Here is a 57,671-nt window from a genome sequence, read left to right as displayed (position 1 = left end):
TTAAAGCGGCGCAGGGCGAGCAGCTCATTGCCTGCTTGTCGTCGTCCAATCGACTCTTGGTATTCCCCTTGAAAGAAGTGCGCGTGACGGCCTCCGGCGGCAAAGGTATGAGCTTCATGACGCTTGAAACGGGCGAATCGCTTGTATCTGTCGCGCTGGTTGATGACCGCGGGGCAATCGTTACTGGCACCGGCCGAGGCGGTAAAGCGCGAGAGGCGCAGATTTCCAAGCGCATCCTGAGCGGCGCAACGCTCCATCGTGCCCGCCGCGGCAAGGTGCTTGCGCTCTCTTGGAAGGCCGAACATATTGTGGGGCTGTCCCTTGAATCAACGGATTCCGCGGATGGGTCGGACACAGCTGGCGGAGCTCCGTCCGACAGCGTTAAGACAGACGACGGTTTGACGCTTGAAGTGGTGGACGAAGATCCAACGCTTATCTAATCTGCGGTTTGTGCCAATCTACAATTCCCGCCGAGCCGCAGGGCTCGGCGCAGCGCCTCATGTTCATCCTGAAGTACTTTAAAAGCCTTTCGGCTCGTCTTCTCGTTCTCACGCTTCTTTGGGTGAGCTTTGTTTCCGGGTCGATTGCCTGGACGATGCTCGTTAACTGGGAACTTGAGGCAAGCGCATCGGCCAAATACGCAGTGGGCGAACTGCGCCTTCATGCTTATAGAGCAGCGTATTTTTCGCAGACGGGCTCGTCGCGGCTCGATTTCGACAAAGAACTTCAGGCGATGCTCGACGGCTTTAAGAACGTTCGCAGCGGCGACAGCTGGAAGCCGCTCCTGCTACCGCGAGAGCCCGATATTGCCGACAAGCTCGACCTCCTTGAAGGGCGCTGGCGCGGCAGTATCGAACCCATGTTTGTGCGTGCGAGAGAGCTTGGGAAGCCTGTTGACGAGTATGCACTCAGCAGTTTTCTGGATGAAGCAACGAATCTTGCGCACCGCATTGAAGAGTGGCGAAGCGGGTATTTGTGGCAGCTTCGCTATCTGCAGATGCTCCTGATTGTGCTGGCGATCGGCAGTCTCTTTGCGATTATGCTTCTCCTCTGGCGCTGGGTGATTCGTCCCATCAATGAACTCGGCGAAGGCATCAACCGACTCTCCGGCGGAGATCTGACGGCGCGCGTGACGCCTCGAAGCGAAGACGAAATCGGGCGCATTGCTCAGGGCTTCAATCGCATGGCGGATCGACTGGAAGACCTCTACAACAACCTTGAGCAGAAAGTGGCCGAAAAGACGGCTTCTGTCGAGGAAAAGAATCGTCATTTGGCGCAGCTTTATGAAATCACATCCTTCTTCTCACAGCAGCGCGGCATGGAGGAGCTGACGGAGGGGTTTGTCGAACGCATCGTGCGCTATACCGAAGCAGATGCGTGTCTCGTGACATTGGTCGACGCCAAGCAGGGAGCGGTCAATATTGCTGCGGCGAGCGGATTGAGGCCGAGCGATATTCATGAAGCCGCGGAAATGGCTTTTGAGGATTCCATCAGCCGTACGGTGCTGCAAAAAAATTATCCGGTGCGCGTGCGGCTTGAAAATGATCAGCGGCCGCTCGCCGTCGTGCTTGCTCGTGCGGGGTTCTCAACGGCCTATTGCTTTAAGGTCCGAAGTGTTTCGGAGTCTATCGGCGTCTACATGCTGCTTTTCCGGGATGCGCCGGAACTTTCCTCGCAGATGATTCAGCTTCTCGAGAGCTTCTCGACGCATTTGGGCGTGGCTATTGACAATCAGCGCCTAATTGAGCGTGAACGACAGTTTGCGGTGGTGCAGGAGCGTCAGCTTCTGGCCCAGGGGCTGCATGATTCGATTGCGCAGGCGCTCTCGTACCTTAATCTGCAGGTGCAGTTCCTCTCGGAAGCCATCAAAAATAAAGATGATGCGCTTCGCGACGAGTCGCTTTCGGCCATTCAGACGGGTGTGCAGGAGTGCTATCAGGATGTGCGGGAGCTGCTCCTTAATTTCCGTGAACGCGTGCACAGCGAAGGCTTCCTTCAGGGCGTGCAGACTGTGATTGACCGTTTTGAGGGGCAGTCTCATGTTTCAGCGCGTCTGCGGGCAACGGGCGACGGCCCCAAGCTCACGCCTCGCCAGAAGCTTCAGGTGATCTTCATCATTCAGGAAGCGCTCTCCAATGTGCGTAAACATGCTCAGGCCACCAGTGTCACCGTGACGATCCAAAATAACGACGACCTTAAGGTGAGCATCGTTGACGACGGCGTTGGCATCGACAACGACGTGGTGGAGGCTCGCAAGGGACAGCATGTCGGCCTCTCGATCATGGCCGAGCGTGCAGCCCGCATCGGTGCGGAAGTAAAGGTAGAGCGGGCAAGTCCGATCGGCGGCACGCGCGTGACGCTGCTGCTGCCGGCTGCTGCCCGCGAAATCAGCTGATTGAAGGCTGTTTTTCCAAAATCTTTATCCGAAAATGACGGAAGACTCAAGGCGCTGGAGAACGAATATGGCTTTTGCTTCAAACCGATCGAGCGCGGACTCCCGCTTTATGTTGGGCGGGCTTTTGCTGACGCTGGCACTTGCCGGTTTGGGGAGTGAATCAGCCTGCGCGGCTGCTCAGCCTTCCGTTTCGGCGGACTACGCGGCCAACGTACCGGCGCCGGGAGAGGCCCCTTCCGAAGAGCGCGCTGCCGCGCTTTGGAAGCATTTTGCGGACGCCGAAGCGCTCGACTATCGAGTGGATCTTTTGGCGCTTCAGTTTGGTCCTGCGGTTTCCCGGCTTCCCGGAGCGGCTGCTGTTGCGGGGATATCAGCAGAACCCGCGCTGCTCGCTAAGTTCTTTGCGGCCGCTGCTCGCCAAGGATTGTCGTTTGAGTCTGCCGTGGATCAAGTGCCCGAACCGAAGTCTTTGGATTTGATGACTTGGGGTATTGTGAAAGTTGGCAGCGCCGAACTCATGGATCTTGATCCGAAAACGGCAGGCCGTACAGAGCGGACGGTGCGCACAGTCGTTTTGGGAGAGCGGGTGAGAATCCTGAAGCGGACTTCGGCGACCGCTTCAGAGGCCCCGGGCTGGGCACTGGTCCAGTGCCTGGACGGCCGGCTCGGATGGATTTCAGAAAGTTGGCTGGCGCTCAAGAATGACATGGCATTTGTGTCTTGGAATCGTCAGACTGCCGCAGTCATGCGCCGGCCAAACACAGAACTTCGCCCGGAAAACGGTGATGCTCTTGTCTTTGCCGGAGCGGGCATTCAGCTCTATCAGCTCGAACATCAGCCCGATTATTGGGAGGTGCTTTTGCCCGACGGCCGCAAGGCCAAGGCGGCAGGCACGGCGCTGGAGGATGTCTCTGCATGGCAGCAGCGCGAAGAGGAGCTTCGCCGCAGCAGCCCATCGGCCTATCTCAAGGCGCTTGCGGCTTCAGCCGAAGGATTGGTCGGCAGCAAAGCCGAAGTCTTAGGCGCGCCGCTTCCCGTCGTGGTGCTTCGCATGCATGACCTCCTGGCTCCTGCCGACATCGATCGCCTGGCACGTTTGGGCGCACCGCTCTCGGGCGAGCGAGACGGCGCGGAGCTCAAAGCCGGAGATCTGGTGTTCTTTGGTGAGCACGATGAACCGCAGTCCACCGGCATTTGGCTCGGAGAAGGGCGGTTTGCGGCCGTGGATCCTCAGACCGATCGCGTTGCGGTACTGAAGCTGAGTGATCTCCGCCAAAACGCAAAGAAAACTAAAACGCTCGGAGCGTTTCTTTGGGCCGTTCGCTTAAAGCCTCAGGAGCTTCAGAATCCTTGTCTGCTTTCCTCCCGTTCGCATCCTTTTTTTCAGACGCCGCCCGCTGAACTGAAGCGCTGTCAGCTGCGCTGACGCGAACAATATTGTCGTGATATGTATATGATGCTTGTAAGCATTTTTGTTTTCAAGTAGTACAAATTTCACCCTAAGCGTTAATCCCTCTGTTGAGTACGAAGGGTTCTGCTTAGCCTCGCAAAAGTTGAGTATCGGCAGCGCCGATGCTCACGCTTCTGTGGTCTGCGGATGAAAAGAACGGCGCCTCCTGCGCCGTCGATGGATCACAGAGAAGGGAGGAATAATGCGTAAAAGCATGCAATTAAAAGCGGTGGCGTTTGCCGCTGCCGCGGCATTGATGGGTGTTTCCGGAATGGCGTCAGCGAGCGAAGCGGCTCAGACCGCGCCGAGCACCTTCAAACCCGGCACTTATACTGCACAGGTCAACGGCCACAATGCGCCGCTCACCGTGCAGGTGACCGTCGGGAAGAACCGCATCGAAAAGATCGACTACTCCAAGAATCTTGAGACGATCGGCGTCGGCCGAGTTGCGCTCGACATTGTGAGCAAGAAAATTCTCGATCATCAGTCGGTGGGCGTGGATGCCGTGACAGGCGCTACGATTTCGAGCTTTGCGCTGATGCAGGGCGTCAAGGACTGCCTGAAGCAGGCGGGCGGCGATATGACGGCGCTCACGAAGCATGTTGAGCAGCATCCGGCCGTTGAAGCCAAGTATCAGGCTGATGTGGTCGTCGTGGGCGGCGGCGGAGCCGGTCTTGCGGCAGCCATCTCGGCCTATCAGGCCGGTGCCAAGCACGTTCTCGTCCTTGAGAAACTGGGTTTTGTGGGCGGCTCGACCAATGTGAGCGAAGGTGCGCTTAACGCGGTTGACCCGGTTCGTCAGGGCCGTCAGGGCATTGAGGACAGCGTTGCTAAGTTCTATGACCAAACGATCAAGGGCGGCCACAACAAGGGCACACCCGCATTGGTGCATTACCTCACCGAAAACTCCATGAATTCGGTCGATTGGCTCGAAGACCTCGGCGTCAAGTTTAAGGATGAGATCGGTACGGCCACGGGCGCTCTTTGGCAGCGCAGCCACTATCCGGCCACTCCTTCTGGCAACACCTACATTCGCACGTTTGAGCAGGTGATCGGTGAAACCAACGGCGCCATCAAAGTGATGACGGACACCAAGGTGACCGATCTCATCAAGGCTGACGGCCGGATCAAGGGTGTGATGGCTGAGAACTTCGGCCGCAAGATTACCGTGGATGCCGGTGCAGTCGTGATCGCTACCGGCGGCTTTGGCGCCAATATCAAGATGCGTCAGGAATTTAATACGGGCGTATGGAAGGACGTGAAGCTCGATAAATCCATCGGTTGCACGAACTTGGCCAAAGCGGCTCAGGGCGACGGTCTCGTGATGGGCAAGAAAGTTGGGGCTGCACTGATTGGATTGGATGATATTCAGATCCACCCCTGCGGCACGCCGGGCACGGGCCTGATGGAAAACATCCGCACCTCCGGGCGCAATCGTATTTTCGTCAATCTTGAAGGCAGCCGCTTCGTGAACGAAGGCGCCGCACGCGATGTGCTCGCCAAGGCCATCTTTGCGCAGCCCAAGGGAACGTATTGGATTGTCGTGAACCATGAGCGTTATCCGAGCGAAGACTGGGTAGATGCCAACGGCGCCACCATCCGCAACATGCTTGCGCTGGGATCCGTTGTTGCTGCACCGACGCTCGACGAACTTGCCAAGAAGACCGGCATGGATCCCAAGAAGCTCGAGGCGAGCGTTGCGGGCTACAACGCCGTCGTGGAAGGCAAGGCTAAGGATCCGCTCGGCTTCGTAGCCAATAACAAGGACGACAAGACTTTGACGGGCGGCCCGTGGTATGCCTGCCGCAAAGTTCCGACGGTGCATCACACGATGGGCGGCTTGGAAATCAACACCAAGGCGCAGGTTATCGGCGTTGACGGCAAGGTGATTCCGGGTCTCTACGCCGCCGGTGAGGTCACGGGCGGCATTCATGGCTCGAACCGCTTGGGCGGCAATGCCATTGCCGACGTGATGGTCTTTGGCCGTACGGCAGGTACGAACGCGGCGACGCTGAAGTAACTGCAGATCGTTTTGCCGCAGCTTTTTTGCGAAGGCTCTCGGCAATGTGATCCATCCATTGGGCTGCAGCGAGTAATCGCTGCGGCCCAAATTTCACAGCATGCAGTCAGCAGCTTTAAACCGAACGATCGTTGGATTTGGCCTCGGGGAGCGTTGGCTTTTTTTTCGCTCTCAGCTTTTTGGCGGGGGATCCGGGTTTTAAATCCGCCGCTTCTTCAGCAGCTTTGGCGAGCGCTTCAGTCTTTTCCGGCGCGCTGCAGTACTCAGCTACCGGACAGCGGATACATTCCGGATTCCGCGCTTTGCAGATATAGCGCCCAAAAAGCAAAAGCCAGTGGTGGGCATTGAGCAGATAGTCTTTAGGCACTACTTTGAGCAGTTTTTCTTCCACTTCCGCGGGGGTCTTCCCCGGCGCAAAGCCCGTGCGGTTGCAGACGCGGAAGATGTGGGTGTCCACAGCAATGGCCGGCTCGCCGAAAGCGACGTTCATGACAACATTGGCCGTCTTGCGGCCGACGCCGGGAAGACTGACGAGCTCATCGCGGGTGCGGGGTACTTCACCGTGAAACCGATCGATCAGGATGCGGCAGGCCTCAATGAGGTGCTGTGCCTTGGTGCGGTAAAGATTAATCGTCTGAACGTAGGGGATGAGACCATCCAACCCCAAATCGAGGATTTTCTGCGGCGTGTTGGCGACCGGAAAGAGTTTTGCGGTTGCAAGATTCACGCCTTTGTCCGTTGCCTGCGCAGAAAGCATCACGGCAACGAGCAGCTCAAAGGGCGTTGAATAGTTGAGTTCGCTTTTGGGATTGGGGTTCAAGGCGGCCAGTGCCGCCATGAAGGGTTCTCGGTTTTTTGCGGAGAACATAATGGGTCGGTCTCCTTGCTGCAGCTCCGAAGATTCAGCGTTCGGAGCCGTCACAAATCATTTTATTGGCGGGAACGTGCACGAGCCTGCGCCAGAATGTCCGCCATGAAGTTTTTCTTGGCGGCGGCCGCAGCGGCAGCAGCGGCCTCTGCCGGTACGTTAGACGCTGCTTCGCGTCGGCGTGCAAGACGGGCGTCCTCCAAGGCTGCCTGACGGATGCGCCGCGACCAGGCTTCCTCGTGATGACGTTTTGCTTTGCGGGCATCCTCCCGCGTCCATTCGCGGCCGACTTCAACGAAGTCAATGCAGTCCATGGGGCAGGCCGGAGCGCAGAGACTGCAGCCCGTGCAGCGAGCTTCCAGAACGGCGTGCAGGTGTTTAGGCGAGCCGCCGATGGCATCGGTTGGGCAGGCACGGACGCACCAGGAGCAGCCGATGCATTCTTCGGCACGAATCTGCGCGCGGGCAAACGGCATCTCCGTGCCGTATTCAGGGTCGAGGGCGACGAAGGGCAAGCCCGTTGCTTTGGCGAGCTCCGCAATGCCGCGTGCGCCGCCCGGGGCGCAGCGGTTGATGGGAGCCAATCCGTCAGCAACGGCCTGCGCATAGGCGGCGCAGCCGTCGAAGCCGCATTGACGGCATTCGGTCTGCGGCAGCAGATCGTCAATGGCCTGTGCCGAGGGTCTCAGAGGAGGAAGCGTCATGGTTTTGAAGAACGGATTACCAAAAATTTTCAACGACAAGCTGGCCGGGTTTGCCAAAGCGCGGGGATACGAGCCCGCGGAGCTTGAGTTCAGCTCGAGCGGCGGCGATGAAATCCGGATTGCCGCAGAGGAGAACGCGGCTCTCTTCGGGAGTAATTTGGCGTTCAGCAGCCGCTTCCAGTGCGCCCGAAGCGATGAGGGTTGGAATGCGCCCAGTGAGGTCGCCAAATCGAGCAGGATCCGTCTCGCGGGTCGTTGTCACGATGAGTTTGGGACGGCGCTCAAGCGGCAGAGCGGCGACGAGTTCTCGGGCGAGGACTGCCTCTTCAATTTGGCGCACAGAAAGCACCAGCACCACATCTTTCCAGGCGGCCCAGAAGGCTTCCGAGCGAAGCATCGAGGCAAATGGCGAGAGGCCCGATCCCGTGGCGAGGAGCCACAGAGTGCTGCCGCCCGGAATGCGGTCCGGCGTCAGGCTGCCTTCGGCGGGGCCGTCCAGCAGGACGGACTGTCCGGGTTCGAGTGCGGTGATTTTCGGGGAGAGTTTGCCGTCTTTAACGGCAGTAATGAAAAATTCGAGTGTCGGAGCTTCCGGCGCAGAGGCAATGGAATAACCGCGGATAACCGGCGCTGCGCCGGGTTCAAGTTCCATTCCGAGACGGGCGAACTGCCCGGCGCGGAAACTGTAGTCAGCGGGACGTTCAAATTCAAGGACAAAGAGCGTGGGAGCTGCCTTGCGGCGGCTCAGAAGCTTGATGGTCTGCATATTGGAAAAGCCTTTGGTCCGGGCATGGGGATCGACGGCAGCCGCGAATGTGCGTTTCGCACAAAGGGGTTCACGCTTTCGTCAAGAACTTGAAGATGTTTTCCAAATAGGGACAGAAACATTCTTGACGGGCTGCCGAAGTCCGCACCGGACAAAAATTCAAGATGCGGAGATTTTAAGCAAGAAAAAGCCCGCGCTTGGGCGGGCTATACGAACGGCTTAGTCCCAGGTTTTTTTAAGGAACTTAATTTTATTGGGGACGCCGCGCCATTCGTCAGCATCGTCGGCGTAGGGCTTGCGGTGAGTGATCGAGGGCCATTCACGGGCGAGCTCGGCATTGAGTTCGATGAATTCCTTCTGATCCTCAGGCACGTCTTCCTCTGCGTAAATCGCGGCTTCCGGGCATTCCGGAATGCAGACGGCACAGTCGATGCACTCATCGGGATCGATCACAAGGAAATTCGGACCTTCCCGGAAGCAGTCCACCGGGCAGACGTCCACGCAGTCGGTACGCTTGCAGCCGATGCAGGCTTCGCAGACAACATGAGGCATGATGAAAGAGGCTCCAGTTCAGAACAAAAACCGGCCTGAGAGCGCATGAAGCACAGGGCCGGACTGATTGAAGCCGTGAATTCTATCCTTTTTTTTCTTGCTGTGCGAATGCCTAGTGACTGACATTGTGTCTACTGGTCAGCCGTTTGTTGACAAGCGCAGATTGGAGAAAGGCTGCCCGCCGCACGTCGGCGGCAAGGAGCGGCGGGCAGTTTTCAATGGTTGGAGCGGCGGGGTTAAGGCTGTAAATATGCGCGAACCGCTTTAGGACGAAGCCGGAAAGTCCTTATTTTTGAACGTTGGATCGTTCAAGGAGGGCCTGCGGAAGCTCTAATCCAATCGATTGAGCAACCTTCAGATTAATGAAGGGCTTTTGTGCAGTCTGGAAACCGACTGGAATTTCTCCCGGCGTTTTCTTGCCTTCCAGAATGTCGGCTCCCATGGCTCCGGTCATGCGGCCGAGCTCGTAGTAGTCGACTGAAATAGAAGCCAGAGAACCCGCGCGAACAAGTGCGGAGTCGCTCGCTACGACCGGAAGCTTGGCTTCGGCGGCAACCTTAGCGACCGTGGCTGCGGCTGAAGCAATGACATTGTCGGTGGGGAACCAAAAGCCGCAGATCTTGCCCTTGAGGGAATTGAGTGCCTGAGGCACATCATTGACAGAGGAAGCCGAAGCTGTCAGAACCTCGATGCCGAGTTTCTCTGCCGCAGCCTTGAAGCGGTCAACTTGGAACTGAGCATTCACTTCACTCGGATTGAAGACGACGCCGATCGGTTTGGTTTTGGCAGTGTTGGGCGTGAGCGCAGCGATTTCAACGAGAAGATCGAGCTGAGCAGTAATGGGTGAGAGGTTCGAGACGCCGGTAACATTGCCGCCCGGCGCAGCATCGGATTTCACGACTTTGGCGGCTTCAAAACTCGTGACGGCAGTGGCAACGACAGGAATCGTCTTGGTTGCTCGAGTCATGGCCTGCACAGCAGGCGTCGATGAGGCAAAGATCAGCTGGGATTTATTGGAAACAAAACGGGTGCCGATATTGGCCAAGGTCGCCTGATCACCCTGCGCATTTTGGTGATCAATGCGGATGTTTTCGCCGTCTTTAAAGCCGCGGGCGGCAAGTTCATCAATGAAGCCTTTGACTGTAGCGTCAAGCGCTTCATGTTCAACGAGCTGCACAACACCGACGGGAATGGGTGCCTGCTGAGCGGGAGTTGTTTTTGACGCTGCTGCGGCATCGGCAGCGGTGGTTTTCGCTTCCTCACCGCAGCCGGCCAGAAAGAGCACTGCAGCGGCAAGAGCTGCCGCAGACCGGCGTGAGAAGGTGAGATGCTGGGCGGGATGGAGTGAAGTCATTGTGAAGCTCCTAACTTGAACGAAATAACTGAGTTGAAAGAAAGGGCGGTTCAAGTCGTTCGAGAGGGTGCTTCAGGCTGCAGAAGATGCTTTAGAAGAGCAGCGGCAGACCATAAAAAAATCCGCTCGAGGAACTTGGTCCGCGGCGGATCTCTTCGATTGATGTCTGGTTTTTCTGTCCACGACCTCACGAGCGCATCCGCCGCTGCGGATACGCGTAATAGGAGGAGGTGAAGGCGCGCATATCGTGTAAAACGACCAGGGCGCAGAGGACGGAAATATTCATAGCAATATTCACTCTATCAGGCCATTTAAAAAAACTGCTTAGACATTTGTCTTACAGCAGCTGACGGAAGTTGTACGGCTGAGCATTCGCTTCGGTGAATATGGGGTCTATAAAATCATTAAGAATGCCGGAATCTTTTTTGTATGCACACCGCCGACCCGCTTTTTCAAAACGACCTTTCGCGCCGCATCGTTCATGTGGACATGGATGCGTTTTACGCGTCAGTGGAGCAGCGTGATCGGCCGGAGCTTCGCGGCAAACCCATCGCAGTGGGGCATGCTGACCGCCGCGGGGTCGTGGCAACGGCGAGCTACGAGGCAAGACCCTACGGCGTACACAGTGCCATGCCGAGCTCAAAGGCCAAAATGCTCTGTCCACACCTCATTTTCGTAGAGGGCCGCATGAGCCGCTACCGCGAGGTTTCGGCAGAGATTCGGGCCATTTTTCACCGTTATACGGATCTTGTGGAGCCCATTTCAATCGATGAGGCGTACCTCGACGTCACGGACAACAAACTTGGCATCGAAACCGGCACGGAAGTCGCTCGCCGCATCAAAGCGGACATTCTGCGGGAAACCAGCCTGACGGCGAGTGCAGGCGTTTCCTACAACAAGTTCCTCGCCAAAATTGCTTCAGACTGGCGTAAACCTGACGGGCTCTGCACGATTCATCCCGATCGGGCGCAAAGCTTCATTGATGCCCTGCCGATTGAAGCCTTCTGGGGCGTAGGACCGGCAACGGCCAAGCGCTTTCGCGGAATCGGCGTAACGAATGGCTGGGAGCTGCGGCAGCTCTCCTTTCGCCGCCTGACTGACCAGTTTGGCGCTGTCGGATCCATCTTCTATAAGTTTGCCCGCGGCATTGATTTGCGGCCAGTGAGGCCTTTTAGAGAACGTAAAAGTGTGGGCTGCGAAGAAACTTTTGTCGATGACCTGAAGCACCCCGAGCGTCTTGCAGCGGCACTCTGCGATATTGCGGTCGAACTTGAAAAGCGCAGAAATAAAAATGGCTTTATCGGTCGAACGCTTACCCTTAAGATCCGCTTTGCTGACTTCACTACGAAAACGAAGAGCCGCACGGATTTGATGCCGTTTGTCGGCGCTGAACGTCTTGCCGCCGCGGGTCTGGAGCTCCTTCGTGCCATTGAGGTGCCGGCGGCGGGCGTCCGTCTGCTGGGGCTCTCGGTGAGCGGTGATGGCGGTTCTGCAGCTGCCGCTCGTGAAGAAACGCTCTTTGCCGAACTCGAAAAAAATGAGGCGTGAGCAGTGTTTACTCACGCCTCGGATATGGGGAAAGTATTTACTTCAGTCAGATGCCGTTAGCGGGCGGCGCTTGATCGGAATCCAGGTCGGTCGGCATTTCACCGTCCGGCCGGCTTGAGGCGAAGATGTCGCGGAACATCACCCAGATGCCAGCTTGGCAGACGGCAGAAATGAGGGCAATGAGGATCGGCGCCATAAAGGTGAAGAACATGAGGCCGCCCGCCGCAATGGAAATGGATTCGATCGTCAGAAAAATAACGAAAGCGAGTGCCGCTACGCAGACGAGCCAGACCAAACACGGCACGAGCGAACGCAGCGTGCCGAAAAACGAATAAAAAAGACTTTTGATGACGCTCTGGCGGTTCTGCACGATAAGGAGCGGCGCAAAGAGCGTCATCAGGAGAAGCGGCAGATAAAGGGCAAAGGCGGTGAGAAAAGCGCCCACGGGGAAGTGGGCGGCAATGGACTCAACGTCGACGCCCTCAGCCGTGATTTTCCACTGAGCCAGATCCGCCTGGCCCATCATCTGAAAGACGAGCATGTCGAGCTCCATCCAGATGCTCGCCAGAATGCCGACCGCAAGGAGCGGCCAGCGCGAAGCCTTGTCGCGGAAGATGGCGATCAGCGTGAAATAAACGGGTGTGCGGCCGGCGAGCACGTCACGCGCGGCAAAGCCGGTGAGCACGCTCGCAAAAGGCATCCAGAGGCTGGCGAGCAGCGTGCCGATAAGGGGCAGACTCGAGAGCAGTCCGCTCATCAGGAGCGAAAAAACGACAATTCCGGTGTAGGCGAGCGGCTGGAGCTTGAGCGTACGGCAGGAATCCTTGAACCAGGAGAAACCGAGCGAAAAGGCGGATGACATGGGGCGCGGAGCACTCCAACGGACTGCGGCAGATTGGGGGGCGGTCCGAGGAAAAGAAAAAAGGAAAAGTGTTCAGTAGAAGAGGGCGCCGGTTCCGATTGGCCCCGACGCCCATCTTCCCTCAAAGAAGCCTCAAAAGAGGCTCAAATCTACCAGCCAAACTCAATGAATTTCGGCGTGCCAAGCGTACCGCTCGGATTCTTGCCGGGCGTCGTATCGATCGGACGATCAGCCTGGTTTTCGATGCGATAGGGAATTTTGGTCGAACCCGGTGTGACGACGTATTCGGTGACATGGTTGTTCGGATCACGCACCGCTTCAATTTTGGTGCGCTTGTCATTGTTCTTCGGCGGAATCTGACCAGCTTCGCGGTCGCGGCGGGCCTTTTCCATGTCGGCTTGAGTCGGAGCAATGGACATGTCTTCCTGAGCTCCTTTCTGGGGGAGCTTTCGGGCCGGAGGCTCAGCCTGCACAGCTTCAGCGTCGCCGCCGTAGGGCGGCGGGGCATCGAGTCCGGGGGCGGCAGCAGCGGCTCCGGCAAGGAGCAGCGCGAGTGCGCCGGGGATGATGAGCTTATTCATGGTGAATCCTTTGGAGACGTTTCGATCCCATCAGGGAAAACGGCGAAACGACAGTCTTCTTGAAGCTATTGTGCCATTTCCTATGCGTAAAAACATAGTAGCGGACACTCGCAGCGCCGGCGGCAATAGTCCGCAACAGTTCTCTGCGAGTACCTGAGAACGCCCGGCATGGGAGAATGTTTATTTTCAACAGTCATTCTTCGTATTGCGCCTTGAGGCGACAACGCCATGTCCAAGCTCCTTCTGATCGACGGCTCCAATTATCTCTTTCGTGCGTACCACGCATTGCCCCCGCTCACCACATCGCGGGGCGAACCCTCGGGCGCTATCAAGGGCTTTCTCGGCATGCTCGCCAATGTTGCGCGCCTCTCGAAAGCCGATCGGGCGGCGGTGATCTTTGATGCGCCGGGCAAAACTTTCCGCCACGAGATGTATCCGGCATATAAGGCCAACCGTCCGCCGATGCCGGAGGATCTCAGAACGCAGATTGAACCGCTCCAGGGCATTGTCCGAGCCCTCGGCTGGCCGCTTTTAATCGTTCCAGGCATTGAAGCCGACGATGTCATCGGGTCGCTTTCAGCCATGGCTGTCCGTGCAGGCGTGGACACAGTCGTTGCGACGGGCGACAAGGATATGGCGCAGCTTGTCGATGACCACGTGGTGCTCCTTAACACCATGAATTCTAAGTTTTACGACCGCGAGGGCGTGATTGAAAAATACGGCGTGCCCCCGGAATCTATGATTGCGTACCTCGCACTCATGGGCGATAAGGTTGACAACGTCCCGGGCATCAAGAGCTGCGGTCCGAAGACTGCAGCCAAATGGATCAATGAAATCGGCGGCATAGATGCCATTCGTGCGGCAGCACCGACCATGAAGGGCAAGATTGGTGAAAATCTGCGCGCCGGGCTCCCCTTTATTGATGAAGCAGTCGCACTCGTTACGATTAAGCGCGACGCCGTGATTTCGGGCGCCGAGACGCTTGCGGATATCAAGGCCGTGCCGGCGGAGGAATCGGCGCTCGAAGCGTTTTGTGCCCGCTGGGAAATTTCCCGCCGTACGCTGGACCGGGCTCAGGCACTGGCCGCTATGGGGCTGGCGCCGGCGGTGACGGCCGAGGGAGCGGCAGCCTCCAATGCGGCGGCACGTTCAGCGTCGCTCTTTGGCGTTCCCGATGCTCCGGTCAAGTCGGCCGCAGCGAAAGGGGATGTGCCGGCTGCAGCGCTCCTTGACCGCAGAAGTGAAAAACTCGAAGTTCCGCGTGAAGGTCCTGCGCCGGAAGATCTTGAAAACCCCGATGAAACGGTGTGCCGCGAAGTGGCCGGCACGGAGGATCTTGAAGCACTGGCTGACCGTCTTCAGGCAGCCGAAGGAGTCGATGAGCCCGCTGCGGTCACCTTGCTTTGGGACGGCGTGCCGCGGCACGCTGATTTGGGCGGCTTGGCTTTTGCCTTTACGCCGCTCGACGTTTGGGTCGTTCAGCCAACCATTGAACTTTCGTCAGCCAAGATCTTCGAAGCCGTGAAGCCTTGGTTTGAAAGTGATGCACCGAAGCTTTTCCATGATGCGAAGGCTGCCATTCATGTGCTCGCTGCTCAACACATAGCGGTGAATGGTCAGATCGATGACGCGATGCTGATGGATTACGTGCTCGAGGCCCATCTGTCGCATGACTTGGTGCGCATCGCTGCGCGTGAACTGCGCCGGCGCATTCCCACTCGCGACGAGGTGTCCGGCAAAGGTGCCAAGCGCGTCGGGTGGCGTGAGACGCCGCCCGAAGATGCGGCGCGCTTCTTGGCGGAATCCGCAGCTGCGCTGCGCGCAGCCGGATCCGTTCTCAAGGCGAGACTCATGGCCGACGAAAAGCTTCTGAGGGTCTACGAAGACATCGAACGGCCGCTTGTCGGCGTTTTGGCGCGGATGGAGTCGGCGGGCATCACGGTGGATGCCTCCCTTCTTGCGCAGGAATCCAAGGAGCTCGGCGTGGAGGTTGAGCGGCTCGTTGAGGAGGCGCACGCTGCCGCGGGCCATCCCTTTAATCTCTCTTCACCCAAGCAGCTCGCACAGATCCTTTTTGCCGAACAGGGGCTGCCGGTCGTGAAGAAAACGGCTTCAGGAACACCGTCAACGGATGAAGAAGTGCTGAGCGAACTCGCGCTCAACTATCCGCTGCCGAAAATCATTCTGGAACATCGGCGTCTCACGAAGTTGAAGAGCACCTATCTGGACAAGCTCCCGACACTGATCGATCGCGACGGCCGCATTCACACCACCTTTGGTCAGGCTGTGGCGGTAACGGGACGGCTTTCTTCAATGGACCCCAATTTGCAGAACATTCCAACCCGTACGCCCGAAGGACGCCGCATCCGCACGGCCTTTACGGCGCGCCGAGGGTGGTCCGTCATTGACGCGGACTATTCGCAGGTGGAACTTCGCATCATGGCGCACCTTTCTCAGGATGCGGGATTGCTCTCGGCCTTTTCGCGCGGCGAAGATATTCACCGCTCAACGGCTGCGGAAGTATTCCACACGCCTTTGGATCAAGTGACGCCGGATCAGCGCCGCATGGCGAAAGTGATCAACTTTGGTCTGATATACGGTATGAGCGCTTTTGGCCTCGCGCAGCAGATGGGGCTGGATCGCCAAGTGGCGGCAGCCTATGTAGACGAGTACTTTCATAAGTTTCCCGGCGTGAAGCGCTATATGGAAAAGACTCGTGCTCAGGCGGCAGAAGACGGTTATGTGGAAACGGCTTTTGGCCGCCGTCTTTGGGTACCGGACATCACGGCGCCGCGCCCCATGGTGCGTGCTGCGGCAGAGCGAGCGGCCATCAATGCGCCCATGCAGGGTACCGCTGCCGATATCATCAAGCGTGCAATGATCGCTGTGGATGCATGGCTGCGGACAGAAAAACTGCAGGCGAAACTTCTGCTGCAGGTCCATGACGAACTGATTGTCGAAGCACCAGCCGAAGAGATTGAATTGGTAAAGCAAAAACTCCCAGAACTCATGGCCGGCGCGGCCAAATTGTCGGTGCCGCTCATCGCTGATGTGGGGGTAGGGGCAAGCTGGAACGACGCGCATTAAAGCGTCGATTCTCTGGCCGCAAAAAAAAACGCTCCGAAGATTGAGATCCGCGGAGCGTTTTTTGATAGAGCTGCGCTTTTACTTAGTCGCACTTGCCTGCGCGTTCTGGAAGCAGTTCAACGAGCTTCTCGCCCTTGTCGTTCCAAAGCACAATGCCCTCTCCGTCAGCCGCTGCCGTGATGTACTTGGCCGCACCAAGAAGGCTGAGGAATTTCTTCTCGACTTCCATGAAGGCGGGACCGCACAAGCGCATCGTCGTGGCGATTTGACCCAAATCGATCGTTTTGCCGTCCTGCTTCCAGCTGCCGAGCATGCGGTTGCAGCCAGCCTGCCCAGAGATGCGGCCGTCGGCGCCAAAGCGGATAGAGGGCGGGAGTTCACAGTCTTCGCTGGCGCCGTCAACCCACATGAAGGAACGATCCGCGAGTTGAGCGGGTTTTTCGCCTGAGAGCGGCTCAGCGCTGCTGCCGGTTGTGGCGGTGGAGGCGCAGCCGGCAGCAAGTGAAGCGCAGCAAAGGGCAGGAAGCAGTTTCTTCAGCATGGCAAGGTTTCCTCAATAAGGGTTGGATGGCAGGCATACCTACGTCTGACATCGAGTATTCATTTCGCACTGCCGCATCCTATCGCATCAGAAGATCGATTGATGACTCTGCAACAGACGGCAAAGAATTTGCTCCCAGCGTCTCCTCAAAAAAGAAGATCCCGGGCTCCAAAGTGAAGACCGGGACCGTTTCGTCATTGAGCAGTGCGGCCGCATAAAGCTTCCGCACTGGCGCAGACGGCAGGATTAGGCTTCGCCTTCCTGATAGGGTTCCTTATTGAGGTCGCCTTCGAGGTTGGTGACAACCAGTGCGCTCGCCACGTCACCCACCACATTGATGGACGTACGGATCATGTCGAGAATACGGTCGATGCCGGCAATCAGTGCAACCGCTTCGAGCGGAATGCCGACCTGCGTAAAGACGATCGTCGTCATGATCAAACCCGCACCTGGGACACCAGCCGTACCGACGGCCGCAAACACGCCCATCAGAACGATGGTGGCCTGATCGGTGATCGAGAGCGGGATGCCGAAGACTTCAGCCGCAAAGACTGCGCAGACGCCCATATATACCGCAGTACCGTTCATGTTGACGGTGTTGCCGAGCGGGATCGAGAAAGAGGCGATGGACTTCGACGCACCGAGCTTGCGGGCGGCCTTTAAGTTGGCCGGCAGAGCAGCTGCGGACGAGCAAGTCGTGAAGGCAATGAGCCACGGCTCGAAGATGCCCTTGAGGAACTTCACCGGAGGCGTACGGCCTAGCAGTGCAACCATCGGCACCAGAACGATGAAGACCAGGCAGAACGTTGCGAGGAAGGAAGTGAGCACCAGCGAGAAGAGCGGCAGCAGCACGGAGAGACCGTGACGGGCAACCGTAAAGGCAATCAAGCCGAACACGCCGATCGGGGCGTAGAGCATGACCATGTTCGTCACGCGGATCATCACGTCGCCGACGAGCTCGAAGAAGGTGAGCACGGGTTTGCCGCGTTCACCCAGCGCAGAAAGGCCAAAGCCGAAGATCACCGCAAAGAAAATGATCTGCAGCATGCTGCCCTTAGACATGGCTTCCATCGGATTGATCGGAACGATCTCCAGAAGCGTCGTCGTCAGGCTGGGCGCCGTGACCGCCTTGGCCACCAGCGAGTCGGTCGAAAGATCAAGACCAATGCCCGGACGGATCCAGTTGGCAAAGAGAATGCCGAAAAGGACGGACAACGCCGTGGTGATGGCGTACACGAGCAGCACTTTGCCGGCAACGCGGCCGAGCTTAGAGGTGTCGGCAATACCGGCGCAGCCGGCAATAATCGTGGCGATGACCAGAGGCACCACCACCATGCGGATCAAGCGAATGAAAAGCTGCCCGAGGGGCTGGAGGTAGGTCTGCGCGAAGGCTGAGTCGACAAACGCGCCGACCACAACGCCCAACGCAAGGCCGATCATCATCTGCCACGCGAGCGAGAGTTTAGGTTTGGATGCCATATTTTTTCTCCTGCGCCGGATTTTTTGGAAGAAAATTAGACGCTTCGAGTTTTCTGCTCCAGTGCAGGTCCTCCCGGACAGCTTCACCGGCTTGGGCAGGGACGAGCACTCCATCCGCCTGCCTTCAATCGATTATAGGAAGTGAAATTGTTTGAAACATCGCCCTAAAACATACGTACTAATACTTAAAAAATCTTGTAAATAATGTCAATAAATCTCAACTTATTGATTTATCACACTATCTGTCCGTGTTCCTTTACAGATTTTTTGAGTTGATGTTTGCGCTGGCGCAAATACGTTTTTTGATTCCGTATTTCTTCTATTTGCGGAAAACCCGCACTGCATGGGGAAATGTCTTAGACATCTGTTTATGAGAACAGGTGCAATACGTTGTATGCGGAATCAAGATTGAAGAATTTTGGAGTTCTTCAGAGCGAAAGCCAACAACAAATGACGAGCTAAGTAAAATGCCCTACGTTTAAACCGTTGTTCTGGCAGCTTGAATGTGCATTCAGCCTGAAAATATGTTGTTTTCATTGTCAGATCCTGCAGATTCACCTGCCGTGTTTTGGGAGGGGTCTTTCGTTTCGAGGACGTTCGCTTTGTCTTTTGAATGCAGTATGAAAGACGCAATGCATGAGACTGATAGATTTGAGTCGCAAAGAAGCAAAAATCTGAGGCCAATGGGCTGAAAACGAGAGCTTGGCGGCCTTTGAAGAGGCATCCTTTGGTCGTTCATGTTTGTAAACTAAGAGCGGCTATCTGGAACAATGTTTAAACCTGGGCAGTCACATCAAATCCTTACGGAAGAAAGTAGAGCTTCGCAGGCTATGGAAGGTTTTCCAGCGGATCTCAGGCGGCTAAAATGAACCGTTTGAACCTCTGTAGATTTTCCGGGCGGCGGCCAGTCTTCTGGAATGTTCTGCGGAAGGAGTTTTTCAATACCTCAAGCGCAGGTTCGTCATGTCCAATGCAGCAGCTCCAGAAGATGTCGAGAAGCTTTCCTTTGAAGACGCACTCGACGAGCTCGAACGCATTACAGCTGAGATGGCCTCCGGCAATGCCACGCTGGATCAGAGCGTCAAGAGTTATGAGCGCGGCGCGCAGCTGCTTAAGCGCTGCCGAGCAGAGCTCAATCGCGCCCGTCAGTCGATCGAGCGCATCCGTGTGGAGGACGGTGAGGTTAAGCGTCAAACGTCTGACGCTTCCGCTTCTGAAGCCCCCATCCCTTCTGCCGATACCCTCAATGAGGATGATCTTCCCTTTTAACCAGGGAGCGCCCTCACTGCGTCCTGCACAACCTTTTATAGAAGAAAGCCCTCATGTCGACGATCCCGACGACCTCAGCCGCCGAACTCGAGTTCCAACGATGGATGAAGGAGCGTGTCAGCCACTTTGAGTGGTTTGCCGAAAAAATGCTGCCGCAGACGGGCATCGGTGCCAAACGTCTTGTGGGGGCTATGCGGTATTCGCTCCTTGGCGGCGGCAAGCGCATTCGGCCGCTGCTTTGTTATGCCGCCGGTACCGTATCAGGCGCGCCGGAGGAGGTGCTTGACCGCGCCGCGCTCGCGCTTGAAATGATTCACAGCTATAGCCTCGTGCACGACGACATGCCCTCCATGGACAACGACACGCTCCGCCGAGGCCGTGCCACGACGCATGTGCGCTACGGCGAAGCGATGGCGATGCTTGCGGGCGATGCGCTGCAGACTGAGGCCTTTACTGTGCTGTCGTCGCCCTCGGTGCCGCCCGAAGCCGCGCAGCGTCTCGTGCAGACCTTGGCCCGTGCCGCCGGCGTCTGGGGCATGTGCGGCGGCCAGGCGCTTGATTTGGAAATGGTGGGGCAAAAACCCGGAGCGGCTGAACTCTCTCGAATGCAGGCGATGAAGACGGGCGCCATGATCATGGCCGCCGTCCTCATGGGCGCTCAGTCGGGCATTTGGACCGCGCTTGGAGATCAGGCGAAGGCGGGGCTTGCCGCTTATGCGGACGCCCTCGGCGTGGCCTTCCAAGTCGTGGACGATATTCTCGACTGCACGCAGGATACGATGACTTTGGGAAAAACCGCCGGCAAAGATGCCAAGGACGACAAGCCTACCTGGGTTTCACTTTTGGGACTCGACGGTGCCAAGGCACGTGCCAAAGCGCTGGAAGAGGATGCCGAAAAAGCGCTGCAGCTCCTTGCGGCTGACCCGGCAGTGCCGGCCGGCGCTGAAGCGCGTCTGCGCGAAATTGCGCTTTATGTCGTGCGCCGCACGCATTGAATCGACGTTACTTGATTAAAAAAGAAAGCAAACCCCATAACGGTGACTGCGGAGACGGGCGGATGAGTATGAGCGAAGAGAAGAACCCCATTCCTTTTGGCGAGCCAATGGACTATCCGGTACTCGACAAGATATCGGCGCCAGAGGATTTGAGGAAACTTCCGGAATCCTCGCTCCCAGAGCTTGCCAGAGAACTTCGGCACTTCATTGTGGATTCCGTCTCTAAGACGGGCGGCCATCTCTCGAGCTCTTTGGGAGCGGTAGAGCTCGCCATTGCGCTCCACTACGTCTTCAATACGCCCTACGACCGCATTGTCTGGGATGTGGGACATCAGGCCTATGCACATAAGATTCTGACCGGCCGCAGAGAAGGCATGGCCAAACTGCGCCAGCTTGGCGGTATTTCAGGGTTCCCTAAGCGCTCAGAATCCGAATACGACGCTTTCGGTACGGCGCACAGCTCAACCTCTATTTCGGCAGCGCTCGGCATGGCCGTAGCAGCCCATTTGGCGGGCGAACGTGACCGCTGGGCCATCGCGGTGATCGGTGACGGTGCGCTCACCGGGGGTATGGCGATTGAGGCGCTCAACGATGCGGGGGTTTGGAAAAAGGGGGTAAAGCTCCTGGTAATCGTCAACGACAACGACTGCTCCATTTCGCCGCCGGCGGGTGCGCTTTCCAAAAATCTAGCCAAGATCGTTTCGACGAGAGCCTTCAACTGCGCCCGCGAGATCAGCAAGCGCGTGCTCAAGCCCGTGCCGCATCTTTGGGAAGTGGCTAAGCTCATGGAACGGCAGACCATCGGGTTTTTCAGCCCTCAGGCCGCGCTTTTTTCCACGTTTGACCTCAATTACTACGGTCCTGTCGACGGACATGACATCTTTGCGCTCGTTGAAGTCTTGAAAAATCTCCGGCAGATGGACTGCCCGATGGTGCTGCATACGGCCACCATCAAGGGCAAGGGCTATGCCTTTGCCGAAGCCGATCCGACGCTTTATCACGGCGTGTCGCCTTTCAATCCGAAAGTCGGCATCATCAAGTCCGGAAAACCCTCTGCGCCAACCTATACGCAGATCTTCAGCCGCTGGGTGAACAGTATGGCAGCCCGCGACCATCGCCTTTATGCCATCACACCGGCCATGCGTGAGGGCTCTGGTCTCGTTGAATTTGAGAAAAACTTTCCGGACCGCTATCGCGATGTGGCCATTGCCGAGCAGCATGCCGTCACTTATGCTGCCGGTCTGGCATGCGGCGGTCTGAAGCCCGTTGTGGCGATCTATTCCACATTTCTGCAGCGCGCACTCGATCAGCTCATTCATGATGTGGCGCTGCAGAATCTTCCGGTGATGTTTGCCGTCGACCGCGGCGGCATCGTAGGGGCGGACGGTGCAACACATCAGGGTGTTTTCGATATCGCTGAACTCCGCAGCGTGCCGAATATGACCGTGATGACGCCCTCTAACGAACGAGAAACACGGCTTCTGCTCAACACGGCTTTTGCCATGGATACCCCGGCCGCAGTGCGCTATCCGCGCGGCAAGGGACCGGGCACGGATCCCGGAGAGGATTTTGAAACGGTGGAGATCGGCCGCGCGCTGAAGCGGCGAACCGGCACTCGCACGGCCTTTTTGGGTTTTGGTTCCATGACCAATGTACTCGAGAAGGCAGCGCAAAATTTGGACGGCACGCTTTGGGATATGCGGTTTGTGAAGCCGATTGACCGCGAGGCGGTCATTGAAGCTGCCCGGACGCATGATTTGATTGTGACCGCCGAAGAAGGCGTGCTGGCGGGCGGGGCGGGCGATGCGGTCATGGAAGTGATTGCCGAGGCCGGCCTCACCACTCCTGTGCTGTGCTTTGGCATCCCTGACGAATTTATTGAGCAGGGCACCCAGGCAGAGATTTACGAAATGCTGGGTTTGACGCCCGAAGCGGTTGAAGCCAAAGTGGTCGAGCGGCTAGCCCAGCTCTCCTGATGCCTGCAGCCGCGCGGCAGCAGACTTCATTTAGGCCGCCGGAAAGCGGTTGGGAAAGGCTCTGCGCGCTTTGGCCGCGGGAGGCATCATCAGACTGACTACCACGGGGCGGCTCTCACCGCCTCGCGCTTATGCGCCGCAGAAGCGGCGAGCTTGTCTTCCTATAATGGTCTGAATGACCGCTCGCTCCGGGCGGCTGAAGAGATGTTGGAATCCGCCATGCTCAAGATCGAATACGACAAGCCGCTTGCCGCCCTCACGACCTTTCACCTGCGTGCCAATGCCGAGGCCTGGGTCGAAGTTGCCTCCTTGGAAGATATTCGCGATGCACTCAGCGTGGCGAAGGGCCGCGGCTGGCAGACGACGATTTTAGGGGGCGGGTCGAATGTTGTCCCGATGCCGTTGGTGCCGGGCCTTGTCATACATCCGGTATTTCGCGGAATCCATGAAGCGCAAAGCGAGAGCGGCTCCCTTATTGTCGTCGCCGGGGCTGCCGAAGCGCTCGATGATCTGGTTCGCTATACCGTCGGAAAGGAATTAGGCGGACTCGAAAATCTCGCAGCCATTCCCGGCTCTGTCGGCGGCGCGGTCGTCCAGAATGCCGGTGCCTACGGCGTTGAAATGGCCGAAAGAATCGCCTGGGTGCGCGTTTATGATCCGGATATCGATGATTTCCGGACCCTGACGCCGACAGAATGCGATTTTGGTTATCGCACGAGCATCTTCAAGTCCAAGGCCGGGTCTCGCCTCATCATTACAGAGGCGGCCTTTGTGCTTCCTCAGGTTTGGCAGCCGGTGACGGCTTATAAAGGCCTCTCTTCGCTCTTTGCCGACCGAGATCCGGCGTCTGTAACGCCGGCTGAAATTGAAACTGCTGTGCGAAATCTTCGTGCCCAGAAACTGCCCGATCCTTCGCAAACGGGCAGTGCCGGATCCTTCTTTAAGAACCCGGTAGTCACGAAACTGAAGGCGCGGGAACTCATTACGCTTCACCCCAATCTGGTGTCCTATCCGCTTGCCGGCGGGCGCGCTAAGCTCGCTGCCGGGTGGCTCATTGAGGCTGCAGGACTGAAAGGCCTCTCCTCGGGCGATGCGGCCGTTTGGCCGGCACATGCGCTTATTCTGATCAACCGCGGCAGGGCGACGGGTGAGGATGTTCTCAAGCTCGGCCGTGAAATCGCCGAACGGGTGGAACGCCGATTTGGGGTTGTACTGGAACCGGAACCGATCTTTCTGGGCAAAGATTTCCGCTGAACGATGAAGCGGCAATACCGCGCAACAGCTCGTTACGCCTTTTGGGGTTTCCCCTAAGTTTTTCGTTCCTCAATATGCTCGTCTAAGGCGACAATGTCGCTTCGGGGAAGTGAGTTTCGTTTGCACCATTCGGTGCCGATGAACTTCTGAGGCCGTTCGAAAGGGGAAAGCATGCAGGTAAAGAAAAAAGTGTCGTCGTCGTCGGCTGTGAATGCCGTCGGCACTTACAGCTTAGGCGAAGAGATTGCCAATGCAGTGACGCACGGTCTGGCAGTTCTGCTTTCGATTGCCGGTCTCGTTCTGATGATTATCTTTGCTGTTCGTCAGTCGGCCGGCGCTCTGGCCATCGTCAGCACATCGATTTTCGGTGCGTCGATGATCATCCTTTATACGGTCTCGACGCTCTACCACGCGATTCCGAATCTGCGTGCCAAACGTGTGCTGCAGGTATTGGACCACAGTGCGATTTACATCCTGATTGCGGGGAGCTATACGCCCTTTTGTCTGATTACGCTCGGCGGCACCACGGGCATTGTGCTTTGCTCGGTGGTGTGGACCATTGCACTTTTTGGGGCATGCTTTCAGCCCTTGCTTTTAAGAGCGGCGGATTGGCTCAACTGCGTGCTCTACCTCGCGCTCGGCTGGTGCATTGTGTTTGTCGCCGAACCTTTGATTGAATCGCTTCCGACGGGCGGTCTTTGGCTTTTGGCGGCGGGCGGCATCACTTATTCGCTCGGCATCATCTTCTATTTGTGGGAGAAGCTCCCCTATAACCATGCCGTCTGGCATGTGTTTGTGCTGGCGGGGACCATGCTGCAGTTCTTTGCAGTGCTTTTTTATGTGATTCCGCATGGAACGGCGGCGTGAGGTCTGATGTCCGACGCTTCTCGGGCAGCACTCAGGTTTAAAGTCAAAACAAATGCGGCGCATCGCTTTTTTTGAAGAGCGGTGCGCCGCGTTTTAGAGGCTTGAAGCGCGTGAGATCAGCCGTTTGACCTCATTTTGCGCAGATGCATCAGGCCTTCTTGGCACCCTTTGCCTTGGCGCGGGCGGCCGCATCCTGAGCGGCATGGCGGCCGAAAATAACCGCGGCCGTCAGCTGAGAGCCGACGATGTAGTTCCAGTAGAACAGTCCGCCGATAGCATTGCCGGCTGCGTACAGACCCGGAACCGGCTGCTGCTCGGCGTTGAGAACCTGTCCTTTGGCGTTGATCTTCGGGCCGCCGAAGGTGGCAGTCATGCCGCCGGAGAAGGGAAGCGCGAGGAACGGAGCCTTGACAACCAGGCGCGGCTCCTTGAGCGTATTGCCCGGTGTGAGGGCTGCGGCCTTCCCGGACTTCACGGCTTCGTTGTAGCCTTCCATCGTCTTGGTAAAGACTTCGGGGTCGACCCCCATCTGCTTGGCGAGCTCAGCGTAGGTGTCAGCCTGATAGACCGGCGCTTTCTTCGCACGATAGCGGTCCAGACGCGTGGCCACCGTATCGTTTTCGAGCACCGCACTGTCGATCACGATATAGGCGAGATTGTTGCGCGTGATGACCGGAAGCTCCTTGGCCATTTCAACGTAGGTCTTGGCTTCGTTGATGATGCGGTCGCCGTTCGTGCCGACGATTACGCCGTAATTGACGAGGGTAGACGGGTTCGCCTGCGTCTGGGCGTGAATCGGACCGCCATGGAACTGGTCCATATTCATGTAGTACGGGAAGAAGGGCCGCGTGAGTTCGACGTTCTCGCCCATCAGATAGGGAGAACCGCGCAGCGGCATCCAGGCTACGCCGCCGCCCATGTACTTGCAGACCATTTCCTTGTTGGCATGGAAACCGCCCGTGGCCATCAGAACGCCGCCCTTGGCGTGGAAGACCACTTCGCCTTCGGTCTTGGAGACTGCTCGGACGCCCGTGCACTCAAGCGTCGGCGTTTTCAGAAGTTCAATGACTTTGGTGTTTGTAAAGAACTTGATCTTCGGATTCTTTTTAACTTGTTCGAGCAGCTGCGTGATGAGCTGCGCGCCGCCCAGCTTCTTCGGGCCGTCGACCACGTGTCCGCGCACGAGCCCCGGCCAAACTTCCTTCACAATCTTCTTGAAGTTGATGCCGACACGATCATGAAGCCACTGCACGGCGCCAGCGCTTTCATCGGCATATACGCGGGTGAGCTGCGGATCGCCGCGGCCCTGCGAGACCTTCATCATGTCTTCGTAGAAGGCGTCGACCGTATCGGTAAGCCCCTGTTCCTTCTGGACGTAGGTGTTCGTGGCGTTGAAGATGCCGCCCGCGTAGATCGTATTGCCAAAAGGCATGCCCATTTTTTCAAGGACGGCAACCGTGGCGCCTTGATCAGCAGCTTCGAGCGCTGCGGAAAGGCCCGCACAGCCTGCACCGACCACGACGAAATCAAATTTGTAATCCTTCGCTTGGCTGGCCGGTTTGGCCTCAGCAGCTCCGGCCCCAAGCATTGTGCCGGCGGCTGCTGCCGCACCAAAGAGTCCGCTCTTGAGAGCGTCGCGGCGATTGAGTGAATTCATGGAATTGCTCCTTTCCTTATTCGTATGCACCGAATGCGCCAGCTCAACAGTTGTCGGCGGACGACTCGTGTTCGGATGTTTGATTCTCATGCCGGAGGACCACTACGTAGCCCGGCATTAAATCAAGTTAACGGATAATAACAATTCTCATTCTCATCAATCGTCTACAAAAGTAACGGTTCGAAAAGCTTCTCTCAAGCGGCTTGAAGCTTGCTCGAGCGGATGAAAAAAAGGCGCCAGAAGAAGCGTGCCCGCCGATTGGCAGCGATCAGCAGACGGGTTACCGGCAGAAGAGAACGGCATTGAAAAAATGTCATGCCACTACAAAACTGCCAGATAAAACAAAGCCCCGAACCAGTGACTATTCGGGGCTTCGTTGATGAAGCAATCGGGAATCCCCGCGGCGCCTGAGGGAACAGCCGCAGTCGGATTCAGGGCTTCAATTAGGCGAGGGCCTTAATCTCGGCGGCGAGACGGCTCTTGTGGCGTGCAGCGGCGTTGCCGTGGAGCACACCCTTGCGGGCCATCTTGTCGATCGTGGATTCGGCAGCCTTGAAGGCTTCCTGGGCAGCAGCCTTGTCGCCGGCGGCGACGAGCTTGCGCACCTTCTTGATGGCGGTGCGGTACTGGCTGCGCTGGGCGGCGAGATGCAGGTTGCGCGCAACCGTCTGACGGGCGCGCTTGCGAGCTTGCTTGGTGTTAGCCATTTTTTTGAATTGTCCTAAAAATCAGTCGACGATCTGTTTTTGATTCCGATCGCCGCTGCAAACTTGTCGCGAGCGTGGGCTCGACCGGTAAGTAGGTTGTCTTTCCGGGCTTTTAGAGAACAATTCCCGGTCGATACTGCGCTCAAAAAGCGGCACGAGGGAAGTGCTCAGGCTCGAAAAGCCCTAGACTATACCACCTTTAAAAAACAAAAGGACAGCGACGAGATGGTTTTCTTCATTTCGTACGCTGTTGCTCGCTATCCATGTCGCTATTCAAATCTGCCGCTACGATCTCCGCACTCACTCTGGCTTCACGCATCACGGGTGTGATTCGTGACATGCTGATTGCCCGATATTTTGGCGCTACGGCTGCGACCGATGCGTTTTACGTTGCATTCCGCCTTCCCAACATGCTTCGTCGGCTTTTTGCCGAAGGCGCCTTTCAGCAGGCTTTCGTGCCGATGCTTTCTGACGTTCATGCCAACTCGTCGCCGGAGGCTGAAAAGCGATTTATCGATCATGTGTTCACAGTGCTTGCTGCAGCGGTGCTCTTCGCAAGCGTGCTGGGCGTCTTAGCCGCACCGCTTCTCGTGTGGCTCATTGCGAGCGGTCTGCGTGAGACGCCGGAAGCCTTTGATCTGGCAGCGGCGCTCACGCGCGTGATGTTTCCCTACATTGCTTTCATGAGCTTGGTGGCGCTCGCGGCGAGCATCCTCAATACGCTCAAGAAGTTTGCGATTCCTGCGGCCACGCCGATTCTGCTCAATCTCTCCTTTATTGTCTGCTCGGTGGTGCTCGCGCCGAGACTTGAAGAACCCATTTGGGCGCTTGCCGCCGCCGTTGTGCTCGGGGGCGTACTGCAGCTCGCTGCTCAGATACTTGCACTGGCGCGGCTTGGCGTATTTGTGCGTCCGCGCTCTCTTAAAGAGAGCCTCGGCGACTCAGCCGTGCGGCGCGTACTCGCTTTGATGGCCCCGGCTGTTTTCGGTGTGGGCGTGGCGCAGCTCTCCATCCTCATCAACACCAACATTGCGAGCTGGCTCGGGCATGGTGCCGTGACGTGGCTCAATTACGCCGACCGTCTGATGGAATTCCCAACGGCGCTTTTGGGTGTTGCTTTGGGCACCGTGCTGCTGCCGAGTCTTTCGTCGGCTTATGCCAAAGGCAATGAAGTCCGCTACAACGCTCTTCTGGACCACGGGCTGCGGCTCGTCGTGCTGGTTGGCGTTCCAGCGGCGGTAGGGCTTTGGCTTACGGCAGAGCTCTTGGTGAGCTTTCTATTTCAGGGCCGCAGCTTTACGCCGACAGATGTGCACCAGACAGCGATAGCTGTAGTGGGCTATGCCGTCGGTCTCATTGGACTCATCGGTCTCAAGATCATTGCGCCCGCCTTCTATGCACGTAAAGACATTCGCACCCCGGTGCGCGCAGCGATGGCTTCGCTCGTTGCTGTGCAGGCCATTAACCTCGTGGTGGTGCCGCTTTTTGCGCATGCGGGCTTGGCGCTCTCCGTCGGTCTGGGGAGCCTCGTCAACAGCGGCATTCTGCTTTGCGTGCTGCGCCGCCGCGGCATTTATTCGCCGGCGGCGGGCTGGCTCAAGATCTGGCTGCGCACCGCTGCAGCTGTTGCACTTATGGGCGCGGCGGTATGGTGGGGACAACAGGGCATTGACTGGACGACGCTCTCGTGGAAAATGCGCGGGCTTGGCGTCTGCGCAGTGGTGGCGGGTGCAGCCGTCATCTATTTCGGATCGCTTTTTGCTTTGGGGTGGCGTCCTCGAGAACTCCGCCCCGTGAAAGAGTAACCCGCGCGGTTTGAGCTCACGCCGCCGATCTCCCGCGCTCAGACGAAAAAGCCCGGAGGTTCACTCTTCAGAGCACCCATATAGGCTCGGCCGATCGCCAGTGCGTATGGCTTAATCGTCGGCGTTAAGCGCTTTTTGCTCTTCTTCTTCGGCGGCGGCGTCGAGCTCTTCGAGCGTGGCAAAGGGCATTTCTGCGGGCCATGCAACCAGCTCGTCTTCGGTGAGGACGTTGAGCGCTTCAGAGCCGAGGTAAGCGGTGTTCACCGCGTAGTTGAGTTTGGCATACACCTCGACGAGGTCGCGGCGCAGGAGCTCAGAGGCAGTCTCTTCATCGGTATGCGCTTCGAGTTTTTCGAGCGCGGCAGCCAGCGATTCGGCGGCGTCAGCAAGGGTCGCATGGAGCCAGGGAGCGGAGACTTCTGACATGGAGAGCCTCGTAAGTAAGAGAAGGGTTAAAAAGATGCTTCATTCTAAGACTTCAGAAGCCGGGATATTGGGGCGTCGTGGGGCACTAAAGCCATGGGAGTGACGCGCAAAAAGCCACTTTGGAAGCGAAAAGACGACTATTTAAGGGCGCCCCGGGCAGCGCTGCCCTCCGGCTTAAAGTGAAATGCGGCGTTAAGGTTTGCTCTCTATGCTTAGAAACACCCGCGGCATCCGCTCATGCATGAATCGAGTGCGGCGGATGACAGAACAAAATACTTCGAGCGCGCACCTTCTTCGGGCAGCGCGCCGTTCCTCAAGGATCACCCGAAATGCCCCAAAGCAAAACGCATTCAAGCCGCGCCAAAAAGCTCGCCAAGCGCCGCGCTGATCAGCAGCGCCGTGCAGTACCACAGACTTATGTGGTGATGCTCGACCAACTGCGCGCGGTGCTCAATAAACGCTTTTATGAAGAGCAGGGCTTCCCGCATCTGGAAATCCTTGCCGAACGCTATAAGGGGCCCGTGACCACGGGACATCTTTCAAATTACTTCGAACTGCAGCATTTCTTCATCGGCATGGGAGCTGCCATGGCCAATGCGCTCTCTGCCGAGCGCAAGTTCTCGATGGAGCAGCGTGAAGACCATTGCGCGGCCGTCGCTTATGCGATTGCTGCGACCATTCTTGACCTGCGCGAAGATTTCCGCGATGTATCGGGCTGGGCGGGCCCGCGGGCGCTCGAAATCCTCCGCAGCCGCTGGGGCCAGTCCAAGATGGCCTACGCCGGCATTACCGACACGGCGAAGTTTATGGACGACCGCAGCATGGCCTGCTACTTCGGCATGGACTTTGTGATGACGTTCCTCGATCTCACGGGGGAACTTGCGCAGTTCGGCAGCGAGAATGTCTTCTCCGTGACAACCTGCAAGGATGAGGTGATTTCTGCCTTTACGAGCTACCTGACGTCAGATCCTGCGCTTGGCGGTTCGCGTCTGGTCGATCTGCAGGAGATTATTGAGGACAACACGGTAACCGCAGAGTTTAAGAGCGACTATCCGAATTGGCGGCCTGAATCCGCTGATGCTTTCAATACGATGCTGGTCGGCTACAACGCGCTTTCTCCAGCCGATACGGCCTATCTCGAGGAGCTCGTAGCGGATCCGCACTTTAAGCACGATATGCGTGCGCTCTATGTGCGTGCGGAACCGAGCGATTCCGAACAGGGGATGAGAGAAGAAATCGTGATGGGCTATGCGCTGCGCTACGGCCCCCGGTCCCAAGCGGCTTTTGCGGCTGGACGCGATCCCACGGAAGAAGAAATGGATCAGGATGCTGAGGTGATCAACCTGCTGGTCATGACGACCTTGAGCTATGCCGATCCGGCCTTTGTTCCGGGGGTGGACGATGATCCAGTCGGCAGTGAAGCGCGCGGAGACGATGAAGGTGATTCGCATGTCTACCGCATGACGGCGGCGCCTCAGGTGGAAGATGTCTTTAAATCCTGGAAAGCGGGTGTTCTGACCGCAGGGAAACCGAAAGATACGGCTGAGTAAGATTGGTCGCCCCGTAAAAAGAGAAAACCGCTCGCGGCTATGCCAAAAAGGCGCGCGAGCGGTTTTTTTGTGCGCTTAAACGAACGCTGCAGTAATGACTTATGACGGCGTTTAAAAAGCGCGCTTATGCAGATGCGGCGGTGCCCAGGGCTTCGATTTTTTCTGAAAGTTCAAGCCAGTGCATTTCGAGCGCCTCCACTTTGGGGGCGAGCTCTCCGTGCTCACGCAGGGTTTGGGCAACCTTGCCCTGATCTGCGCCGTTATAAAAGGCCGGGTCCGCGAGCTGCGTGTCAAGGGCCTTAAGTTTTTCTGAGAGCGCGTTCATTTCCCGCTCCACCTTTTCGAGCTCCTTCTTCAGGGGCTTACGCAGCTCAGCGATGCGGGCGCGTTCCTGCGCGGCCAATCGGCGCGCTTCCTTATTGTTGACGGGCTGAGCTTCGTTTCGGGCGGCTTTATCCGCTTGATGCTCGGCACGCGCTTCGGCGGCAGTCACGCGCCGGTGGTCGAGGACGATCTTGGCGTAGTCATCGAGGTCGCCCTCAAACACCTCTTTGCGGCCTTCATGCACCAGCCAGAGTTCATCGGTCACTGCCCGCAGCAGATGGCGGTCGTGGGAGACGAGAAGCACTGCGCCTTCGTAGGTTGAAAGCGCCATGGTGAGTGCTTCGCGCGTTTCCATGTCGAGGTGATTGGTCGGTTCGTCAAGCACCAGCAGATTGGGTTTTTTCCAGGCAATGAGCGCGAGGGCGAGGCGGGCCTTTTCGCCGCCCGACATCGGCGCAACTTTGGCTTCAGCGAAATCGCCCGAAAAGCGATAGGTACCGAGGAAGTCGCGCAGTTCCTGCTCGCGGGCGTCAGGCGCCAAATGCCGCAGGTGCTCGAGCGGCGTTTCATCCATCCGCAGCTGATCGAGCTGGTGCTGCGCAAAATAACCGATTTCAAGTCCCTGACCGCGGCGCAGTTCGCCCGACATGGGGGTGAGTTCTCCGACAATGGCTTTGACCAGCGTCGATTTGCCCGCGCCGTTGACGCCGAGAATGCCGATGCGCTCGCCCGAACGAATGCTGAAGGAGACGCCCGAAAGCACCACCTTGTCGCCGTAGCCGATCTTCAGGTTTTCCCCGTCGACCAAATGCTCAGGCAGCCGCAGGGGCTTGAGAAAATTGAATCGCCATTCGCGTTTGGCGCGTACGGGTTCGACCGTCTGAAGCTTTTCGAGCATTTTGATGCGCGACTGTGCCTGACGGGCTTTGGTGGCCTTGGCACGGAAGCGTTCAATAAAGCTCGTCAGGTGCGCTGCCTGCGTTTCATAAGCGCGGCGGGCAGATTCCTGAGCGCGGAGTTTTTCAATGCGAGCCAGTTCAAACTGGGAGTAATTCCCGGCATAGCGGCAGATCGTGCCGTCTTCAACGGACCAGATCGTATTGACCGCACGATCGAGAAATTCACGGTCGTGCGAAATGATGATGACTGTCGCTTCAACGCGGCGGAGCCAGTTCTCGAGCCAGATGAGCGAATCGATGTCGAGGTGGTTCGTGGGTTCGTCGAGCAGCAGCAGATCAGCCGGACGCATCAGTGCACGGGCGAGCTGAATACGGTTGCGCCAGCCGCCCGAGAAGTCGTGCACTTTGCGGCAGCTGTCGGCTTCCGCAAAACCCAGACCGGCCAGAATGGCTTTGGCCTGTGCCACCACGGCACCCTCATTGACTTCCGCGAGTTCGCTGTGCGCGGCAGCAAGCGCCATTTCGTCGCCGGAGGCTTCGGCTCGCTTGAGCGCAGCTTTGGCGTTCATTAAAGGGGCATGACCGGAAAGCACGCAGTCGATGCAGGAGATATCTTCAACCGTGAAGCTCTGCGCGACATGGGCAATGCGCTCATGGGGCGGCGCTTCAAGTTCGCCGTCTTCGGGAGCAAGGTCCCCCAGAATTGCAGCAAAGAGTGTGGATTTGCCGCAGCCGTTGGGGCCGACCAGACCGATGCGTTCGCCCGGCGAGGCAATGAGATTGGCGTGAGCGTAGAGCAGTCGCGTCCCGCGCATCAGCGCGAGGTTGAGAAGTCGAAGCATGAGCGAGGCGACGCATTTCGAAGCGAGGGCAGAGGTCGCCCTCGTTTCGAAATGCGGGTGCAGAAATCAGTGTTGCATTTTGAAATATTGAGCGAGATCGGCGCGCTGCGCGAGAAACACCTGATCGTCGCCGCCCGAGACCGAAAGCCACGTAATGGGCAGACCGGGGAAAGCCGCTTCAACGGCTTCGAGCCCGTCACCCACTTCAACGACGATGAAGCCCTCTTCGGTCAAATGATCTGCGGCTTCGGCGAGAATGCGGCGAACGACGTCCATGCCGTCTGCACCGGCAGCCAGGGCGAGGGCCGGTTCATGACGGTATTCGCTCGGCAGCCGCTCCATGGCATCGGTGGTGACATAGGGCGGGTTCGAGATAATGATGTCAAAGCGCCGTCCCTGAAGATTTTCAAAAAGATCGCTCTGAACCAGTTCCAGCGTCTCTTCCATGTCATAGTCCCGGCGATTGATCTTGGCAACCTCCAGCGCAGCTTGGGAAATGTCCGAGCCGGTGACCTTCGCATTGGGAAAAGCACCCTGCGCGAGAATGGCTAGACACCCAGAACCCGTGCAGAGGTCAAGCACGCTTTGCACCGCTTCAGGATCTGCAGCCCAAGGGGCCAGATCTTCTTCGAGCAGCTCCGCGATGTAGGAGCGGGGAATCAGCGCACGCTCATCAATGTAGAAGCGGTGCTCGGTGAGCCAGGCTTCCTTCAGGAGATAGGCGGTGGGCGTCTTGTCATGCACACGGCGGTCGATGAGATGCACGATTCGCACGAGCTCGTTGTGGGTGAGCGCAGCATCGAGGAACATGTCGAAATTCTCAAACGGGAGTTTCAGCGCTCGGCAGATGAGAAAGGATGCATCTTCGAGAGCGCTTGGCGACCCATGTCCAAATGAAAGATCGGAGGTTTCAAGTTCCGTAACGGCCCAGCGGTAAAGGTCGCGGATCGTTTTCAGGTTGTGAATGGGATCGTCAAGCAGCGGCGCAATTTCGTACATGTTTCGGATATCCCCGGATGTCGCGGAAGGTCCCAAAGTCCGCCAGCCGCTTTGCGGCCGACTGGTTCAGCAGGGAGCCTCATGAATGTCGTCAGAATTTTTTTGAAGCCTGCATTATAAAGAGGTCGTCTGGCCGCAAAGTTTGGGAAGCTCATTCCAATGAAGGCGACTGCGGGTGGTTTGATTCTGATGATGATTCATGGCGACCGGGTTTTGCGGACTCTCGGAGACCGCAAAGAGCGTTTTGTCTCTTACACATGACAATGCTAAAGACGCCGCAGAGAAGCGCTGCAGTGTTTTCGATGACGGCAGACTTTTGCCGATGGCAGAGCCTCTCCGAGCGTCCCGTTTGCAGCGGCCAGAGACTCTAAGCGCTTTGCCGCAAGGATGGTGAGACCAACGGGGCGACTCTCGCTAAAATGCGTGCAGCTGGTTCTTCCAGTGATCCTCTTCTTTCCTTATTTCGTCTGAGCCTCCTTTGCACCTTCGTCAGATCAAAATCGCCGGCTTCAAAAGCTTCGCGGACCCCGTAGTGATCGAACTGCGGGACCCGCTGATTGCGATCGTGGGCCCGAACGGCTGCGGCAAATCGAACATCATTGATGCGGTTCGCTGGGTGCTGGGCGAAGGCCGCATCGGCGAACTGCGCGGTTCGAGTTCGATGAGCGAACTGATTTTCGCGGGCTCTACCGGCCGTGCGCCGCTCGGACGAGCAAGCGTCGAACTGGTGCTTGACAACGCGGACCATCAGGTGAAAGGGCCGTGGGGGCAGTACGAAGAATTGTCCGTACGCCGCGTGGTCACCAAGGAAGGCGTATCGGCCTACTACATCAATCACCAGCAGGTGCGCCGCCGCGATGTCCAGGAAATCTTCATGGGCACGGGGCTGGGCGCACGCAGCTACGCCATCATTTCGCAGGGCATGATTGCGAGCTTTATTCGCGCCAAGCCCGAAGAACTGCGCGTTTATTTGGAAGAGGCCGCCGGCGTGTCGCTCTATAAAGAGCGCCGCCGCGAAACGGAGAATCTCCTCAAATCCACACGGGAAAATCTCGAACGCGCTGCTGACCTTCAGGCCGTGCGTGCTGAAGAGATCACTCGGCTGCAGGCCGAAGCAGATACTGCCGCCCGCTGGCAGGCGCTGAGCGACAAAAAGGTCCAGAGCGAATCGCTTTGGTACTTCCTGCAGTATGAAGATGCAAAGCGGGAATCCGATGCCGCGCGGGCGGCTATTGCGCAGCTCGAAAATGAGATTACTGCAAAGCGCCGTGATCTTGAAACGCTCGAATCGCATTCTGAAGACCTCGCTGCGGCTGAGCGCAGTGCTGATGCGGCGCACCGCAATGCTTCCGACGCCTTCCGTGAAAGCGAGAAGGAGCTCGCCCGCTTGGAGGGCGAGATGAGCCGCATCGTGGAACGTCGGCGATTGGCCGAACGAACCTTTGCAGAGGCCGAAGCCGCACTGAAAGAAAAGCGGGCATTGGCCGAGGAGCTCGAAGTTCGGATTGAATCAGCCGCGCAAAAAGAGGAGCGTCTCGCGGCTGAACTCGAAGAGCTCGATGAATTGAACGCCGCTCGAGATGAAGCCCTCGAAGGCGCTCAGTCTGCTGAAGAGGAGTCGCGCATGCGGGCGGAGTCTGCCGGCGCACAGCTCGCTCGCGCTCGTACGGAAGTCGAAGTGGCGGAGGCCGGCCTCCAATCTGCTCGTGAGCGAGCGGCGGAAGTGGCAGACCGAATGGCTCGTCTCGAGACTGATGCGGCAGATGCGTCTGAAGCGCACCCGGATGAAGAAACATTGGCGGCGCTCGCAGAATCTTTAGCCGAAGTCCGCGAAGTGCTCGAAGAAACGGCGGATGCCCGCGAAGACGCTGCTGCCGCAGCAGAAGAAACACGCGAACGCGCCAAAGACGCCGCAGAGGCGTACTTTGCCGCCCTTTCGCAGGTTAAAGCCCTGCGCGCAAAACTAGAAACGCTTGAAGCCGTGCAGCAAAAGGCACTGGAGTCTGACAGCCTCACGGAGTGGCTTGAGGACCAGGGACTCGACGGTCTGCCGGAATTGATTCACGAAATCAACATTGACGACGCCTGGACAACTGCGTTGGAAGCGGTGCTCGAACACCGTGCACGCGCTTTTTTGCTGCGTGATCTGCGTTCCGCTGCCGGGTTCGCAAGCGCTAAGGCGCGCCCGCCGGCAAGACTCGCTTTTGCGGCCCCCGCAGAGACTGCCGCTCATCCGCATCCTGAATGGGCGGCGAAGCGCTTGAGAAGCGTTATCCAAACCGATAATCCGGCGGCGGCTGCGGCGGCCGACGTTTGGACCGCAGGCGTCGGGCTCGCCTCTTCGCTTGAGGCAGCACTCGCAGCGCGCGCCGACATCCCGCCGGGATGCGCACTGGTGACGTCGCAGGGGGACCTCGTCAATGCGGCGTCCGTTACCTTTTGGGCTGCGGAAGATCCGCGCTTGGCAATCCTTTCCCGAGAACGAGAAATTGCGGAACTTACGCATCAGGTGGAGGCGCTTGACGAGGCAGCGGCAGCCGCTGACGACGCCCGTACGGCTGCGCAGAAAGCCGAAGCGGATGCGCGAGGGCGTGCCGAGGCGCTGCAGCGCGAGGTCGTTGAGCTCGAGCGCCGCACGGCCAAACTCGTGCTTGAAGAGCGCGAAGCCCGCAGTGCGTGGGAGGCCTGGCAGCGCCGAGAGGCCGATCTCAGGCGGTCGCGTGAAGAAATGGAGATCGAGGCTGAGCGGGCCCAAGAGCGTGTAGAGGCAGCGCTTGGTGCCGTTGAAACCAAAACGGAAGCGCTCGACGAGATTCAGCACGCCGCGGGTGAAGCTGCGGCTCTGCATGATCGGCTGCATGACCGGCTGGTTGACCTTAAGCGCGCTGCAGCGGAGTCGATTCATCGTGAAGCTATGAAAAAGCTCGAGGCGTCGCAGGCCAGAGAGTCCCGCACCGAGGCCGAACGGCGGCTCGCGGAAACTCGAAGCGACATTGCCCGAGAATCCAAGCGTCTCGAAGAAACCCGCGAAGTGCTCGATGCCCGTGAAGACGAACGGCTGCAAAGCGGCACGTCGGAGCTCCTCGAAAAAAATGCGAGTCTCGAAAAGGCATTGGCTGCCGCACAGACTGAACTTGAAGCGGCCCGCAGCAAACGTGAAGACGAACAGCGGCAGATCAAGCGCTTGAACGAATCGATTCTTCCGCTGACAGAAGAAATTGCTCGGCTGCGCGTAGAGGCCGAACAGAAGGCGGGACTGCTCGGGCAGTTCTCCGGGCGCATGCAGGAACTTGGTGCGGATTGGACCGAGCTCTCTAAGCTCGCGCAGGAACGAGGCGTCAAGGCCAACACGGTGCGTAACGAGGTCACGCGTCTGATGAATGAAATTGCCGCACTCGGTCCAGTCAATCATGCAGCTTTGGCCCATCTTGAGGCGGCGCAGGAAGCCATTCGCCTCGCAGAAGCTCAGATGCAGGATCTGCGGCAGGCCATTGAGACGCTCGAGGCGGCTATCCGCCGCATTGACGCAGAGACCCGTGCACGCATGCGTGAAACCTTTGACAAGGTCAACGAAAAGTTTAATGACACGTTCCGCGGTCTTTTCGGCGGAGGCCGCGCAGCGCTTCGCATGGAGGGCGACGAGATCCTCTCGGCGGGCGTTGAAGTTTCGGCTCAGCCGCCCGGCAAGCGTAATCAGACCGTGCGGCTTTTGTCGGGCGGCGAACAGGCGCTCACGGCCACGGCGCTCGTCTTTGCCATGTTTAAGCTTAACCCCGCCCCCTTCTGTCTGCTCGACGAAGTGGACGCCCCGCTCGATGAAGCAAATCAGGGACGACTTGCGCGTCTTTGCACCGAAATGAGCGCTGATACGCAGTTCCTCATCATTACGCACCATCGTGTCACGATGGAATATGCGAAGGCACTGATCGGCGTCACGATGAAGGAGCCCGGGGTGAGCCGGGTAGTATCGGTCGATATTGCGGAGGCCGTTGGCTATGCTCAGCAGGCTAATGAGCCGGCTGCCGCCGCGTCGACCAGTTCCGCCGGTTCGCTCTCCTGATGCGCCGTCGCGGATGTTTTCACTTTGCTTGCATTGTGCTGGCTCTAAACGCTAGGATGCAGGGAAGAGCTGTGCCAAAGCGTTTTTTGAGCGCGTCGGCAGCGCGCGAAGCCGTCTTTTCTGCAGCAGCCTATGAACCCACGACTCTTCTCTTTGCAGCCAGGTGCTGATTCCATAAAGAAGCTCGGCGCGCTTCTGGTTTTTGGGGCTTGCGGGCTCTTTTGCCCGCTCTCTGGCAGTGTGGCGGCGCCTTCTCAGCCCGACGCTTTAACGGCGGCGAGCTTCTCGTCGGATTTCCCGGCAGAGCATATGCCGCTCAAGGTGGGCGTGGTGAAATATGTCCGCCCGTCGCCCTACGAGCCGATTGTGGAAGCGACGATCGGGGCACTTAAGCGTGTGTTCGGCACGTCCAACGTCATCGTGACGCATTACGACCTGGCGGGACTCTCGCAGGCGATCCGCGAAGGCGAGGTGGATCTTTTCCTCTCAAGCTCTGGTTTTTACGTCCGCATGGAGCGCTACGGCGCCCGCGCAGCGGCCACCGTAGCGTCTAACAACTATCCCAATCCCAATCACAACGATGGTTCAACGATCGTCGTGTCTGCCGCGCGGAAGTCTCTCAATAAACTCTCGGACTTAAAGGGCGCGAAGCTCGTTCTTTCTTCTCCTCAGGCCTTCACCGGGCGGCAGCTTGCCGAGCATGTGCTGCTCAAGGCCGGCCTTAACCCCGAAACGCTTTTCAGTTCGCGTGTGTATTTGGGCGACGGCAAGCGTCTGGAGGGCGCCATTCCGATGATTCTTTCGGGAGAGGCGGATGTCGGCTTTTTCCGGCTCTGTTATCTCGAAGAGTGGCTCGCTTCGCACCCTAATGCCAAGGGACAGCTTAAAGTGCTTAATCGTCTGGATTCCGCGGAGCGGCCCGAGCCCTGCATGCGTTCCACGGCGCTTTATCCGTCATGGACGGTCGCAACAACACCGGCCACAGATCCGCGGGTATCACGTCTGGTGCTGCGCGCGCTCTTTGAAATGCCGCCCACGTTTGAGCGGGGCCTTTATTGGAGCGCCGCGACGGACTATTCAAGCGTGGATCAGGTTTTTCATGATCTGCGCATTGGTCCCTATGCCTATCTGCGGGACTGGACTGTCCGTCGGCTGATCGATGAGTACGGCACTTGGATATTGCTCTTTGCGCTGCTCCTCTTAGGGCTTATTTTTCACAGCGTGCGTGTGTCGCAGCTCGTGCGTGTCCGCACGGCTCATCTGCAGGAGGCGCTGCATGAGCAGCAGCGTCTGCAAAACGATGCTCGAGCTGCGGCCGAACGCGTTGAACATATGAGCCGAGTGGGCGCAGTGGGGCAGCTCTCTACGATTTTTGCGCATGAGATGCGTCAGCCGCTCGCCGCTATCTCGCTTTATGTCTTCGGGCTTAAGCGTCTCGTTCAATCCGGCAGCATGACGCCCGAAAAGATTGAGGCCATTGCCGGGAAACTTGAGACGCAGACGGCTCGCGCCGACGCGATTGTGAACCGCGTACGGGCTTACGCAAAATCCGATAAGCCCGTGCGGGAAGCCGTGAGTTTGGTCGAGGCGGCGCGCAAGGCCCTGCGCGAGCTCACCACGACCGGACGCTGGCATGCCGCCGTGTCGATCGCGGCGCGTGAGGACGTCCAGTGTTTGGCCGATCCGCTCGAGCTCGAACTCGTGGCGATGAATCTCATTAAAAACGCGCTGGAAGCCGTGGAAGGGCTCCCGGCCGGTATGGTGAATATCGCCGTGAGCGAGCATAACGGCAAGGCTGAACTCACTGTGCTTAATAACGGCCCGGCGGTGTCCTCAGAGCTTGTCGAACGGCTTAACGACAGGGCAGCCTCCGGCTCGAGCAGCAAAAAGAGCGGTTTGGGGCTGGGGCTCTCGATTGTGCGCAGCATCCTCGAACGTCTGGGCGGACGAATCACTTTTACGGCTCTGGCAGGGGGCGGATTGGCCGCCGTGGCAACGCTTCCTACGCTCGCGCGGGCGCTCTCGCTTCATCAGGCGGCCGAAGGCACGGCCGATGCTGCAGAACCGAGAGACATCGGCCATTCATCAATGAACTAAAGTTCCTGAAAGCATTATGAGACCCAGTCAGAAACAGATTACCCCCGAACAGCTTGCCTTCGCGCAGGTGCACGCTTTGGTGCGCATTGTGGATGATGAAGCGGATCTGCGCGAAGCCTTGAGCTTCGTGCTGGATATGGAAGGATGGAAAACGGTCACCTACGGGCGGGCAGAAGACTTCTTCACGGGAGATTCCCCGTCGGAGCCGGGCTGCGTGGTGCTCGACGTGCGCATGCCGGGCATGAGCGGGATTGAGGCTCAGCATGAGATGAGGAGCCGCGGCATTGCGCTCCCGATCATTTTTCTCACCGGTCACGGCGACGTCGATATGGCGGTGGGGGCGGTGCAGGACGGCGCATTTGATTTTCTCCTGAAACCCGTCGACAACGAGCGTTTTCTCAACTCGGTCGCCTGTGCGGCTTGGGCGAGCGCCGCTGCTGCAGCGGGGCTCCCTGGAGAAGACTCGCTCGAGCGGCTCGCCGCCCTCACTAAACGTGAGCGTTCGCTCGCCGAACTCATTGCGCTCGGCCTCACGAACCGCGAAGCGGCTGAACGCAGCGGCATTGCACAGCGTACGATGGAAGTGCACCGAGCAAACATTCTGCGCAAACTCGGCGTCAAAACGCCCGAAGATATTCGGCGGCTGCTTGAGATGGCTGCCGCCGAAAAATCGTAGTTCACCGCTGATCTTTGAGCTCGGGAAAGAGCACGTCGGAATAGCCGAAGTGCGTCCAGTCCTTGATGCGCATCGGATAGACGATGCCTTTTAGGTGGTCAAACTCATGCTGCACCACTCGGGCATGAAACCCTTGGGCTTCTCGCTCGATGGTCTCGCCGTCAAGTCCAAAGCCGGTGTAGTGAATTCGCCTGGCACGAGGCACAACCCCGCGCATGCCGGGGACGGAGAGGCACCCCTCCCAGCCGTCCTCCCAATCATCAGCGGTGCCTTCGAGCAGCAGTTCGACGGTGGGGTTGATGAGCACGGTCTGCGGCACCGCCGGCGCATCCGGGTAGCGGCTCGACGCTTCAAAACCAAAACAAATGATGCGCTCACTCACGCCCACCTGAGGCGCGGCAATGCCGACGCCGCCCTCGGCATGCATGGTGTCCCACATATCCGCAACGAGCTTTCGGAGTCTGGGGCTCCCGAAATCCCGAACCGGCAGTGCCTCCTTCATGAGCACGGGTTCCCCAAGACGCATGACTTCCAAAACCATATCGGCAGCTCCTCCAATGAGATCTGGTGTTAAGCCCGCACGTCAAGGATGCGCACGGCTTCTTCAACGACATCTACGGCACTTTTAGCTGCACGGTCAGCCGCGTCCTTCAAGGCTTCAAAGCGAATCGCGCGTTTGGATTCCCGCAGGCCTGCAGCGGAATTGACGATCGGGCAGATGGCGGCATAGGGGAGATCAAGCTCACGGGCCAAAGCGCATTCCGGATAGGCCGTCATGCCGATGACATTAGCGCCGTCACGCGCATAGCGGGCGACTTCCGCAGCGGTTTCAAGGCGCGGTCCCTGGGTGCAGGCATAAACGCCGTCGGCCACGATGGTTTTTCCCAGACGGCGGGCGGCACTGATGAGGAGCGACGAGAGCGCTTGGTCAAAAGGCATGGTGAAGTCAATGTGCTTCACGCCGGCGTCCGGCGAATCATAGTAAGTGCATTCGCGGCCCCAGGTATAGTCGATCAGCTGGTCGGGCACCATCAAGTCGCCCGGCAGGAGCGCTTCGCCGATGCCGCCCACGGTCGCAACGCCGATGATGCCTTCAACGCCCGCACGCTGGAGTGCCCAGATGTTGGCTCGGTAGGGAACGCGATGAGGCGCGTACTCATGGTGCACGCCGTGGCGGCGCAGGAAGACAATTGGGCGGCTCCCCAGTCGCCCGAAAATAAGCGGGGCGGAAGGCCGTCCGTAGGGTGTCTCCATGTCGATTTCTTCGGGATCTTCAATGATCCCGGGACGGTCAAATCCAGTTCCGCCGATGAGTGCGAGCATGATCAATCCTTTTTTTCGAGTTCTGCGGGAAGCGTGCCGCCTAGGAGCACGAGGAGCTTTGCTTCGTCAATGACAGGGATGCCGAGTTCCTCGGCTTTGCTCAGTTTGCTGCCGGCGTCGGCCCCAGCGACCACGCACCACGTGCGGCGGCTTACCGATCCGGCAACTTTTGCTCCCTGTGCGGTGAGTCGGTCCTTGGCCTCGTCACGGCTCAGTGTCGGCAGTGTGCCGGTGAGCACAAAGGTTTTTCCGGAGACCAGACTCGGCGCGGTCTTTTCGACCGCGGGCCAGCAAATGCCGCGGGCGATGAGCGCATCAATAACGGTGCGGTTGTGCGGTTCGCGAAAGAACGCATAGATGCTTTCGGCCACCACTTCGCCGACATCGGGTACGCCGGTAAGCGCTTCCATGGAGGCATTTTCAATGGCGCTCAGCGTGCCGAAATGGTTGGCAAGTCCGAGCGCCGTGGCTTCGCCGACATGGCGGCAGCCAAGCGCAAAGACGAAGCGGGCGAGCGTGGTATGGGTGCTCGCCTGAATGCTGGCGAGCAGGTTGGCGGCGGCCTTGGGTCCCATGCGTTTTTCGGGTTTTTCACTTCCGGCAGTCGCCGTCGTGGGGGCGGTGAGGGCTTCGAGCGTCAGACCAAAGAGGTCGGCAGGCGTCTTCACGAGGCCTTCATCAACGAGCATGTCGACGATTTTTTCGCCCAGACCGTCAATCCCCATGGCGCGGCGAGCAGCGAAATGCACAATGGAAAGCTTCATCTGCGCGGGACAGACGAGGCCGCCCGTGCAGCGCATGTCTTTTTCTTCTTCATCCCGAATGACAGCACTGCCGCAGATTGGGCAGACATGAGGCATTTCGAAAACCTTGGTGCCTGCCGGCCGGCGCTCTTTGACGACGCGCAGAATCTCCGGAATGACGTCGCCCGCCCGGCGCAGCACAACAGTGTCGCCTACGCGCAGGTCGAGGTCTTTCACCACATGATCTTCATTGTGGAGCGTTGCGTTGGAAACCGTGACGCCGCCCACATAGACCGGCGCGAGACGTGCGACCGGCGTGAGCCGGCCGGTGCGGCCCACCTGCACGTCAATGCCGAGCACTTGGGTGAGCACCTCTTCAGGAGGGTATTTGTGCGCGCACGCCCAGCGCGGTTCTCGGGCAATGAAGCCAAGCTCTTCTTCAAGTTCGAGGCTGTTGACTTTATAGACCACGCCGTCGATTTCAAAGGGAAGCGACGCACGGGCCGCCGCAACTTTGTCGTGGAAGGCGGCGAGTGCTTCGGGCCCCTTGACGACCTCGCGCATGTGCGCAACGGGGAACCCCAGTTCTGCGAAACGGTCCAGTACGCCCGACTGCGTCTCAGCAAAGGGTTCAGAGACTTCGCCCAGACAGTAGGCATAGAAGTGAAGGGTGCGCTGAGCCGTTACGCTCGAGTCAAGCTGGCGCAGCGACCCAGCAGCGGCGTTGCGCGGGTTGGCAAACGGTTTTTCGCCGGCTGCTTCCTGTCGGGCATTGAGGGCCAGAAAGTCGGCCTTATGCATGATGCATTCGCCGCGAACTTCCAGAATATCGGGCACTTTGCTGTTGAGACGAAGCGGAATGGTGCGGATCGTGCGGACATTGGCCGTCACGTCTTCGCCCTCAACGCCGTCGCCGCGAGTGGAGGCTTCTGTCAAGACGCCTTTTTCATAACGCAGATTGGTCGCCAGACCGTCGAACTTCAATTCGCAGTCGTATTCGACGGGCGGGTCTTCCGGCGAAAGGCCCAGAGCTGAACGCACGCGTTCATCAAAGGCGGCTGCCCCGGCTGCCGAAAAGTCGGTTTCCGTATGGATGGAGAGCATCGGCACGTCATGGCGCACTTTCTTGAATCCGGTGCGGACCGCGCCCCCTACGCGCAAAGTGGGAGAGGTGCGGCTTTTGAGTTCAGGAAAGCGGGCTTCAAGCGCCTTCAGTTCATTGAACGCCCGGTCGTATTCCGCATCGGGCACGCTCGGCTCATCAAGCACGTAGTACTCATAGTTCCAGCGTTCAAGCTCAGTTTCGAGCTCATGCATGCGCGCGGGCGCTTGGTCGGGCGAAAGCACTTGAGCGTCGCCGCCGAAAAAGGAAGCCTGCGCGGGGGACGCCGCTCCCGAGGCTGGGGCAGCGGCGGCTTTGCCGGTTTTGCGGGTTCGCTGCGGTTTTGCTTTGACGGGCGCGGCTTCTTCGTTGTCGTTAAATAGAGAGGTCATCATGAAAATCTGCTCGGGGCAAACGAGGACGTTTGTCAGTCGTATTCAGTTGTGCTCAATGAAAAGGCCGTCCGACAATCGATATGGCAGTCGACAGTCGGGCGGCCTCGTGCGGAGTGCTTCGTGAATGGTTTCGCTTTAATGCGAGAAGAGAAGCTTGGCGCGCTCGGAGGCCGGCGTGACGCCGCCAGCGGACATGAGCTTCGCCTGCGAGGCGATCTTTTCGGCAATTTGCATGGCGCCGCCCGCATCAATCGGACGCGCTGCGCAGTCGGTCCAGATGCCGTTCAGGGCGGCGGAGAGACTGTTTGCGATGGCAAAGAAGCGCTTCAGGTCGCCGCGGGCCAGATTGGCGAGCGGAAGGGAAAGTGCCAGCGTGAGCGACTTGGTCTGATTGGGACCGAAGGCGAGCGTCATTACGGGGTCGATGTCGTCGACCGCGAGACGAAGCTCCCAGCGGCCGCTCGCCGCAGCAAAGCCGGCGGCTGAAGCGGCCGCGCCGACGGCGTCGAGCGAGAAGTTTTCTTCGGCTTCGCCGCGCGGAACAATGCGGACCTCAACGGCACGATCGTAGTATTTGATAAAGCGCTTGAGGTCTGCAGAACGCTTGACGGCGTCTTCGGGCTCCATCTCCCGACGCAGCGCCACTTCGTTTTGCGCAGCGGACTGCTCGAGCACTTGGAAGAAGCGCGATGCGGCGACGTCGTCGAGCTGTGCGGCGCGGTTGGCGAGCACCACAGCGGCTACAACGTGGCGGGCGGGGCCCGTCAGTTCGCCGGAATCGTAATAAAGACCGTCACGCGAGGACTGCGCCCAGATGCGCACAAGAAGCGGCAGCTGAAGGCGGTCCACCTCGAGTTTGAGGCTCTGTACGCCCCCCAAGGCGAACTGCATGCCTTCCCGCGGCGCAATGTCAAGGATCCATTCGATCATGCTGTCGACCGGGGGCTCTGCCGGATGGCGCTCTGAGCTTTCAGGTTCCGCGGCTTGAGCAGCGGCCTGAGCTTCCGCCTCGTCAGCAGCGCGCTGCGCTTCTTCCTCTGCTTCGAGCTGGCGGTAGATGGGCGGCTCATCCGAAGGCGATTGGGGCTCAAAAAGCTCCGATTCTTTCGAGGGCTTCGCAGCATCGGGATTAAACACCGGCTCCATAGGGGCGGCAGCGCTGGCCGCCGGCTTTGGCGCCGGGGCGTCAGGCGCAGGGCGCATGGCGGCGCCCCCCGCCACTAACGGATCGTCCATGGGGATTGGACGGAGTTTTTCCCCGGCCTCGCGGGCGCGACGTTCGTCGCGCCGGCCGCGAAGAATGATATAGACGGCGCAGACTGCTGCGACGACGATGATGGGAATAATGATTTCCAACGAAAACATGGCCCCTTGTACTCCGCGTGATGCCGAGGTTTTATAGAACTTTTTATTGTACGCACTCTATATAAAAACGTGCGGCAGAGATTCTGCCGGAACCGATGTGCGGGCGGGTAATGATGAGCCCCGAGGAGATGAAAACTTGATTTCATTCGGCTCTACGTAGTGGAACCTCGGGAGAAAAATGCGCGGCACGGAAAAACAAAGACGCCGAGCCAAAAACGATCGGCGCCGGACCATCCGTTGACCGATGGGGCAGTTCCCGCTTGCATCAAAGCATAGCCGGCAGGCTGTCCAGCGGTCCGCAACAGGAGAAACCAAAAAATGAAGACCCCCGCATTGAGCCGCCGCTCACTATTAAAAACTGCCGCCGCAGCCGGCGCCGCCGCTTCCGTGCCGACCTTTGCCTCGAGCGCTGCACTCGAGCCCGCTGCTGAGACCGGACACATCCGCAACTTCGACATGATCGAAGCCTTCTACCGCGAATATCCCAAAAAACTCGCGGCGGTTCGCGGACATCTCGGCCGCCCGCTCACGCTCGCGGAAAAAATTCTCTACACGCATCTCTATCATCCCGAAGAAATGCGCGAATTTAAGCGCGGCGCTGACTACGTCGAACTCCGCCCGGATCGTGCAGGCACGCACGACATTGGCGGCCCGATGGCCATTATTCAGTTCCTTTCTTCGGGCAAGGACCGCATTGCGCTGCCCGCTGCGATCGTCTGTGACCACTTGGTAATGGCCAACGCGGGTGCGATTCCTGACTTGAAGGTTGCCGATAAGTCGAACTACGAAACGTACGATTTCCTTGCCCGCGCGGCCAAGCGCTACGGCTTTGACTTCTGGCCTGCGGGCGCGGGTATCTGTCACCAGGTTTTCCTCGAGAATTACAACTTCCCGGGCGGCATGATGCTCGTCACCGACAGCCACACGCCTACTGCGGGCGGTCTCGGCATGCTCGCGATCGGCGTGGGCGGCGCTGACTTGGTCGACGGCCTTATGGGCATGGAGTGGGAGCTCAAGATGCCCAAACTCATCGGCGTGAAGCTCACTGGCCGCCTGCAGGGCTGGGCTTCTCCGAAGGATGTGATTCTGAAGCTGACGGGCATCCTTTCGACCAAGGGCGGCACCAACGCCATCATCGAATTCTTCGGCGAAGGCACGGAATCCCTCTCTGCAACCGGCAAGGCTACGATCTGCAACATGGGTGCGGAAACGGGCGCCACCACGTCGATCTTCCCGTTTGATGCTGCCATGGAGCGCTATCTCGTCTCTACGAGCCGTCAGGCCGTGGTCGACCTCGCCCGCGGCGTCGCCAAGGATTTGAAGGCTGACCCAGAAGTAGTCGCCGATCCGGCGAAATACTATGACCGCGTGGTGGAAATCGACTTGTCGACGCTCGAACCCCACATCAACGGTCCGTTCTCGCCCGATGCTGCGATGCCGATTTCGACGGTTGCTGCCAAGGCCAAGGAAAAAGGCTTCCCGCAGAAGCTCGAAGTTGCGCTGATCGGTTCCTGCACAAATTCGTCCTACGAAGACATTACGCGCGCAGCTTCGGTTGCCAAGGAAATGATCGACAAGGGCATTGAAGTGAAAACCCCGATCATGGTCGTTCCCGGTTCGGTCCGCATCTTTCAGACGCTCGAACGCGACGGTCTTTTGGACGTCTTCCGTAAGCTCAACGCGACGGTGCTTGCGACGGCCTGCGGCCCCTGCATTGGTCAGTGGCATCGTACGACGGGCGACATGACGCGTCCCAATTCCATCATCGAGTCCTTCAACCGCAATTTCGCCGGCCGCAACGACGGCAGCACCAAGACCAACGCATTCCTCGCCTCGCCCGAAATCGTCATGGCCATGGCTGCAGAAGGCGACATCACCTTTAATCCGCTCGCCGGAACGCTGAGAAGCCGCACCGGTCAGAATGTCAAGCTCGCCGAACCCAAGGGCGAAGAGCTGCCTAAGCAGGGCTTCGTCAAGGAAGTGGCCGGCTGCGTCCTGCCGACCTACGAAAAGATCGATATGGCGGTGAGCCCCACCAATGAACGCATTCAGCTCCTCAGCCCCTTCAAACCTTGGGACGGCAAGGACTTCGCGGCGCTTCCGCTCCTCATCAAAGTGAAGGGCAAGTGCACGACCGACCACATCAGCCCGGGCGGCAAGTGGCTGCCCTATCGCGGCAATATCGACCGCATTTCCGACAATCTGCTCGAACGCGGCATCAATGCCTTTAACGGACAGGCCGGCAAGGTTTGGAATACCGAAACGAAGGCCTACGATACGCCCGCCAAGGTAGCCCGCTATTACAAGAACCACCATGTGGCATCCGTGATCGTCGGTGACGACAACTACGGCGAAGGGTCGTCGCGCGAACACGCCGCGATGGAGCCGCGCTACCTCGACGTTGCCGTTGTGCTCGCCAAGAGCCTCGCCCGCATTCACGAATCCAACCTTAAGAAACAGGGCATTCTTGCGCTGACGTTTGCAGATCCCGCCGACTACGACAAGATCCGCGAAAAAGATCGTATTTCGGTCCTTGGCCTCTCTGAAATCGCTCCGAATAAGACCGTTGTGATTGAGCTCACGCACGAAGACGGCTCCAAGGAACGCTTTGAAGCCCGTCATTCCTATAACGCCAAGCAGCTTGCCTGGTGGCGCGCCGGCAGCGCCCTCAACTGGGTGGTTGCTCAGGAAAAGGCTGAGCAGTCCGGCGCCCGCAAGGCCTAACTGGAAGGATCTCCGGCAGAAATCTCCCGCTGCTCAACGGAGATCCGTCCCCGCCGCCGTCGTTCAATCGTTTCCGTGTGTTTTGGACGACGGCGGGTTTTCTGACGTCAGTCTGAAGGCTCTTTGATCCAGTACGCAGGTACGTAGTGGTTTTAAAGCGTCATCATGCCGCCGTGGGAGAAGTGCGCCTCAGGCGCCCTCCAAAAAAACTCAAAACAACCCATCTAAAGTCCGGACCTCAAGACCCCGCCGCCCATGTTTATGGATGGCTGCCGCTGCCCGACCGCTTTCGGGCCGGCCGTAAGCCCGGACTGCTTCAATAGGAGAAAGCAATGTCCGACATGGATATGAGCCGCCGTGGTCTTCTGAAGACCTCGCTCTTCGGCGCTGCCGCCGCCGGTATGACCGGAATCGCCGCGGCTGCTGAAGCCAAGTCCAGCAAGAAAGCCCCGGTTTATGACGCGATCGTCGTGGGCGCGGGTCCCGCAGGCCTGATCACCGCCATCACCGCCCACGACTTGGGCGCCAAGGTGGTGCTCTTTGAAAAACGCGACCGCCCGGACGGCAATGCCATTTACGCGCTGGGCTCGGTTTGCGGCTGGGGTTCTCGTCATCAGAAGGAGCAGGGTATTGAAGATACGGCTGAAGCCTTCAACGCCATGATGATGGATGTTTCTAAGCAGATGGGTGATAAGGCCCTTAACCGCACCTATACGGACAACATCTCTGAAGGTATCGACTGGCTCGAAAAGGAAGGCGTGAAGTTCGGCAAGATTAAGCCCATGCCTTATCCCCGTCTCGGCCGTACCTGCCGAGTATTGGGCGAAGGTCTCACGGGCGGCTCCCGCCTCGTGCAGACGCTCCTCGCTGCCGCCAAGAAGCGCGGCATTGAAATCCTCTACGAACACAAGGTGATCGAGCTTCTCCATGACGATCATTTCAGCGTCACGGGCGTGAAGACGCTCTCGGACGAAGGCCAGAAGGAATGGCTTTCGAAGGGCGGCGTCTGCTTGACGACGGGCGGCTTCTCGGCCAACCCCGAAATGGTGGACCGCTACATCGGCGGCTGGGCTACCCGCATGGTGCTGCGCGGTTCGCGGTCGACCACCGGCGAAAACATTTCGCTCGCGCTGCCGCTCTATGCCAAATTCGTCAACATGGACCAGTTCCACTGCGGCCCGATCGTCGGCATCACGCATGTGAATCCGGCCGATGTGCTCAATTCCGGCTACGGCGTTCAGGTGAACACCTCCGGCAAGCGCTTCATGGATGAAAACAACACCTATGTTGTCAAGGCCCGCACGACCGCGCTTCAGACGCTCGACAACCAGGCCTGGGTGATCGTCGACAGCGAATGTCCCGTGCTCGACAAGGTCATTGCGAAGTTCGATCGCCTCCACAGTCCCTACGGCAAGGCCGATACGATTGAAGAACTCTGCAAGCAGGTGAACCTCCCCGAAAAGAACGTGGTCAAGGAAGTGAAGGCCTACAACGACGCCCTTGCTGCCGGCAAGCTCGAAGAAATGGTTCCGCCCTGCACGTACAAAAAGCCCCATCCCGTTGCCAAGGCTCCGTTCTACGCCGTTCCGTTCCAGGGCGGCATGACGGCCACCTTCGGCGGCCCGCTCATCAACACCAAGGCTGAAATTCAGAGCCTTGACGGCGGCAGCATCCCCGGCCTTTACGCCGCGGGCAATGCCGCGGGCGGCATCTTCTTCTTCAACTACGCGGGCGGTGCTCAGCTCGGCGCTGCGACCGTCTACGGCCGTATCGCCGGCCGTGAACTGGCCAACCGCGCCAAGCAGAACTAAAAGACGGGAGAGATTTTTAAAATGACCAAGACCAAATTCCTGGGCCTCGCGATGGCCCTGTGCTTCGGTGCGGCGTTCTCGACGGCATCGATCGCCGGCGACTTCACCGCGGACTTCCACCTCGCGCACGGTCAGAAGTGCGAAACCTGCCACAAGACTGCCCCGAAGGCGGGCGCCAAGGTGAAAAAGCAGGTCTGCCAGGGCTGCCACAGCTACGAACAGCTGGCCAAGCAGACGGCTAAGGTTGAACCCAATCCGCACTACAGCCACCTGGGCGACGTGAACTGCACGGACTGCCACAAGGGTCACAAGAAGTCTGAACTGATGTGCAACAGCTGCCACCAGTTTGACCTCAAAGTTCCTCACTAACGTGAGTTAATCAGCAGTCTTCACTGATTGCTGAGCTTCAGAAAAGCCCGCCCGCTTCCTCTTCCACTTCCGGGAGCGTGTGCGGGCTTTTTTAGATGCCGGCGGCATTGAAAAAGCCTTCAGGTGCAGTGACCTGAAGGCTTTCCTCATATTGATGGTGAGCCGTTAAGCCGGGAGCAGGTCCACCTGTTCCTTCAAATGCTTGGAGAGGAGCGCCTTGGCGCCCTCTTCATCTCCGCGCTGAATGGCGCGCAAAAGCTCGCGCTCCTGTTGAGCGATCATCATGAAGAACGACGGGTCGTTTTGCGGCAGGTGGGAGGTCGTCTTCTCAAAGTACGTGATGAGCGCAGCGGAGAAAACTTGAAGCACACGGTTGCCGCAGGATTCAAGCAGGATCAGATGGAATTCGCGGTCCCAGCGGTCGGCTTCCTGCGTATTGCCGGCATTGGCCTCAATGCGGCAGATGGCGTTGTCGAGGCGCCCGAGCAGTGCGGGCGTCATGCGCCGCACGCAGAGCGGAATGATGTTGACCTCAATGAGCAGACGCGCTTCAATGAATTCGCGAATGTCGAAATTCGCGATATCCATCTGGACCTGAATCTGTGAGGACAGATTCTTCGGACCAAGAGCATTGACGGTCATGCCGCGTTTGGGAGCACGGTCGACAATGCCCATCTGGGAGAGAACGGAGAGGGCTTTTCGGACTTTGTAGCGCGTGACGTTGAAGCGTTCGGCGATTTCCGCCTCGGTGTCAATGCGGCCGCCCGACTTCGCTTGACGAAGAATGTGCTTGTGAATATCGCGAAAGAGCGTTTCTTCGTCGACCGGACGGTCTGACAGGTAGTTGGATTCCAAGGCGGTTGCTCCCATCACTTCATGAAATGCTGTTGACCCCTATTTTACGCGGATGCAGTCGGATCCTACTAAATTTGACGTATGGCGCGAATTCGGGAGGTCATTCAGGTTATTCGGATTTTTCGAGCGATTCGATGCCGGCAGCCCGCTCTCTAAATGCATAGAGGAGTTCCATTGCAGCCTTTGGCGTCATATTGTCAACGTCAGCCTGCATGAGATCGTGCGTGAGTGACTTTCTCGCCAGATCTGCCGGAGACGGTTCGCTTTGGAGGGGAGCGTCAAGCGGATCGGGTTCCCAGGCATCGTCTTCGGCGGGCAGCATCGGTTCGGCAAAAAGATCCGGCAGACTGCTCGTCTGTGCATTCGCCTGAGCTTCGAGTTTGGCAAGAAAACCTCTCGCGCGGCGAACGACCGGCGCAGGAACGCCGGCGAGCTGTGCGACGGCGATGCCGTAGCTCTTCGATGCAGGGCCCTCTTTGATTTCGTGTTTGAAAACGATTCCCGCGCTCCCCTGAGCAGCCGCAACGTGCACATTGGCCACTTCGCGCAGCTCCTGCGCGAGTCGCGTGAGCTCAAAGTAGTGTGTCGCAAAGAGCGTGAAGCTTCGCGTCTTCTGAACCAGTTCCTGAGCGATGGCAGCAGCGAGCGACAAGCCGTCAAACGTAGAGGTGCCGCGGCCGATTTCGTCCATCAGAACCAAGCTGCGGTCGGTGGCATGACTCAGGATGAAGGCCGCCTCGGTCATCTCCACCATGAAGGTGGAGCGGCCGTGGGCCAAGTCGTCGGATGCGCCGATGCGGGTATGCATGCGGTCGATGGGACCGATCTCGGCGGCCGCGGCGGGTACAAAGCTCCCGGCCCAGGTGAGGAGCACAATGAGCGCCACACTGCGCATATAGGTCGACTTGCCGCCCATATTGGGACCGGTAACGATCAGCATGCGGCGGCCGTCTTCCAAGCGGCAGTCGTTGGGAACGTAATTTTCAATCGCGGTTTCTACAACCGGGTGACGACCCTTGCGGATGTCGAGCCCCGGGCGCGATGAAAGCTTGGGGCGATGCCAGCGGTTTTCCGCGGCATGGCGTGCGAAGGCACAGAGCACGTCAAGCTGGGCGGCCGCTTTGGCAGCAGCGAGAAGCTCCGGCGTATGTTTGGCGGTTTCAGCGACGAGCTTGTCGTAGAGCTCTTTTTCGAGCGCGGCGGAACGCTCTTTGGAGGAGAGCGCTCGGTCTTCAATGGACTTGAGTTCGGGCGTGATGAATCGCTCGCAGTTCTTCAAGGTTTGCCGGCGCTGATAGTGCATCGGCACCTGATCGGCTACGCCCTTCGTCACTTCAATATAAAAGCCGCTTACCTTGTTGTACTGCACCCGCAGCGTATTGATGCCCGTGGCCGCGCGCTCACGTTCTTCCATTTCGAGCAGGATCCGGCTGGTGTCGTCGCGAAAGTGCCGAAGTTCGGCGAGTTCCGGACTGCAGCTCGAGGCGATCGTGTCGCCGTCACGGAGCATGCCGGGGGGCTCAGGGACAAGGGATTGCTCCAAGCCTTCCCAAATCTCAGAATTGAGCGTCATGCTCCGGCCGATGCCGGCAATAAGGTCAAGCGGCGAGTCAGCGAGCGAAGTGCCAAGCGCTGAAAGCGTGGGGAGCGTGTCGCGAAGCGAGGCAAGCTCTCGCGGACGAACCGTACCCAGACTGACGCGGGAGGCAATGCGTTCGACATCGGGGAGCGCATCCAGAACGGCAAAGAAGTGTTCGCGCGAGGGTTCGTCGCCCATGATCGCTTCGACGGCATCGTGGCGGGCCGAAGTATCTTCCATCGAACGAAGCGGTTCGCGCAGCCAGCGGCGCATTTCGCGGCTCCCCATAGCGGTGGCGCAGTGATCCATGACGGAAAAAAGCGTCGGGCCTTCGCCATTGGCTGAAAGCGATTCATCGACTTCGAGATTGCGGCGGGTGGAAGGGTCGAGCACGATGAACTGCGACTCTTCGACCAGTTTGAGCGGTTCGATGAAGGGGACCAAGTCAACCTGCGTTTCCCGGATGTAATCGAGAAGGGCATTGGCCGCAGCAAGAACCGTTGTGCGGTTGGTGACATCCCAGGCGTCCAGCGCGGTCATTCCAAAGGTTGCGCACAAATTGGAAGCGCCTCGTTTGGCGTCGAAGTGCCAATCGGGCAGTGTTGAAACGGCAATTTCAGGATGAGCCGTGCGCATTTCGCGCTTCATGTCTTCGTCGACGAGTAGCTCCGACGGGCGAATGCGCGCGAGCGCAGCCTCGAACGAATCCGGCGTCACTTCCTCCGCACGGAAGTCGCCGTTGCTGAGCGTGAGCCAGACGAGACCGATCGGCGCCGTCTTCTTTTTGGGAAAGCTCGCAGCGAGCAAAATGGAATCGGACTTTTCGGGCAGCAGCGACGTATCCGTGAGCGTGCCCGGGGTCACAATACGTGAGACCTCACGCTCAATCATGCCCTTAGCGCCGGGGGTATTGCCTTTTTGCTCGACGATCACCACGCTTTCGCCCTGACGCACCAGACGAGCGATATACGTGTCGAGCGAAACAGCAGGAATGCCCGCCATGGGAATCGGCGTGCCGTCGGTGAGCTTCCCGCGCTTGGTGAGCGTGATGCCGATCAGTCGGTTGGCGATAACCGCATCCTTGAAGAACGTTTCGTAGAAGTCGCCCATGCGAAAGAGCACCAGCGTATTCGGGTAGCGGTTCTTCACTTCAATGAATTGGCGCATCGCCGGAGTGAAGAGCGCCTGATTGCTGAAGTCGGGCGATTCGGAGGCTGCGTCGGTCATTGAGAGATCCTTTTCAAAATGAAGAGAATATGGAAAGCCGAAGTGTTCGGATACGTCAAGCCGCCCGGAAGGAGTGGCCTTGCGGACGGCTTGTCCATTTAAACCTGCTGAAGGCTCAAACGGGAAGCGCAGTGGACTGCGCTTAAAGCTGAGGGCCTAGATTAGGCCTTCTTGGTCGAAAGCGTGCGGCGAACTTTGTCGTTTTTGATCTGCACCTTTTCGTTCTGAGCAGCTTCAGTTTGCGTATTCACAGGGAGCTTCCCAACCAGAGGCAGAAGCTGAGCGAAAATCTTTGGGTTGCCGGCACAGACGTTCCCGGTTTCAAGCCATTCTTCGCCGCCCGTGAGGTCGGTGATCAAGCCGCCCGCTTCGAGAACAATGAGACCGCCGGCGGCGACATCCCAGGGCTTGAGGCTGAATTCCCAGAAGCCGTCGTAGCGGCCGCAGGCTACCCAGCAGAGGTCAAGCGCCGCAGAGCCCGGACGACGGATGCCGGCAGAGCGTTCGGCAACGTTCTTGAAGCCCTTGAGGTAACCGTCAATATCAGCGCCCGGACGGAACGGGAACCCCGTGCCGATCAGTGAACGGCGCATTTCGTCATTCTCAGACACGCGGATGCGGCGACTGTCGAGCTTCGCGCCCTGGCCTTTGGCAGCAGTGAAGAGTTCGTTCTTTGCAACGTCATAGACCACAGCGGCAATCGGCTCGCCGCAGTAGGTGAGCGCAATGGATACGGCGTACTGCGGAAGACCGTGGATAAAGTTCGTCGTACCGTCAATCGGGTCAATGATCCAGAGGAAGTCGCTCTTGGGACCGAGGCGGCCGGCTTCTTCCGTGAGGATCCCATGCTGCGGATAGGCTTCCATGAGTTCTCGCACGATGGCGGCTTCGGCAGCCTTGTCGGCTGAGGTCACGAAGTCGTTGCGAGCCTTGTCGGTAATTTCAAGCTGATCGCGATCCTGAGCGGCGCGGGTGATTTCACGCGCAGCAAGGCGTGCGGCCTTGGTGGCGGTGGCGACGAATGCGTTGAGCGACGACGTGGGGGTAGGCATTGGGATGATGCTCAATGGTTGAAGAGAAATCGACGGAGGGGACATCTTCAAAGACTCTCGGCATATCCGGAGCGCTCACAAGAGGTCCCTAAAAGAATGGCCTGAAAGTTTAACAAATGGCGGGCATCCCGGCTAAGGTGCCGCGTTGCTTTTGTAGCCTTTGAAGCCTTGAAAGCTTCGGCTGGCGACCCGCCTCGGCCTTTGGCGAGGCGGGTCATTGGTTGCTCGATGGTAAGACTTCTGATCTCTGCTCCTCGGAAGCAAAGCAGCTTTAGCACGGTGAGCATAATGAGCTGTTCGAAAATAAAGTTCCTTTGTTTATTGGATAATAATTATTTTATTCGATAGTTTATTTGGCTGCGGTAAGAGGTATTTTTGGACGATTAATAAATCTAAATTTAGAAATAATTAGAGGAAAAACATATTATCTTGGTCGTATAACGACATAAGTTGTTGTTGTAATTGCGGTTTGATGTTAGCACCTTTTATGGCACTAAATTTTGTTTTTTGCAATGGCTTCATAATTATTCTTAGTTAAATCTGATGACAGATAGTCGTCATTTAATAATTTATATAGACAATGAATACTTTTCTGGCTATTTAGTAATATCTTATTATTCTTTGTTTTTAAATTAAACTTATGCGTATTTTTCTTGACAAAATTTATAATAGCATCTTTATTCATTTTTAAAACTTGACTTTTAGCTGTGCGAATGATTTGTCGTGTCGAAACTTGGTGATTTTCCAAATATCCCTTTTCGTCTATTACAATATCAAGACTTTTTATTGAGCTGATCACGAAGTCTCTTTTTTGCTTTTTTATCTGGTCAAAAGAGAATGCTGTCTCAAAATGGCTGAGATCACTAATATAAAAATCATCTCCCATCAACATTACGTCGAAATCACCTGTGAGTCGAATAATATCATTCTCTAAGGGTTCAAATTTTGCGCCTGAGTTAATTAAAATAGTTTTCTTTGTGCCTTTTACTAATGAAATGGTATAAAACTTTTTAAAGAAGATTATATTTTCGGAGTATGAGCAAATTTTTATAAGTATCGACTGCGCCTTATTAATATCATTCTTTAGTTTGAAGTAATCGTCAGTGCTTTTACTTTTAATTTCTTTAATAATGTCAAATTCTTCTGGTGATTTCTCTAGATCATAACAGATGAGGGTGTCAGTACGCTCATCTATTTGTGATAGTGGAATAACAGATAAGTTTTTGCTGAAATATTGATTGATACTATCCAGAAAATCATCCGCAATTAATTCGGCAGCGCTGTCAACGAGATTCGCACGGAAGTATTTTCGGGATTCACTATTGCCAAACCCTAAATATAATTCAATATTCATCTCTGCAGAAATGACTTTTTCCCAGGTTTCTTTGATTTGTTTGATTGTTTTCATTTTCTTGTATAAGCCTTTTTCGCATAGGAAACGCCGCTGTCTAATGCTATTAATATAATCTCATCGTGAAGAGTTAGTTAATAATATGCATGATTTAATAGGTGCATCAACATTACTTTGCAAATTAACTTTATATATTATAAAGTTAAAAAGCGAGAGGGTAGGGTTTGCATAGAAAATATTGGATTTTATAGACATCAAGCCTAATGCTATTAGTGTGACGATGAAATATATAATTTGCCTGAAGGTTTCTAATTCAAATCCTGTTAAGGGAATAATATAAGTAGCGAGAAAGATCGGATAATCCGAGTTTGCATTTTCTATTTTTATTATTTTGAATGGTCCAGTTTTATCCTCTTTAATAATTGAATCAAATTGGGAATAAAACCACACTGAAAATATCAATAGAAAGAGGCATATTGCAGGTATGATATTTGCTTTTAATAAAGCGAATGGAGTGCATGATGCTGGTATTTCAATCTGCTTAATAATGATAATAATAAATAGTAAGCACAAAGAAAGCACATACATGCCGCATTTAATAAATATCGTTGTAAATAATCGGCTCATGTTTTTTATTGATGAATTGATCGCTGTGCGTAGGTCCTGTAACTTTCATGCTTCCGTGCCTAATTTTTCCATCCACCGCTTGCAGGTGCTCGCGCCGACGCCCGTAGCTTCCGCAATCTCATGCCAGGTGTGTCCTTTTTGGCGCATGCGCACGGCCTTACGTTTAACGGCATCCGAATATCGATAGAGATGCGGCGAAATGGTGGTGCGGAACTTCCCCGCACGCCATGCTCTGGCCCAATCCCGCAGCGTATTGGCGGGCAGATCCAAAATGCGTGAAGCGCGCTGATAGCCAATTCCGTGCGCAAAGAGCTCTGCGGCCTGCCGGCGCTTTTCATCGGACGCATACGGGGGACGCACGCGATCGGCAAACTCACCCGACAAAGCGCCCGAGGTTTCAGCTCTACTCTTCTTCATCATTCTCTCCGACCGGAAAATGCAGGCAAAAAGAAACCCGTCCCGCGCACTGCTGCGAGAGACGGGTTCCAATTGCCTCTTTGCGAGGCTCCTTCAGGGATCACTCCCGGAAGGCCTGTGG

The 57,671-nt window shown here is 57.6% G+C and carries 43 protein-coding genes (1 of these 43 running past the window's edge); 19 read left to right on the top strand and 24 right to left on the bottom strand.

Translation table 11 applies throughout. The features are described from left to right. The 4 genes from parC to DES29_RS06545 all read left to right on the top strand — a co-directional run. Nucleotides 1–440: the end of a DNA topoisomerase IV subunit A gene (gene parC / locus DES29_RS06560; protein WP_021994936.1), read on the top strand. 2,269 nt of this gene lie to the left of the window's left edge; only the last 440 of its 2,709 coding nucleotides appear in the window; the start codon falls outside the window, past its left edge; its stop codon occupies nt 438–440. A gap of 59 nt (nt 441–499) precedes the next feature. After that, nucleotides 500–2,395 (top strand): HAMP domain-containing protein, encoded by a 1,896-nt coding sequence (locus DES29_RS06555; protein ID WP_021994937.1) that lies wholly within the window; start codon nt 500–502, stop codon nt 2,393–2,395. A gap of 67 nt (nt 2,396–2,462) precedes the next feature. Beyond that, on the top strand, nt 2,463–3,821 hold the full coding sequence (locus DES29_RS06550; protein ID WP_021994938.1) for an SH3 domain-containing C40 family peptidase: 1,359 nt from the start codon (nt 2,463–2,465) through the stop codon (nt 3,819–3,821). A gap of 226 nt (nt 3,822–4,047) precedes the next feature. Beyond that, nucleotides 4,048–5,865, top strand: coding sequence for a flavocytochrome c (locus DES29_RS06545; protein WP_016473932.1), 1,818 nt, complete (start codon nt 4,048–4,050; stop codon nt 5,863–5,865). A gap of 115 nt (nt 5,866–5,980) precedes the next feature. On the opposite strand, the gene nth is transcribed toward DES29_RS06545, so the two are convergent. The 5 genes from nth to DES29_RS06520 all read right to left on the bottom strand — a co-directional run bounded on the left by nth (nt 5,981) and on the right by DES29_RS06520 (nt 10,109). After that, nucleotides 5,981–6,733 carry an endonuclease III gene (nth, locus tag DES29_RS06540; protein ID WP_021994939.1) on the bottom strand — a complete coding sequence of 251 codons (753 nt, stop codon included), beginning with the start codon at nt 6,731–6,733 and terminating at the stop codon, nt 5,981–5,983. 62 nt (nt 6,734–6,795) lie between these two features. Continuing rightward, on the bottom strand, nt 6,796–7,437 hold the full coding sequence (locus DES29_RS06535) for an RnfABCDGE type electron transport complex subunit B (RefSeq protein WP_016473934.1): 642 nt from the start codon (nt 7,435–7,437) through the stop codon (nt 6,796–6,798). 16 nt (nt 7,438–7,453) lie between these two features. After that, the gene (locus tag DES29_RS06530; protein WP_016473935.1) at nt 7,454–8,203 is read right to left on the bottom strand and encodes a ferredoxin--NADP reductase; all 750 of its coding nucleotides are present in this window, start codon (nt 8,201–8,203) and stop codon (nt 7,454–7,456) included. A gap of 219 nt (nt 8,204–8,422) precedes the next feature. Further along, the gene (gene fdxA / locus DES29_RS06525; RefSeq protein WP_005430667.1) at nt 8,423–8,755 is read right to left on the bottom strand and encodes a ferredoxin FdxA; all 333 of its coding nucleotides are present in this window, start codon (nt 8,753–8,755) and stop codon (nt 8,423–8,425) included. Nucleotides 8,756–9,041: 286 nt separating this feature from the next. Beyond that, nucleotides 9,042–10,109, bottom strand: a complete 1,068-nt coding sequence (locus DES29_RS06520; protein WP_113854633.1) for an ABC transporter substrate-binding protein — start codon at nt 10,107–10,109, stop codon at nt 9,042–9,044. Nucleotides 10,110–10,538: 429 nt separating this feature from the next. On the opposite strand from DES29_RS06520, the gene dinB reads away from it, so the two are divergent. Next, on the top strand, nt 10,539–11,657 hold the full coding sequence (gene dinB, locus DES29_RS06515; RefSeq protein ID WP_021994942.1) for a DNA polymerase IV: 1,119 nt from the start codon (nt 10,539–10,541) through the stop codon (nt 11,655–11,657). Between the two features lie 46 nt (nt 11,658–11,703). Here the strand turns inward: dinB and DES29_RS06510 are convergent, their stop codons facing one another. Together DES29_RS06510 and DES29_RS06505 are read right to left on the bottom strand one after the other, a co-directional pair. Further along, nucleotides 11,704–12,519 (bottom strand): BPSS1780 family membrane protein, encoded by an 816-nt coding sequence (locus DES29_RS06510; RefSeq protein ID WP_016473938.1) that lies wholly within the window; start codon nt 12,517–12,519, stop codon nt 11,704–11,706. A 149-nt stretch (nt 12,520–12,668) separates the two neighbouring features. Then, complete coding sequence (locus tag DES29_RS06505) at nt 12,669–13,100, bottom strand: hypothetical protein (protein ID WP_016473939.1); 432 nt, start codon at nt 13,098–13,100, stop codon at nt 12,669–12,671. Nucleotides 13,101–13,328: 228 nt separating this feature from the next. Between DES29_RS06505 and polA the strand changes: the two genes are divergently transcribed. Continuing rightward, on the top strand, nt 13,329–16,187 hold the full coding sequence (gene polA, locus DES29_RS06500; RefSeq protein ID WP_113854632.1) for a DNA polymerase I: 2,859 nt from the start codon (nt 13,329–13,331) through the stop codon (nt 16,185–16,187). Between the two features lie 82 nt (nt 16,188–16,269). Here polA and DES29_RS06495 read toward each other — a convergent pair whose 3' ends face one another. Both DES29_RS06495 and DES29_RS06490 read right to left on the bottom strand, forming a co-directional pair. Further along, a complete protein-coding gene (locus DES29_RS06495) occupies nt 16,270–16,728 on the bottom strand; it encodes an META domain-containing protein (RefSeq protein WP_021994945.1) in 459 nt (152 codons plus the stop codon). Between the two features lie 246 nt (nt 16,729–16,974). After that, on the bottom strand, nt 16,975–18,207 hold the full coding sequence (locus tag DES29_RS06490) for a dicarboxylate/amino acid:cation symporter (protein WP_021994946.1): 1,233 nt from the start codon (nt 18,205–18,207) through the stop codon (nt 16,975–16,977). A 963-nt stretch (nt 18,208–19,170) separates the two neighbouring features. Between DES29_RS06490 and DES29_RS06485 the strand changes: the two genes are divergently transcribed. The 5 genes from DES29_RS06485 (at nt 19,171) to trhA (ending at nt 24,568) form a co-directional block, all read left to right on the top strand. Further along, entirely contained in the window at nt 19,171–19,476 is a 306-nt protein-coding gene (locus DES29_RS06485; protein WP_016473943.1) for an exodeoxyribonuclease VII small subunit, read from the top strand. Nucleotides 19,477–19,529: 53 nt separating this feature from the next. Next, nucleotides 19,530–20,471 (top strand): polyprenyl synthetase family protein, encoded by a 942-nt coding sequence (locus DES29_RS06480; RefSeq protein ID WP_021994947.1) that lies wholly within the window; start codon nt 19,530–19,532, stop codon nt 20,469–20,471. A gap of 107 nt (nt 20,472–20,578) precedes the next feature. Then, nucleotides 20,579–22,447 (top strand): 1-deoxy-D-xylulose-5-phosphate synthase, encoded by a 1,869-nt coding sequence (gene dxs, locus DES29_RS06475; protein WP_046446341.1) that lies wholly within the window; start codon nt 20,579–20,581, stop codon nt 22,445–22,447. 153 nt (nt 22,448–22,600) lie between these two features. Continuing rightward, nucleotides 22,601–23,701, top strand: coding sequence for a UDP-N-acetylmuramate dehydrogenase (murB, locus tag DES29_RS06470; protein ID WP_236578835.1), 1,101 nt, complete (start codon nt 22,601–22,603; stop codon nt 23,699–23,701). A gap of 171 nt (nt 23,702–23,872) precedes the next feature. Continuing rightward, entirely contained in the window at nt 23,873–24,568 is a 696-nt protein-coding gene (trhA, locus tag DES29_RS06465) for a PAQR family membrane homeostasis protein TrhA (RefSeq protein WP_021994950.1), read from the top strand. Between the two features lie 148 nt (nt 24,569–24,716). Here the strand turns inward: trhA and DES29_RS06460 are convergent, their stop codons facing one another. After that, nucleotides 24,717–26,225, bottom strand: coding sequence for an FAD-dependent oxidoreductase (locus DES29_RS06460; protein ID WP_021994863.1), 1,509 nt, complete (start codon nt 26,223–26,225; stop codon nt 24,717–24,719). A 443-nt stretch (nt 26,226–26,668) separates the two neighbouring features. Then, nucleotides 26,669–26,932, bottom strand: a complete 264-nt coding sequence (gene rpsT, locus DES29_RS06455; protein ID WP_005430682.1) for a 30S ribosomal protein S20 — start codon at nt 26,930–26,932, stop codon at nt 26,669–26,671. 263 nt (nt 26,933–27,195) lie between these two features. Between rpsT and murJ the strand changes: the two genes are divergently transcribed. Continuing rightward, on the top strand, nt 27,196–28,737 hold the full coding sequence (murJ, locus tag DES29_RS06450; RefSeq protein WP_046446333.1) for a murein biosynthesis integral membrane protein MurJ: 1,542 nt from the start codon (nt 27,196–27,198) through the stop codon (nt 28,735–28,737). A 111-nt stretch (nt 28,738–28,848) separates the two neighbouring features. On the opposite strand, the gene DES29_RS06445 is transcribed toward murJ, so the two are convergent. Continuing rightward, the gene (locus DES29_RS06445; RefSeq protein WP_021994668.1) at nt 28,849–29,163 is read right to left on the bottom strand and encodes a hypothetical protein; all 315 of its coding nucleotides are present in this window, start codon (nt 29,161–29,163) and stop codon (nt 28,849–28,851) included. A 329-nt stretch (nt 29,164–29,492) separates the two neighbouring features. On the opposite strand from DES29_RS06445, the gene DES29_RS06440 reads away from it, so the two are divergent. Next, nucleotides 29,493–30,713 (top strand): hypothetical protein, encoded by a 1,221-nt coding sequence (locus DES29_RS06440; protein ID WP_113854631.1) that lies wholly within the window; start codon nt 29,493–29,495, stop codon nt 30,711–30,713. A 124-nt stretch (nt 30,714–30,837) separates the two neighbouring features. Here DES29_RS06440 and DES29_RS06435 read toward each other — a convergent pair whose 3' ends face one another. Both DES29_RS06435 and prmB read right to left on the bottom strand, forming a co-directional pair. After that, nucleotides 30,838–32,778 (bottom strand): ABC-F family ATP-binding cassette domain-containing protein, encoded by a 1,941-nt coding sequence (locus tag DES29_RS06435; RefSeq protein ID WP_021994670.1) that lies wholly within the window; start codon nt 32,776–32,778, stop codon nt 30,838–30,840. Nucleotides 32,779–32,844: 66 nt separating this feature from the next. Beyond that, entirely contained in the window at nt 32,845–33,777 is a 933-nt protein-coding gene (gene prmB, locus DES29_RS06430; RefSeq protein WP_021994671.1) for a 50S ribosomal protein L3 N(5)-glutamine methyltransferase, read from the bottom strand. Between the two features lie 478 nt (nt 33,778–34,255). Here prmB and smc point away from each other — a divergent pair, with 478 nt between their 5' ends. The 3 genes from smc to DES29_RS06415 all read left to right on the top strand — a co-directional run bounded on the left by smc (nt 34,256) and on the right by DES29_RS06415 (nt 40,610). Continuing rightward, a complete protein-coding gene (gene smc / locus DES29_RS06425; protein WP_113854630.1) occupies nt 34,256–37,837 on the top strand; it encodes a chromosome segregation protein SMC in 3,582 nt (1,193 codons plus the stop codon). Nucleotides 37,838–37,969: 132 nt separating this feature from the next. Beyond that, a complete protein-coding gene (locus DES29_RS06420) occupies nt 37,970–39,934 on the top strand; it encodes a sensor histidine kinase (protein ID WP_113854629.1) in 1,965 nt (654 codons plus the stop codon). A 16-nt stretch (nt 39,935–39,950) separates the two neighbouring features. Beyond that, entirely contained in the window at nt 39,951–40,610 is a 660-nt protein-coding gene (locus tag DES29_RS06415) for a response regulator transcription factor (RefSeq protein WP_021994675.1), read from the top strand. Nucleotide 40,611: 1 nt separating this feature from the next. Here the strand turns inward: DES29_RS06415 and def are convergent, their stop codons facing one another. From def to DES29_RS06395, 4 genes are all read right to left on the bottom strand, one after another. After that, on the bottom strand, nt 40,612–41,151 hold the full coding sequence (def, locus tag DES29_RS06410; RefSeq protein ID WP_021994676.1) for a peptide deformylase: 540 nt from the start codon (nt 41,149–41,151) through the stop codon (nt 40,612–40,614). A gap of 29 nt (nt 41,152–41,180) precedes the next feature. Continuing rightward, nucleotides 41,181–41,933 (bottom strand): S-methyl-5'-thioinosine phosphorylase, encoded by a 753-nt coding sequence (locus DES29_RS06405; RefSeq protein ID WP_021994677.1) that lies wholly within the window; start codon nt 41,931–41,933, stop codon nt 41,181–41,183. A 2-nt stretch (nt 41,934–41,935) separates the two neighbouring features. Continuing rightward, a complete protein-coding gene (ligA, locus tag DES29_RS06400; RefSeq protein WP_113854628.1) occupies nt 41,936–44,173 on the bottom strand; it encodes an NAD-dependent DNA ligase LigA in 2,238 nt (745 codons plus the stop codon). Between the two features lie 135 nt (nt 44,174–44,308). Beyond that, nucleotides 44,309–45,538 (bottom strand): hypothetical protein, encoded by a 1,230-nt coding sequence (locus DES29_RS06395; protein ID WP_046446324.1) that lies wholly within the window; start codon nt 45,536–45,538, stop codon nt 44,309–44,311. 318 nt (nt 45,539–45,856) lie between these two features. On the opposite strand from DES29_RS06395, the gene DES29_RS06390 reads away from it, so the two are divergent. The 3 genes from DES29_RS06390 (at nt 45,857) to DES29_RS06380 (ending at nt 50,442) form a co-directional block, all read left to right on the top strand. Further along, nucleotides 45,857–48,262: an aconitate hydratase gene (locus DES29_RS06390; protein ID WP_113854627.1), complete on the top strand. Its 2,406-nt coding sequence runs from the start codon at nt 45,857–45,859 to the stop codon at nt 48,260–48,262. A gap of 332 nt (nt 48,263–48,594) precedes the next feature. Continuing rightward, nucleotides 48,595–50,073, top strand: coding sequence for an FAD-dependent oxidoreductase (locus DES29_RS06385; protein WP_021995518.1), 1,479 nt, complete (start codon nt 48,595–48,597; stop codon nt 50,071–50,073). A 21-nt stretch (nt 50,074–50,094) separates the two neighbouring features. Continuing rightward, nucleotides 50,095–50,442, top strand: a complete 348-nt coding sequence (locus DES29_RS06380; RefSeq protein ID WP_005430699.1) for a cytochrome c3 family protein — start codon at nt 50,095–50,097, stop codon at nt 50,440–50,442. Between the two features lie 165 nt (nt 50,443–50,607). On the opposite strand, the gene DES29_RS06375 is transcribed toward DES29_RS06380, so the two are convergent. From DES29_RS06375 to DES29_RS06345, 6 genes are all read right to left on the bottom strand, one after another. Continuing rightward, complete coding sequence (locus DES29_RS06375; RefSeq protein WP_016473964.1) at nt 50,608–51,312, bottom strand: FadR/GntR family transcriptional regulator; 705 nt, start codon at nt 51,310–51,312, stop codon at nt 50,608–50,610. 94 nt (nt 51,313–51,406) lie between these two features. Further along, nucleotides 51,407–54,103, bottom strand: coding sequence for a DNA mismatch repair protein MutS (mutS, locus tag DES29_RS06370; protein WP_113854626.1), 2,697 nt, complete (start codon nt 54,101–54,103; stop codon nt 51,407–51,409). Between the two features lie 161 nt (nt 54,104–54,264). Then, a complete protein-coding gene (locus tag DES29_RS06365; RefSeq protein ID WP_021995521.1) occupies nt 54,265–55,155 on the bottom strand; it encodes an inositol monophosphatase family protein in 891 nt (296 codons plus the stop codon). A 493-nt stretch (nt 55,156–55,648) separates the two neighbouring features. Further along, nucleotides 55,649–56,563, bottom strand: a complete 915-nt coding sequence (gene kwaB / locus DES29_RS06355) for an anti-phage protein KwaB (RefSeq protein WP_113854624.1) — start codon at nt 56,561–56,563, stop codon at nt 55,649–55,651. A 60-nt stretch (nt 56,564–56,623) separates the two neighbouring features. Further along, nucleotides 56,624–57,094, bottom strand: a complete 471-nt coding sequence (gene kwaA / locus DES29_RS12740; RefSeq protein ID WP_408056440.1) for an anti-phage protein KwaA — start codon at nt 57,092–57,094, stop codon at nt 56,624–56,626. 84 nt (nt 57,095–57,178) lie between these two features. Then, entirely contained in the window at nt 57,179–57,550 is a 372-nt protein-coding gene (locus DES29_RS06345) for a helix-turn-helix domain-containing protein (RefSeq protein WP_113854622.1), read from the bottom strand. Nucleotides 57,551–57,671 lie beyond the last annotated feature (121 nt).

The sequence above is a fragment of the Sutterella wadsworthensis genome (assembly GCF_003315195.1).
Taxonomy (GTDB): Bacteria; Pseudomonadota; Gammaproteobacteria; order Burkholderiales; family Burkholderiaceae_F; genus Sutterella; species Sutterella wadsworthensis.
This window is presented reverse-complemented; position numbering and strand designations above follow the sequence as displayed.

What these genes read in the sequence shown, in the direction of transcription:
- DES29_RS06375 (WP_016473964.1), bottom strand. Translation starts at nt 51,312, where the DNA reads ATGGGAGCAACCGCCTTGGAATCCAACTACCTGTCAGACCGTCCGGTC.
- dinB (WP_021994942.1), top strand. Translation starts at nt 10,539, where the DNA reads ATGCACACCGCCGACCCGCTTTTTCAAAACGACCTTTCGCGCCGCATC.
- DES29_RS06415 (WP_021994675.1), top strand. Translation starts at nt 39,951, where the DNA reads ATGAGACCCAGTCAGAAACAGATTACCCCCGAACAGCTTGCCTTCGCG.
- DES29_RS06420 (WP_113854629.1), top strand. Translation starts at nt 37,970, where the DNA reads ATGAACCCACGACTCTTCTCTTTGCAGCCAGGTGCTGATTCCATAAAG.
- DES29_RS06380 (WP_005430699.1), top strand. Translation starts at nt 50,095, where the DNA reads ATGACCAAGACCAAATTCCTGGGCCTCGCGATGGCCCTGTGCTTCGGT.
- DES29_RS06555 (WP_021994937.1), top strand. Translation starts at nt 500, where the DNA reads ATGTTCATCCTGAAGTACTTTAAAAGCCTTTCGGCTCGTCTTCTCGTT.
- DES29_RS06390 (WP_113854627.1), top strand. Translation starts at nt 45,857, where the DNA reads ATGAAGACCCCCGCATTGAGCCGCCGCTCACTATTAAAAACTGCCGCC.
- DES29_RS06445 (WP_021994668.1), bottom strand. Translation starts at nt 29,163, where the DNA reads ATGTCAGAAGTCTCCGCTCCCTGGCTCCATGCGACCCTTGCTGACGCC.
- mutS (WP_113854626.1), bottom strand. Translation starts at nt 54,103, where the DNA reads ATGACCGACGCAGCCTCCGAATCGCCCGACTTCAGCAATCAGGCGCTC.
- kwaA (WP_408056440.1), bottom strand. Translation starts at nt 57,094, where the DNA reads ATGTATGTGCTTTCTTTGTGCTTACTATTTATTATTATCATTATTAAG.
- DES29_RS06495 (WP_021994945.1), bottom strand. Translation starts at nt 16,728, where the DNA reads ATGCTGAAGAAACTGCTTCCTGCCCTTTGCTGCGCTTCACTTGCTGCC.
- ligA (WP_113854628.1), bottom strand. Translation starts at nt 44,173, where the DNA reads ATGATGACCTCTCTATTTAACGACAACGAAGAAGCCGCGCCCGTCAAA.
- murJ (WP_046446333.1), top strand. Translation starts at nt 27,196, where the DNA reads ATGTCGCTATTCAAATCTGCCGCTACGATCTCCGCACTCACTCTGGCT.
- def (WP_021994676.1), bottom strand. Translation starts at nt 41,151, where the DNA reads ATGGTTTTGGAAGTCATGCGTCTTGGGGAACCCGTGCTCATGAAGGAG.
- DES29_RS06520 (WP_113854633.1), bottom strand. Translation starts at nt 10,109, where the DNA reads ATGACTTCACTCCATCCCGCCCAGCATCTCACCTTCTCACGCCGGTCT.
- DES29_RS06550 (WP_021994938.1), top strand. Translation starts at nt 2,463, where the DNA reads ATGGCTTTTGCTTCAAACCGATCGAGCGCGGACTCCCGCTTTATGTTG.
- DES29_RS06510 (WP_016473938.1), bottom strand. Translation starts at nt 12,519, where the DNA reads ATGTCATCCGCCTTTTCGCTCGGTTTCTCCTGGTTCAAGGATTCCTGC.
- DES29_RS06345 (WP_113854622.1), bottom strand. Translation starts at nt 57,550, where the DNA reads ATGAAGAAGAGTAGAGCTGAAACCTCGGGCGCTTTGTCGGGTGAGTTT.
- DES29_RS06490 (WP_021994946.1), bottom strand. Translation starts at nt 18,207, where the DNA reads ATGGCATCCAAACCTAAACTCTCGCTCGCGTGGCAGATGATGATCGGC.
- DES29_RS06440 (WP_113854631.1), top strand. Translation starts at nt 29,493, where the DNA reads ATGCCCCAAAGCAAAACGCATTCAAGCCGCGCCAAAAAGCTCGCCAAG.
- DES29_RS06435 (WP_021994670.1), bottom strand. Translation starts at nt 32,778, where the DNA reads ATGCTTCGACTTCTCAACCTCGCGCTGATGCGCGGGACGCGACTGCTC.
- DES29_RS06460 (WP_021994863.1), bottom strand. Translation starts at nt 26,225, where the DNA reads ATGAATTCACTCAATCGCCGCGACGCTCTCAAGAGCGGACTCTTTGGT.
- polA (WP_113854632.1), top strand. Translation starts at nt 13,329, where the DNA reads ATGTCCAAGCTCCTTCTGATCGACGGCTCCAATTATCTCTTTCGTGCG.
- DES29_RS06535 (WP_016473934.1), bottom strand. Translation starts at nt 7,437, where the DNA reads ATGACGCTTCCTCCTCTGAGACCCTCGGCACAGGCCATTGACGATCTG.
- prmB (WP_021994671.1), bottom strand. Translation starts at nt 33,777, where the DNA reads ATGTACGAAATTGCGCCGCTGCTTGACGATCCCATTCACAACCTGAAA.
- nth (WP_021994939.1), bottom strand. Translation starts at nt 6,733, where the DNA reads ATGTTCTCCGCAAAAAACCGAGAACCCTTCATGGCGGCACTGGCCGCC.
- DES29_RS06530 (WP_016473935.1), bottom strand. Translation starts at nt 8,203, where the DNA reads ATGCAGACCATCAAGCTTCTGAGCCGCCGCAAGGCAGCTCCCACGCTC.
- kwaB (WP_113854624.1), bottom strand. Translation starts at nt 56,563, where the DNA reads ATGAAAACAATCAAACAAATCAAAGAAACCTGGGAAAAAGTCATTTCT.
- DES29_RS06505 (WP_016473939.1), bottom strand. Translation starts at nt 13,100, where the DNA reads ATGAATAAGCTCATCATCCCCGGCGCACTCGCGCTGCTCCTTGCCGGA.
- DES29_RS06385 (WP_021995518.1), top strand. Translation starts at nt 48,595, where the DNA reads ATGTCCGACATGGATATGAGCCGCCGTGGTCTTCTGAAGACCTCGCTC.
- DES29_RS06485 (WP_016473943.1), top strand. Translation starts at nt 19,171, where the DNA reads ATGTCCAATGCAGCAGCTCCAGAAGATGTCGAGAAGCTTTCCTTTGAA.
- DES29_RS06395 (WP_046446324.1), bottom strand. Translation starts at nt 45,538, where the DNA reads ATGTTTTCGTTGGAAATCATTATTCCCATCATCGTCGTCGCAGCAGTC.
- DES29_RS06545 (WP_016473932.1), top strand. Translation starts at nt 4,048, where the DNA reads ATGCGTAAAAGCATGCAATTAAAAGCGGTGGCGTTTGCCGCTGCCGCG.
- rpsT (WP_005430682.1), bottom strand. Translation starts at nt 26,932, where the DNA reads ATGGCTAACACCAAGCAAGCTCGCAAGCGCGCCCGTCAGACGGTTGCG.
- DES29_RS06365 (WP_021995521.1), bottom strand. Translation starts at nt 55,155, where the DNA reads ATGCCTACCCCCACGTCGTCGCTCAACGCATTCGTCGCCACCGCCACC.
- dxs (WP_046446341.1), top strand. Translation starts at nt 20,579, where the DNA reads ATGGACTATCCGGTACTCGACAAGATATCGGCGCCAGAGGATTTGAGG.
- DES29_RS06405 (WP_021994677.1), bottom strand. Translation starts at nt 41,933, where the DNA reads ATGCTCGCACTCATCGGCGGAACTGGATTTGACCGTCCCGGGATCATT.
- fdxA (WP_005430667.1), bottom strand. Translation starts at nt 8,755, where the DNA reads ATGCCTCATGTTGTCTGCGAAGCCTGCATCGGCTGCAAGCGTACCGAC.
- DES29_RS06480 (WP_021994947.1), top strand. Translation starts at nt 19,530, where the DNA reads ATGTCGACGATCCCGACGACCTCAGCCGCCGAACTCGAGTTCCAACGA.
- trhA (WP_021994950.1), top strand. Translation starts at nt 23,873, where the DNA reads ATGCAGGTAAAGAAAAAAGTGTCGTCGTCGTCGGCTGTGAATGCCGTC.